Source organism: Roseibium sp. RKSG952, from assembly GCF_009711355.1.
On record NZ_SMMF01000960.1, the window covers coordinates 12,798 to 66,839 of the forward strand.

The 54,042-nt window shown below is 56.2% G+C and carries 65 protein-coding genes, 2 tRNA genes and 1 riboswitch (1 of these 68 cut by a window edge); of the genes, 26 read left to right on the forward strand and 41 right to left on the reverse strand.

Features of this window, described 5'->3' with window-relative positions:
- Together E1297_RS49985 and E1297_RS41230 are read left to right on the forward strand one after the other, a co-directional pair.
- Window positions 1-289, forward strand: a 289-nt coding sequence (locus E1297_RS49985; protein ID WP_209016312.1) for a hypothetical protein, incomplete at its 5' end; no start/stop codon positions are given.
- Between the two features lie 92 nt (window positions 290-381).
- Window positions 382-1,002: a 2OG-Fe(II) oxygenase family protein gene (locus E1297_RS41230; protein ID WP_155148677.1), complete on the forward strand. Its 621-nt coding sequence runs from the start codon at window positions 382-384 to the stop codon at window positions 1,000-1,002.
- A 104-nt stretch (window positions 1,003-1,106) separates the two neighbouring features.
- Here the strand turns inward: E1297_RS41230 and E1297_RS41235 are convergent, their stop codons facing one another.
- Window positions 1,107-1,940 carry a LytTR family DNA-binding domain-containing protein gene (locus tag E1297_RS41235; protein WP_155148679.1) on the reverse strand — a complete coding sequence of 278 codons (834 nt, stop codon included), beginning with the start codon at window positions 1,938-1,940 and terminating at the stop codon, window positions 1,107-1,109.
- A 353-nt stretch (window positions 1,941-2,293) separates the two neighbouring features.
- Here E1297_RS41235 and rpmC point away from each other — a divergent pair, with 353 nt between their 5' ends.
- From rpmC to E1297_RS41300, 13 genes are all read left to right on the forward strand, one after another.
- Window positions 2,294-2,500: a 50S ribosomal protein L29 gene (gene rpmC, locus E1297_RS41240; protein WP_010437082.1), complete on the forward strand. Its 207-nt coding sequence runs from the start codon at window positions 2,294-2,296 to the stop codon at window positions 2,498-2,500.
- Between the two features lie 4 nt (window positions 2,501-2,504).
- Window positions 2,505-2,735: a 30S ribosomal protein S17 gene (gene rpsQ / locus E1297_RS41245; RefSeq protein ID WP_068340771.1), complete on the forward strand. Its 231-nt coding sequence runs from the start codon at window positions 2,505-2,507 to the stop codon at window positions 2,733-2,735.
- A 77-nt stretch (window positions 2,736-2,812) separates the two neighbouring features.
- Window positions 2,813-3,181 carry a 50S ribosomal protein L14 gene (rplN, locus tag E1297_RS41250; RefSeq protein WP_155148681.1) on the forward strand — a complete coding sequence of 123 codons (369 nt, stop codon included), beginning with the start codon at window positions 2,813-2,815 and terminating at the stop codon, window positions 3,179-3,181.
- A gap of 2 nt (window positions 3,182-3,183) precedes the next feature.
- Window positions 3,184-3,495 carry a 50S ribosomal protein L24 gene (rplX, locus tag E1297_RS41255; protein ID WP_155148683.1) on the forward strand — a complete coding sequence of 104 codons (312 nt, stop codon included), beginning with the start codon at window positions 3,184-3,186 and terminating at the stop codon, window positions 3,493-3,495.
- Window positions 3,488-4,048, forward strand: coding sequence for a 50S ribosomal protein L5 (gene rplE / locus E1297_RS41260; protein ID WP_155148685.1), 561 nt, complete (start codon window positions 3,488-3,490; stop codon window positions 4,046-4,048). Before rplX ends, rplE begins: the two co-directional genes overlap by 8 nt.
- A gap of 19 nt (window positions 4,049-4,067) precedes the next feature.
- Window positions 4,068-4,373, forward strand: coding sequence for a 30S ribosomal protein S14 (gene rpsN / locus E1297_RS41265; RefSeq protein WP_068340744.1), 306 nt, complete (start codon window positions 4,068-4,070; stop codon window positions 4,371-4,373).
- A gap of 7 nt (window positions 4,374-4,380) precedes the next feature.
- On the forward strand, window positions 4,381-4,779 hold the full coding sequence (rpsH, locus tag E1297_RS41270; RefSeq protein ID WP_368669840.1) for a 30S ribosomal protein S8: 399 nt from the start codon (window positions 4,381-4,383) through the stop codon (window positions 4,777-4,779).
- 11 nt (window positions 4,780-4,790) lie between these two features.
- Window positions 4,791-5,324: a 50S ribosomal protein L6 gene (gene rplF / locus E1297_RS41275; protein WP_155148689.1), complete on the forward strand. Its 534-nt coding sequence runs from the start codon at window positions 4,791-4,793 to the stop codon at window positions 5,322-5,324.
- A gap of 11 nt (window positions 5,325-5,335) precedes the next feature.
- Window positions 5,336-5,695 carry a 50S ribosomal protein L18 gene (rplR, locus tag E1297_RS41280; protein ID WP_010437103.1) on the forward strand — a complete coding sequence of 120 codons (360 nt, stop codon included), beginning with the start codon at window positions 5,336-5,338 and terminating at the stop codon, window positions 5,693-5,695.
- 116 nt (window positions 5,696-5,811) lie between these two features.
- Window positions 5,812-6,381, forward strand: a complete 570-nt coding sequence (gene rpsE, locus E1297_RS41285) for a 30S ribosomal protein S5 (RefSeq protein WP_155148691.1) — start codon at window positions 5,812-5,814, stop codon at window positions 6,379-6,381.
- Window positions 6,382-6,393: 12 nt separating this feature from the next.
- Window positions 6,394-6,582 (forward strand): 50S ribosomal protein L30, encoded by a 189-nt coding sequence (gene rpmD, locus E1297_RS41290; protein WP_008757946.1) that lies wholly within the window; start codon window positions 6,394-6,396, stop codon window positions 6,580-6,582.
- A gap of 325 nt (window positions 6,583-6,907) precedes the next feature.
- Window positions 6,908-7,396, forward strand: a complete 489-nt coding sequence (locus E1297_RS41295; protein WP_170334366.1) for an HPP family protein — start codon at window positions 6,908-6,910, stop codon at window positions 7,394-7,396.
- A gap of 24 nt (window positions 7,397-7,420) precedes the next feature.
- On the forward strand, window positions 7,421-8,785 hold the full coding sequence (locus E1297_RS41300; RefSeq protein WP_155148694.1) for a sodium:proton antiporter: 1,365 nt from the start codon (window positions 7,421-7,423) through the stop codon (window positions 8,783-8,785).
- A 174-nt stretch (window positions 8,786-8,959) separates the two neighbouring features.
- Here the strand turns inward: E1297_RS41300 and E1297_RS41305 are convergent, their stop codons facing one another.
- The 4 genes from E1297_RS41305 to E1297_RS41320 all read right to left on the reverse strand — a co-directional run bounded on the left by E1297_RS41305 (window position 8,960) and on the right by E1297_RS41320 (window position 12,809).
- Entirely contained in the window at window positions 8,960-9,652 is a 693-nt protein-coding gene (locus tag E1297_RS41305) for an ATP-binding cassette domain-containing protein (RefSeq protein WP_155148696.1), read from the reverse strand.
- Window positions 9,639-11,186, reverse strand: a complete 1,548-nt coding sequence (locus E1297_RS41310) for a thiamine/thiamine pyrophosphate ABC transporter permease ThiP (RefSeq protein ID WP_155148697.1) — start codon at window positions 11,184-11,186, stop codon at window positions 9,639-9,641. Before E1297_RS41310 ends, E1297_RS41305 begins: the two co-directional genes overlap by 14 nt.
- On the reverse strand, window positions 11,162-12,142 hold the full coding sequence (thiB, locus tag E1297_RS41315; protein WP_155148699.1) for a thiamine ABC transporter substrate binding subunit: 981 nt from the start codon (window positions 12,140-12,142) through the stop codon (window positions 11,162-11,164). The genes E1297_RS41310 and thiB overlap by 25 nt, the downstream gene beginning before the upstream one ends.
- Window positions 12,143-12,174: 32 nt before the next feature.
- Window positions 12,175-12,281, reverse strand: a riboswitch (TPP riboswitch).
- Between the two features lie 150 nt (window positions 12,282-12,431).
- Complete coding sequence (locus E1297_RS41320; RefSeq protein ID WP_155148701.1) at window positions 12,432-12,809, reverse strand: VOC family protein; 378 nt, start codon at window positions 12,807-12,809, stop codon at window positions 12,432-12,434.
- A 138-nt stretch (window positions 12,810-12,947) separates the two neighbouring features.
- Here E1297_RS41320 and E1297_RS41325 point away from each other — a divergent pair, with 138 nt between their 5' ends.
- On the forward strand, window positions 12,948-13,415 hold the full coding sequence (locus tag E1297_RS41325) for a helix-turn-helix domain-containing protein (RefSeq protein WP_209016313.1): 468 nt from the start codon (window positions 12,948-12,950) through the stop codon (window positions 13,413-13,415).
- Here E1297_RS41325 and E1297_RS41330 read toward each other — a convergent pair.
- The 16 genes from E1297_RS41330 to E1297_RS41405 all read right to left on the reverse strand — a co-directional run bounded on the left by E1297_RS41330 (window position 13,410) and on the right by E1297_RS41405 (window position 24,578).
- Complete coding sequence (locus E1297_RS41330; RefSeq protein WP_155148705.1) at window positions 13,410-14,066, reverse strand: glutathione S-transferase; 657 nt, start codon at window positions 14,064-14,066, stop codon at window positions 13,410-13,412. The genes E1297_RS41325 and E1297_RS41330 overlap by 6 nt on opposite strands.
- Window positions 14,067-14,144: 78 nt before the next feature.
- On the reverse strand, window positions 14,145-14,609 hold the full coding sequence (gene queF / locus E1297_RS41335; RefSeq protein ID WP_155148707.1) for a preQ(1) synthase: 465 nt from the start codon (window positions 14,607-14,609) through the stop codon (window positions 14,145-14,147).
- Between the two features lie 15 nt (window positions 14,610-14,624).
- Entirely contained in the window at window positions 14,625-15,326 is a 702-nt protein-coding gene (gene queE, locus E1297_RS41340; RefSeq protein ID WP_155148709.1) for a 7-carboxy-7-deazaguanine synthase QueE, read from the reverse strand.
- On the reverse strand, window positions 15,323-15,676 hold the full coding sequence (gene queD, locus E1297_RS41345) for a 6-carboxytetrahydropterin synthase QueD (RefSeq protein ID WP_155148711.1): 354 nt from the start codon (window positions 15,674-15,676) through the stop codon (window positions 15,323-15,325). The genes queE and queD overlap by 4 nt, the downstream gene beginning before the upstream one ends.
- Window positions 15,676-16,374, reverse strand: a complete 699-nt coding sequence (gene queC, locus E1297_RS41350; RefSeq protein WP_155148713.1) for a 7-cyano-7-deazaguanine synthase QueC — start codon at window positions 16,372-16,374, stop codon at window positions 15,676-15,678. Before queC ends, queD begins: the two co-directional genes overlap by 1 nt.
- A gap of 202 nt (window positions 16,375-16,576) precedes the next feature.
- Window positions 16,577-17,359 carry a heme ABC transporter ATP-binding protein gene (locus E1297_RS41355; RefSeq protein ID WP_155148715.1) on the reverse strand — a complete coding sequence of 261 codons (783 nt, stop codon included), beginning with the start codon at window positions 17,357-17,359 and terminating at the stop codon, window positions 16,577-16,579.
- 2 nt (window positions 17,360-17,361) lie between these two features.
- Window positions 17,362-18,438, reverse strand: a complete 1,077-nt coding sequence (locus E1297_RS41360; protein ID WP_155148717.1) for an iron ABC transporter permease — start codon at window positions 18,436-18,438, stop codon at window positions 17,362-17,364.
- Window positions 18,435-19,313, reverse strand: coding sequence for a hemin ABC transporter substrate-binding protein (locus E1297_RS41365; protein ID WP_155148719.1), 879 nt, complete (start codon window positions 19,311-19,313; stop codon window positions 18,435-18,437). Before E1297_RS41365 ends, E1297_RS41360 begins: the two co-directional genes overlap by 4 nt.
- Entirely contained in the window at window positions 19,310-20,368 is a 1,059-nt protein-coding gene (locus E1297_RS41370) for a hemin-degrading factor (protein WP_155148721.1), read from the reverse strand. Before E1297_RS41370 ends, E1297_RS41365 begins: the two co-directional genes overlap by 4 nt.
- Window positions 20,369-20,587: 219 nt before the next feature.
- Window positions 20,588-20,902 (reverse strand): DUF202 domain-containing protein, encoded by a 315-nt coding sequence (locus E1297_RS41375; RefSeq protein WP_155148724.1) that lies wholly within the window; start codon window positions 20,900-20,902, stop codon window positions 20,588-20,590.
- 63 nt (window positions 20,903-20,965) lie between these two features.
- The gene (locus E1297_RS41380) at window positions 20,966-21,484 is read right to left on the reverse strand and encodes a GNAT family N-acetyltransferase (RefSeq protein ID WP_155148726.1); all 519 of its coding nucleotides are present in this window, start codon (window positions 21,482-21,484) and stop codon (window positions 20,966-20,968) included.
- Entirely contained in the window at window positions 21,481-22,035 is a 555-nt protein-coding gene (locus E1297_RS41385; protein ID WP_155148728.1) for a helix-turn-helix transcriptional regulator, read from the reverse strand. Before E1297_RS41385 ends, E1297_RS41380 begins: the two co-directional genes overlap by 4 nt.
- Before the next feature lie 118 nt (window positions 22,036-22,153).
- The gene (locus E1297_RS41390; protein WP_155148730.1) at window positions 22,154-23,170 is read right to left on the reverse strand and encodes a Fe(3+) ABC transporter substrate-binding protein; all 1,017 of its coding nucleotides are present in this window, start codon (window positions 23,168-23,170) and stop codon (window positions 22,154-22,156) included.
- Between the two features lie 165 nt (window positions 23,171-23,335).
- Window positions 23,336-24,037, reverse strand: a complete 702-nt coding sequence (locus E1297_RS41395) for a hypothetical protein (protein WP_155148731.1) — start codon at window positions 24,035-24,037, stop codon at window positions 23,336-23,338.
- A gap of 249 nt (window positions 24,038-24,286) precedes the next feature.
- The gene (ykgO, locus tag E1297_RS41400) at window positions 24,287-24,412 is read right to left on the reverse strand and encodes a type B 50S ribosomal protein L36 (RefSeq protein ID WP_005648635.1); all 126 of its coding nucleotides are present in this window, start codon (window positions 24,410-24,412) and stop codon (window positions 24,287-24,289) included.
- Between the two features lie 91 nt (window positions 24,413-24,503).
- A tRNA-Val gene (locus tag E1297_RS41405) sits at window positions 24,504-24,578 on the reverse strand.
- Window positions 24,579-24,726: 148 nt separating this feature from the next.
- Between E1297_RS41405 and E1297_RS41410 the strand changes: the two genes are divergently transcribed.
- Window positions 24,727-25,587, forward strand: a complete 861-nt coding sequence (locus E1297_RS41410) for an N-formylglutamate amidohydrolase (protein ID WP_155148732.1) — start codon at window positions 24,727-24,729, stop codon at window positions 25,585-25,587.
- Window positions 25,588-25,591: 4 nt separating this feature from the next.
- Here the strand turns inward: E1297_RS41410 and E1297_RS41415 are convergent, their stop codons facing one another.
- Window positions 25,592-26,845, reverse strand: a complete 1,254-nt coding sequence (locus tag E1297_RS41415) for a DNA polymerase IV (protein WP_155148733.1) — start codon at window positions 26,843-26,845, stop codon at window positions 25,592-25,594.
- 372 nt (window positions 26,846-27,217) lie between these two features.
- On the reverse strand, window positions 27,218-27,922 hold the full coding sequence (gene pyrF / locus E1297_RS41420; protein WP_155148734.1) for an orotidine-5'-phosphate decarboxylase: 705 nt from the start codon (window positions 27,920-27,922) through the stop codon (window positions 27,218-27,220).
- A gap of 140 nt (window positions 27,923-28,062) precedes the next feature.
- On the opposite strand from pyrF, the gene E1297_RS41425 reads away from it, so the two are divergent.
- From E1297_RS41425 to E1297_RS41440, 4 genes are all read left to right on the forward strand, one after another.
- Entirely contained in the window at window positions 28,063-28,389 is a 327-nt protein-coding gene (locus E1297_RS41425; protein WP_155148735.1) for a hypothetical protein, read from the forward strand.
- Window positions 28,390-28,517: 128 nt separating this feature from the next.
- Window positions 28,518-31,136, forward strand: coding sequence for an ATP-dependent chaperone ClpB (gene clpB / locus E1297_RS41430; protein WP_155148736.1), 2,619 nt, complete (start codon window positions 28,518-28,520; stop codon window positions 31,134-31,136).
- Window positions 31,137-31,430: 294 nt separating this feature from the next.
- The gene (locus tag E1297_RS41435) at window positions 31,431-32,831 is read left to right on the forward strand and encodes a DUF4856 domain-containing protein (RefSeq protein ID WP_155148737.1); all 1,401 of its coding nucleotides are present in this window, start codon (window positions 31,431-31,433) and stop codon (window positions 32,829-32,831) included.
- A gap of 149 nt (window positions 32,832-32,980) precedes the next feature.
- On the forward strand, window positions 32,981-33,940 hold the full coding sequence (locus E1297_RS41440; protein ID WP_244328081.1) for a sterol desaturase family protein: 960 nt from the start codon (window positions 32,981-32,983) through the stop codon (window positions 33,938-33,940).
- A 122-nt stretch (window positions 33,941-34,062) separates the two neighbouring features.
- On the opposite strand, the gene E1297_RS41445 is transcribed toward E1297_RS41440, so the two are convergent.
- The 8 genes from E1297_RS41445 to E1297_RS41480 form a co-directional block, all read right to left on the reverse strand.
- A tRNA-Met gene (locus E1297_RS41445) sits at window positions 34,063-34,139 on the reverse strand.
- Window positions 34,140-34,226: 87 nt separating this feature from the next.
- Complete coding sequence (locus E1297_RS41450; protein ID WP_155148739.1) at window positions 34,227-35,198, reverse strand: alpha/beta fold hydrolase; 972 nt, start codon at window positions 35,196-35,198, stop codon at window positions 34,227-34,229.
- Between the two features lies 1 nt (window position 35,199).
- Window positions 35,200-36,672 carry an NAD(P)/FAD-dependent oxidoreductase gene (locus E1297_RS41455; protein WP_155148740.1) on the reverse strand — a complete coding sequence of 491 codons (1,473 nt, stop codon included), beginning with the start codon at window positions 36,670-36,672 and terminating at the stop codon, window positions 35,200-35,202.
- Window positions 36,673-36,758: 86 nt separating this feature from the next.
- Window positions 36,759-37,562, reverse strand: a complete 804-nt coding sequence (locus E1297_RS41460) for a PaaX family transcriptional regulator C-terminal domain-containing protein (RefSeq protein ID WP_155148742.1) — start codon at window positions 37,560-37,562, stop codon at window positions 36,759-36,761.
- A gap of 66 nt (window positions 37,563-37,628) precedes the next feature.
- Window positions 37,629-39,659, reverse strand: a complete 2,031-nt coding sequence (gene paaZ, locus E1297_RS41465; RefSeq protein ID WP_155148744.1) for a phenylacetic acid degradation bifunctional protein PaaZ — start codon at window positions 39,657-39,659, stop codon at window positions 37,629-37,631.
- Between the two features lie 87 nt (window positions 39,660-39,746).
- The gene (locus E1297_RS41470) at window positions 39,747-41,099 is read right to left on the reverse strand and encodes a TRAP transporter large permease (protein ID WP_155148746.1); all 1,353 of its coding nucleotides are present in this window, start codon (window positions 41,097-41,099) and stop codon (window positions 39,747-39,749) included.
- A complete protein-coding gene (locus E1297_RS41475; RefSeq protein WP_155148748.1) occupies window positions 41,096-41,602 on the reverse strand; it encodes a TRAP transporter small permease in 507 nt (168 codons plus the stop codon). Before E1297_RS41475 ends, E1297_RS41470 begins: the two co-directional genes overlap by 4 nt.
- 61 nt (window positions 41,603-41,663) lie before the next feature.
- Window positions 41,664-42,683: a TRAP transporter substrate-binding protein gene (locus tag E1297_RS41480; RefSeq protein ID WP_155148750.1), complete on the reverse strand. Its 1,020-nt coding sequence runs from the start codon at window positions 42,681-42,683 to the stop codon at window positions 41,664-41,666.
- A 167-nt stretch (window positions 42,684-42,850) separates the two neighbouring features.
- On the opposite strand from E1297_RS41480, the gene paaG reads away from it, so the two are divergent.
- The 5 genes from paaG (at window position 42,851) to E1297_RS41505 (ending at window position 46,290) form a co-directional block, all read left to right on the forward strand.
- Window positions 42,851-43,636, forward strand: a complete 786-nt coding sequence (paaG, locus tag E1297_RS41485) for a 2-(1,2-epoxy-1,2-dihydrophenyl)acetyl-CoA isomerase PaaG (protein ID WP_155148752.1) — start codon at window positions 42,851-42,853, stop codon at window positions 43,634-43,636.
- 1 nt (window position 43,637) lies between these two features.
- Window positions 43,638-44,066, forward strand: a complete 429-nt coding sequence (gene paaI, locus E1297_RS41490; RefSeq protein WP_155148754.1) for a hydroxyphenylacetyl-CoA thioesterase PaaI — start codon at window positions 43,638-43,640, stop codon at window positions 44,064-44,066.
- A 15-nt stretch (window positions 44,067-44,081) separates the two neighbouring features.
- Complete coding sequence (gene paaK, locus E1297_RS41495; protein WP_155148764.1) at window positions 44,082-45,392, forward strand: phenylacetate--CoA ligase PaaK; 1,311 nt, start codon at window positions 44,082-44,084, stop codon at window positions 45,390-45,392.
- A gap of 3 nt (window positions 45,393-45,395) precedes the next feature.
- A complete protein-coding gene (locus tag E1297_RS41500) occupies window positions 45,396-45,992 on the forward strand; it encodes a TetR/AcrR family transcriptional regulator (protein WP_155148766.1) in 597 nt (198 codons plus the stop codon).
- Window positions 45,993-46,074: 82 nt separating this feature from the next.
- Complete coding sequence (locus E1297_RS41505; protein WP_155148768.1) at window positions 46,075-46,290, forward strand: hypothetical protein; 216 nt, start codon at window positions 46,075-46,077, stop codon at window positions 46,288-46,290.
- Between the two features lie 4 nt (window positions 46,291-46,294).
- Here the strand turns inward: E1297_RS41505 and E1297_RS41510 are convergent, their stop codons facing one another.
- The 10 genes from E1297_RS41510 to E1297_RS41555 all read right to left on the reverse strand — a co-directional run.
- A complete protein-coding gene (locus E1297_RS41510) occupies window positions 46,295-47,053 on the reverse strand; it encodes a Phenylacetic acid catabolic protein (RefSeq protein ID WP_155148770.1) in 759 nt (252 codons plus the stop codon).
- Between the two features lie 13 nt (window positions 47,054-47,066).
- On the reverse strand, window positions 47,067-48,140 hold the full coding sequence (locus E1297_RS41515; protein ID WP_155148772.1) for a 2Fe-2S iron-sulfur cluster-binding protein: 1,074 nt from the start codon (window positions 48,138-48,140) through the stop codon (window positions 47,067-47,069).
- A gap of 10 nt (window positions 48,141-48,150) precedes the next feature.
- A complete protein-coding gene (paaD, locus tag E1297_RS41520) occupies window positions 48,151-48,618 on the reverse strand; it encodes a 1,2-phenylacetyl-CoA epoxidase subunit PaaD (RefSeq protein WP_209016314.1) in 468 nt (155 codons plus the stop codon).
- On the reverse strand, window positions 48,619-49,380 hold the full coding sequence (gene paaC / locus E1297_RS41525; protein WP_155148774.1) for a 1,2-phenylacetyl-CoA epoxidase subunit PaaC: 762 nt from the start codon (window positions 49,378-49,380) through the stop codon (window positions 48,619-48,621). It lies immediately after the preceding gene.
- A complete protein-coding gene (gene paaB, locus E1297_RS41530) occupies window positions 49,380-49,664 on the reverse strand; it encodes a 1,2-phenylacetyl-CoA epoxidase subunit PaaB (RefSeq protein WP_155148782.1) in 285 nt (94 codons plus the stop codon). Before paaB ends, paaC begins: the two co-directional genes overlap by 1 nt.
- A 24-nt stretch (window positions 49,665-49,688) precedes the next feature.
- Window positions 49,689-50,681 carry a 1,2-phenylacetyl-CoA epoxidase subunit PaaA gene (gene paaA, locus E1297_RS41535; protein WP_155148785.1) on the reverse strand — a complete coding sequence of 331 codons (993 nt, stop codon included), beginning with the start codon at window positions 50,679-50,681 and terminating at the stop codon, window positions 49,689-49,691.
- Window positions 50,682-50,696: 15 nt separating this feature from the next.
- The gene (pcaF, locus tag E1297_RS41540) at window positions 50,697-51,899 is read right to left on the reverse strand and encodes a 3-oxoadipyl-CoA thiolase (protein WP_155148786.1); all 1,203 of its coding nucleotides are present in this window, start codon (window positions 51,897-51,899) and stop codon (window positions 50,697-50,699) included.
- Window positions 51,900-52,090: 191 nt separating this feature from the next.
- Entirely contained in the window at window positions 52,091-52,483 is a 393-nt protein-coding gene (locus tag E1297_RS41545; protein WP_155148788.1) for a carboxymuconolactone decarboxylase family protein, read from the reverse strand.
- Window positions 52,476-53,705: a Coenzyme F420 hydrogenase/dehydrogenase, beta subunit C-terminal domain gene (locus E1297_RS41550; RefSeq protein ID WP_155148790.1), complete on the reverse strand. Its 1,230-nt coding sequence runs from the start codon at window positions 53,703-53,705 to the stop codon at window positions 52,476-52,478. The genes E1297_RS41545 and E1297_RS41550 overlap by 8 nt, the downstream gene beginning before the upstream one ends.
- A protein-coding gene (locus tag E1297_RS41555; protein WP_155148792.1) for a sulfotransferase family protein crosses the window boundary here: on the reverse strand, window positions 53,705-54,042 show its final stretch. It continues 403 nt past the right edge of the window; only the last 338 of its 741 coding nucleotides appear in the window; the start codon falls outside the window, past its right edge; it ends in the stop codon at window positions 53,705-53,707. Before E1297_RS41555 ends, E1297_RS41550 begins: the two co-directional genes overlap by 1 nt.

The following is a 54,042-nucleotide window of genomic DNA, read 5'->3' on the forward strand; positions in this document are numbered from 1 at the left end:
GCCATTAGCTGCAATCGGCTTGAGTTACTTTGTTCGAAGCAAGGTTTTGAAACTATTTTTGCGTTATGGCGGTCTCTATTTTGGAATAGCGTTGAATTTGCATTTTCTTTTTGAAGCTGACTGCGCGACCGACAAGCTTTTGTACCATCGTTGCAGTACTATTCCGCAGACCATTGCTGAGATTTTTAGCTTTATGAACGTCCTTAACATGGTGGTTTATGTCTTCTGGGTGCCGCCCATCCTTGTGCTGCTCCTCCTGTGGGAGTTGAAGGTCCGAATGTTCAAGTGACTGAATGATGGTGGCAATGATGTTTTGCGACCAAAGAAGCGACGGGAATTTGTCTCTCGTAGTCAGAGGTCGATTTGGATAAGAACGCACCCATGCCACAGATTGAATCACTCTTCGTCACCCGTCTTTATCGCGCAGCCCTCTCTGAGTTCGATCCCAAGATCGACTCCGAAGAACTGGAAAGCTCATGCCTTGTCATCGCCGAAGATGATGAGGCCGGGCAGGAATGGTGTGAAGAGAACGGCTATCCCGGCTATACAAGCTACGCCTCACTGACCGATCTGCCCTGGCGGTTTCCAATCTTCGCCGATCTGGTCTCGGCGCTGGATCAGCATGTCGCGGCCTTTGCCAAAGATCTGGAGTTCGATCTGGGTGAGGGCGAGTTGAAGCTCGAGGATCTGTGGATCAACATTCTGCCCGAGGGCGGAATGCATTCCAGCCATCTACACCCGCACAGCGTGATTTCGGGGACGACCTATGTTGCAATGCCCGAAGGTGCTAGTGCACTGAAGCTGGAAGATCCACGCTCGGGACGCATGATGGCCGCACCGACGCGCCTCAAGGATGGGCGGCGAGATCTCCAACCGTTCATCTATATGAAGCCCAGGGTTGGCGATGTGCTGCTTTGGGAAAGCTGGCTTCGCCATGAAGTGCCTATGAACATAGCGGAAGAGGAGCGGATAAGTGTGAGTTTCAACTATCGTTGGGACTAAGCAGTTTGCAGCCGCCAAAAGCAGGCGGCCGCCTTGTTCGCGTTGACTGACGGTCCGGGTCAGTTTCAGTGATAAACTAGGCTCCGAACTTTTGGCAGAAAGCCCTAATGCGCCTTTCCCGCTGAACGGAACCATTCCCGCACCGCAGGCAAGCGGCCTCGTGAGACCGGAATGTCGTCGCCGGATCGTGTTTTAACGACGTTTCCACGAAGTTCCTCCGCTTCTTGGGTGGAAACCCAGAACGAGCGGTGTGTTTGTACGCCGTGGCTTTCGTTGACCTGCATGACGAAGTCCTTCATGCGGGCGCGGTATTGTGATGTCTTCCCGTTCGTTCTGACGATAAGATAGTGCTCGGCGCTCTGCACAGTCAGTATACTGTCCAGCGGCAATGAACGGCCGTTGAGAATGACAAACTCCGGCTCACCCTCCGGCACGGTTTCCGCCAAGTCTTCGTCGTTGCGCTGTAGTGGAAGTAGCCAGAGCAGTCCCACCGTTTCTATTATGTGCCCGATCAACAGGTTGCGCAGATAGTCTGTCCAGACAAGTGGTTCACCTCGCTTTGGTACGAGGTCCCCAAAAACCAATGGGAAACACGTTGCGAAAACGGACAGACCAACAATAAGGGGGCCGGTTGCAACAATAAGCGGTAGTGGTATCTGCAGAGTTCGCCGCCACAGTCTGTTCACAGCTGAGGCCCAATGCGGAATGATAATCAGATAGAGCAATACGGAGACGCCCCAGTAGAACAGCCGTGACGAGTATTCCGGAAGGGACGGAAACAGCGTCGGATTCGCAAGGGCGATAATGATTAGGCTAACAACAAGAAAAGCTTTAACTCTACTGCCCCGAACAAGGTCACGTAATTCACGTTGCGTGAAACGCACCACCTGTCCGTTCGTTAACAATATCTGATATTCACGACTATCGGCTTCTTGCATGGGTCACTACGCGGTACTGATTTAATTGTTATTGAGTTCCCTACTGATGCAAGTTGGCAATTTCGACCATAGCTAATGCGAAGGGGGGGTGCGGGAACGGACTCGCAGATAGTGACAAGTGAACTGAACCAAAACCCTCCGTCGAATTGCCGACGGGGGGAATTTTTCGCCAAGATTGGCAAAGATGAAAATCTAAGAACTTTCCCTTGCCACCCACCCTCTAAACCCTTATACGGCGGCATCCTGCGTTCCCCCGGCTGAGTCGGGGGATTCGTATGTCTATCATTCATCCACCAGGTCAAAGGTGACCCGTGTACGGGGCCTTCTGGTGTTTTGAGCAAAGGAAAAAGGCGATGAACGCCCAAGAACTGCGTGACAAGACCCCGGACCAGCTCCGCGAGGAACTGGCCAACCTGAAGAAAGAAAGCTTTAACCTGCGCTTTCAACAGGCAACCGGTCAGCTGGAAAACACAGCCGGCATTAAAGCGGCCCGCCGCAATGCTGCCCGTGTCAAAACCATTCTGAACGAAAAGGCCGCTGCTGCGGCATCCGAGGAGTAATCAGATGCCCAAGCGTATCCTGCAAGGCACCGTGACCAGCGACGCCAACGAACAGACCGTAACCGTATCCGTCGAGCGCCGCTTTACGCATCCGGTTCTGAAGAAAACCATCCGTAAGTCCAAAAAGTACCGGGCTCACGATGAAAAGAACGCCTTCAAGGTCGGTGACACCGTACGCATCATCGAATGCGCGCCGAAATCGAAGACGAAACGTTGGGAAGTTCTGGAAGCGTAAGCCTCCGGGATTTTTCCCATTTGTCGAAACCCTGGGGGATCTAACGAGACCAGCCCCCACAGGTCGGGAGAAACCACATGATCCAGATGCAGACCAATCTGGATGTCGCTGACAACTCCGGCGCACGCCGAGTTCAGTGCATCAAGGTCCTGGGTGGTTCCAAGCGTAAATACGCCTCCGTTGGCGACATCATTGTCGTCTCGGTGAAGGAAGCCATCCCGCGCGGCCGCGTGAAGAAAGGTGACGTCCGCAAGGCCGTCGTCGTACGCACCGCCAAAGAAGTCCGCCGCGCGGACGGTACCGCGATCCGCTTTGATCGTAACGCCGCCGTCATCCTGAACAACAACAACGAGCCGGTAGGTACCCGTATCTTTGGCCCGGTTGTTCGCGAACTGCGCAGCAAGAACTTCATGAAAATCATCTCGCTTGCTCCGGAGGTGCTGTAATCATGGCTGCTAAACTCCGCAAAGGCGACAAGGTCGTCGTGCTGGCCGGTAAGGACAAGGGCAAAGAGGGAACTATCTCCTCGGTTGACCCGAAAGCCGGTAAAGCTGTTGTAGACGGCATCAACATCGCCATCCGCCACACCCGCCAGACCCAGAACTCGCAAGGTGGTCGCCTGCCTCAGGCAAACCCGATCGAGCTGTCGAACCTGGCTCTGCTGGACAAGAACGGCAAAGCAACCCGCGTTGGCTTCCGCATGGAAGGTGACAAGAAGGTCCGCTTCGCCAAGACCACGGGAGACGTGATCGATGCTTGATTCCGCAAACTACACCCCGCGTCTGAAGGCTCAGTACGTTGAAACCATCCGTGCCGCTCTGAAAGAAGAGTTCGGCTACAAGAACGACATGCAGCTGCCCAAGCTGGAAAAAATCGTTCTGAACATCGGTTGTGGTGCTGAGGCCGTCAAAGACTCGAAGAAAGCGAAAGCTGCTGTCGAGGATCTGACTGCGATTGCTGGTCAAAAGGCAGTTTCAACCAAGGCGAAGAAGTCGATCGCGGGTTTCCGCGTCCGTGAAGACATGCCGCTGGGTGCGAAAGTAACCCTGCGCGGTGACCGGATGTACGAATTCCTGGATCGTCTGATCACCATCGCGATGCCGCGTATTCGTGACTTCCGCGGTGTGAAGCCTTCTTTTGATGGTCGTGGCAACTTTGCCATGGGCATGAAAGAGCACATCGTGTTCCCGGAAATCGACTTCGACAAGGTCGACGAGGTCTGGGGTCTGGATATCGTAATCACCACCACAGCGAAAACCGACGCTGAAGGTAAGGCACTGTTGAAAGCGTTCAACATGCCCTTCAACGCCTAAGCGCCGGGAGGATTGAGACATGGCTAAAAAAGCAATGATCGAACGCGAGAAGAAGCGCGAACGCCTGGTGGCCAAATATGCCGCAAAGCGTGCCGAGCTGAAAGAAATCGCGAATGACGAGAGCCGCCCGATGGAAGAGCGCTTCAAAGCGCGTCTGAAACTGGCGAAACTGCCGCGCAACAGCTCGGCTACCCGTCTGCACAACCGTTGTCAGCTGACCGGTCGTCCCCACGCTTACTACCGTAAGCTGAAGGTCAGCCGTATCGCGCTGCGCGAGCTGGGTTCTGCTGGTCAGATCCCCGGCATGGTGAAATCGAGCTGGTAAGGGAGACATAGATATGAATGATCCTATCGGCGATATGCTCACCCGTATCCGCAACGCGCAAATGCGCGGCAAGTCCACCGTTTCCACCCCGGCTTCCAAGCTGCGCGGTTGGGTTCTGGACGTGCTGGCGGACGAAGGTTACATCCGTGGCTACGAAAACACGACCGGTGAAAACGGTCATCCGGCCATCGAAATCAGCCTGAAGTACTACGAAGGCACCCCTGTTATTCGCGAACTGAAGCGGGTCTCGAAGCCCGGTCGTCGCGTATACATGGGCGTCAATGACATCCCGCAGGTCCGTCAGGGTCTGGGTGTGTCGATTGTCAGCACTCCGAAAGGTGTGATGTCGGACGCAAACGCTCGCTCCAACAATGTTGGCGGCGAAGTGCTCTGCACCGTCTTCTAAGGAGGTCTGCAATGTCTCGTATTGGTAAAAAACCGGTCGAGCTGCCCAGCGGCGTTACCGCCTCTGTGTCTGGCCAGACCATCGAAGTCAAAGGTCCGAAAGGCACCCGCAGCTTCACCGCCACCGACGACGTGACGCTGTCGGTTGAAGACAATGTGGTCAAGATCGACCCCCGTGGCATGTCCAAGCGTGCCCGCCAGCAGTGGGGCATGAGCCGCACCATGGTTGCCAACCTGGTAACCGGTGTAACTCAGGGCTTCAAAAAGGAGCTGGAGATCCAGGGTGTTGGTTACCGAGCTCAGATGCAGGGCAACACCCTGAAGCTGAACCTGGGCTACAGCCACGATGTTGATTTCACTGCTCCGGAAGGTGTCACCATCACCGCACCGAAGCAGACCGAAATCGTTGTGGAAGGTATCGACCAGCAGCTGGTGGGCGAAACCGCGGCCAAAATCCGCGAGTGGCGCCGTCCCGAGCCTTACAAAGGCAAGGGCATCCGCTACAAGGGCGAGTTCATCTTCCGCAAGGAAGGCAAGAAGAAGTAAGGACGCAGACAATGGCAAACAGCAAAAGAACCCTGTTTCTGAAGCGCCGCCTGCGCGTTCGGAACAAACTTCGCAAGGTCAACGCGGGTCGTCCGCGTCTGTCCGTACACCGTTCGAACAAGAACATCTCTGTTCAGCTGATCGACGACGTACGTGGCGTGACCCTGGCATCTGCCTCGACCCTGGAAAAAGATCTGGGTGTTGTCGGCAAGAACAACGTCGAAGCGGCCACCAAAGTGGGCGCGGCCATCGCCGAGCGTGCCAAGAAGGCAGGCGTCGAAGAGGCCTATTTCGATCGTGGTGGCTTCCTGTTCCACGGCAAGGTGAAGGCAGTTGCCGACGCCGCACGTGAAGGTGGTCTGAAGATCTAAGACCTGCGGGCAGCTTTGCGGCTGCCCCGATGATCCGGGGGCCTCGGCAACAGTCGGGGCTCACTTGGATTGAAGAAAACGGCGCCGTAAGCGCCACATGAGAAAAGGGATGCCAAATGGCAGAACGTGAAAACCGTCGGGGCCGTGGCCGCGACCGTGAAGAAGCACCGGAATTTGCAGATCGCCTGGTCGCAATCAACCGCGTGTCGAAAACCGTAAAAGGTGGTAAGCGCTTTGGCTTCGCCGCTCTGGTGGTTGTCGGCGATCAGAAAGGCCGCGTGGGCTTTGGCAAAGGTAAAGCGAAAGAAGTACCTGAAGCCATCCGCAAGGCGACTGAGCAAGCCAAGCGTCAGATGATCCGCGTGCAACTGCGCGAAGGTCGTACTCTGCACCACGACATCGAGGGCCGTCACGGCGCTGGTAAAGTGGTTATGCGCACCGCACCTGAAGGTACTGGTATCATCGCCGGTGGTCCGATGCGTGCTGTGTTCGAAATGCTGGGCGTCAAGGACGTTGTGTCCAAGTCGCTGGGCTCGCAGAACCCGTACAACATGATCCGCGCCACCATCAACGGCCTGCAGAAAGAGCAGAGCCCGCGTTCGGTTGCCGCACGTCGTGGCAAAAAGGTTGCCGACATCCTGCCCAAGCGGGACGAAGCACCGGCTGCTGCTGAAGCAGAAGCGTAAGGAGAGCGAACCATGGCAAAAACCATCGTCGTCAAGCAGATCGGTTCTCCGATCCGTCGCCCCGCTGAACAGCGCGCAACCCTGATCGGTCTGGGCCTGAACAAGATGCACAAAACCCGTGAGCTGGAAGATACCCCTTCGGTTCGCGGCATGGTCAACAAGATCCCGCATCTGGTTGAGATCATCGAAGAGCGCGGCTAAGCCCGACACCTTCGAGAAATTGGAAACGCCTCCGATCTGATCGGGGGCGTTTTTTTTTGTGTCAGCGGATCTTGGTTAGGCAGAGGCCGCAGGTTGGAGAGAAACCTGCTGAATGTGTTGTGAATGTCGACCAACGCAACAGAAAAACCGACACGCCGACAAACAATTTCGCAAAAAGGCTGGCCAATCCTGCGTGGCAGTGAAAAGACACCACCGTCAGAAAAAATTCGATTCGGCTTTTCTGGTTTGCCTCACAAACGCGAAGTCAGATGAGGCCACCCAATTGGCAGACCGCCGGGCAGCCATACGAAGACAGAGGATACCCATGGGCCTGACCTGCTATGACGTAATGGTGCCGACTGAAGTTCAGCGAACCATCCATCCGGATGAGAGCATTGCCACCGCCTTTAACATTATCAGGGACAGCCGTGCGCGGTTTTTGCCGGTGGTAGAAGATGACGGCACATATGTCGGTGTATTCACAGCACCGACACTTCTAAAGCTGATCCTGCCCAAAGCGGCAACAATTGGCCTGAACGATGATGCGTCGCGGGTGCCAATCGAGTCTCTCAGCTTCATGAACCTCACACGGGATGACTTCGATCAGCAGCTGGAGCGGTTGAAGACAGAAAAGGTGCGCGACAACATGTCGAGACCAACCAACATCCCAGTGGCCGCACCGGACACGCCGGTGATGGAAGGCATTTTTCTGATCTACAAATTCAAGCGGCACGTGATCCTTGTCGAGCCTGAAACAAAGCGTTTTGTGGGCACGGTGAGTGCAAACTCACTTCTGGATCGCGCACTAAGCTAACCACCAAAGAACCGGACAAAAATCTTGGCTGAGCATTCTACGTCACACGGAGAGGCTGCGTTCTCCGTTCCACAACTATTGGGCATTGATCCCCTTTGGGTCGCGACCGGTATCCTGATCCTGGTCTACGCCGTTCTGATAACCGAAAAAGTGAACCGAGCCATTCTGGCAATGCTGGGCGCATCGCTGATGGTACTGTTCGGGATCATCAATCAGGAACAGGCGGTGGCCGGGGTCGACTCCAATACGCTGGCCCTTCTGATTGGCATGATGGTCATTGTGGGTATCACCAGCAAATGCGGACTGTTTCAGTTCGTGGCGATCAAGGCCGCAAAGTCGGTCAAGGCCAATCCTACCGGTATTCTGATCATGTTGACGCTGATCACGGCCGTGTTTTCAGCATTGCTGGATAACGTGACAACCGTCTTGCTTATTGCCCCGATTACCTTGCTGATCACCGAAGCTTTGGAAACGCGCGTCTTCCCGTTTTTTATTGCTGAAATTCTGGCTTCGAATGTCGGGGGCACAGCAACCCTGATCGGTGACCCGCCGAATATTATCATCGGCTCTGCCGCAGGCCTCAGCTTCAATGAGTTTGTTGTGAATCTGGCACCGATTTCGGCGATCTGTCTGGTGGTCCTTACGGGAATTATCTACCTGATGAACCGCAAGGAGCTTGCCAGCATTCCGAAATCTGCCAGCGAGCGGATTATGGGCTTCAATGAATCCGAAGCGATCACGGATGTAGGTCTGATGATCAAGTCGCTGTCTGTTCTGGCGCTGGTGTTGCTCGGTTTCACGTTGGGGCATGGGTATGGCATTCAACCTGGTACCTCCGCATTGGCCGGTGCGGGCTTGTTGATGCTACTGGCCTATGGTCACCAGCACGGCGAAGAGCAGTCGGAATCCGTGCACCATATCTTTGGCGAAGTCGAATGGGTCACGATCTTCTTCTTCGGTGGTCTCTTTGTCATCGTTGCCGGCGTTGAGCATGTAGGTCTGCTGGCGTTCTTCGGTGAGAAAGTGCTGGAGTTGACACAGGGCGATATGATGTGGACCGCGTTCTTCATCTTCTGGGCCTCAGGTATCCTGTCGGCGATCCTCGACAATATTCCTTTCGTGGCGACCATGATTCCGCTGATCGAGTCCACAGCCGACACGTTTGGTGGAGAAGACGCGATTGAACCGCTGTGGTGGTCATTGGCGCTTGGGGCTTGTCTGGGTGGCAACGGTACCTTGCTGGGCGCGAGTGCGAACCTCACGGTTGCAGCTTTTGCTGAGAAAGCAAAGCAGCCCATCGGCTTTATCGCGTTCGCCAAAATCGCTTTCCCGATCATGATCCTGACCCTGATGATCGCGAACGTATACATCTGGTTGCGCTACTTCTGACGCGTTGCGTTAGATGCGAAACGGCCTTCCATTGTCAGGGGCATGTGAACCTTTGGTTCATGCCCCTGACGGGCTTTATCTACCCCTAAGTACTCTGAGAGTGCATGATGCAGCACAGAAAGCTCTGACAATGTGCAGGCCTGACATCTGGCAAATCGCCTCGTGCCGAAGCGACTATCCCAGGTAGCTGCGCAAGCTGGGTGGTGGGTTGTCAAGCAACTCTGTCGTTTCAACCGGCGAATGGGCCTGACCTTCGGCAACGAGTATTGTCTGATCGGTAATGCGGCGCGCGTCCTGCGGATCGTGACTGATCATCAACAGAGTTGTGCCAGTCCCCTCAATCAAATCAGCAACTAAATCCAGCATTTCGGCTTTCAAAGCAGGACCAAGTGCAGCGAACGGCTCATCCAGCAAAAGCACCTGGCGCCTTTGAACAAGCACTCGAGCCAAAGCCACCCGACTTTGCTGCCCGCCAGATAGCTCTGCAGGTTTGCGAGTGCTCATTCCTGCCAGACTTACACGTTCCAGGGCTGTTTGGACCTCACCTTGTTCGTCAGGGCTCAGTCGTCCATTTGGGCGCACCCCCAAAGCGATATTCTGCTCAGCGGTCAAATGAGGGAACAGGTTGCCGTCCTGAAATAGCATTGCCAGCGGACGCTTGCCCGGTGGCAGATCTGTTATCTCGGTACCCTGCCAGAATATTTGACCCTGAGTTAGGGAACGAAAACCGGCAATGGTTTCCAGCAATGTCGATTTACCTGCACCTGATGGGCCAATGATTGCAACGCTCGCCCCGGGTTCGATGCAAAGATCGGCGTGCAGGGTGAAATTGCCATTTTCAATGACGCAATCACTAAGCTTCAGCATGCCAGCGTCCTCCGCGATCCAATATCCAGAACGCCGACATGGACAACAGCAGCAATAGCAGCGCCCCTCCGGCGGCGGCTTGCATTTGATAAGCTCCCATCAGGCGGTAAATCTGTAAAGGCAGCGTTGCTATCTGGGCGTCTGCGAACAGTGCGATCACACCGAGATCTCCCATCGAAAGGGCTGCGGCCAGCCCGGCTGCAAAACCGATCTGCGCGCGCATTCGAGGAAGCAGAATGCGGACAAAGAAGGTCATGTTGGTCATATCGAGGGAAAGCGCCAGTCGGCCGTGTCGCGACACCACATCGCGCGCGGCCGGGACAAGAATGCGCAATGCGAAGGGCAGAGCCATAACTGCGTTGACCAGTGCCGTCACCGGAAGCGCAAGCGCTGTCGGGTTGGCCACAGGCCTGACCAAAATGAATAATCCGGTACCGATCACCAGCGGTGATGCGGCCAGCCCGAGGATGCCACTGAGCTCAACAATTCCATATCGCCCTGTCGCGACAGCAGTGGCCATGGGCAGCGCCAGCAGCAGCAAGATTGCAGTACTCGCGGCCGCCACCATGACCGAGGTCAATGCGGCGCGGAACACCAAAGCTGGCGTTTCGAAGAGACCAGCAAAACCTGAAATCACAACAGATGCCAAAGGAAGCAGCAGGAACGCGGCCGCTGCGATGATCCATAAGGCATCGGCAATGGGCGCGCCGCCGTCCCACCGGCGGATGGGGCGATCCAGCCCGGTGCCGAAGCCGTCCCTGTGAGAAAACCTTAGGGCGGCCAAAGCTGCAGCGGCAGTCAGGGCCAGTTGTAGCGCCGACAACAGTGCAGCACGGCCGAGGTCAAAGTCATAGGTAAAGGCTTGATAGATCGCGAGTTCGATTGTGGTCGCACGGGGCCCGCCACCCAGAGTCAGCGCAACAGCAAAACTGGTTAGGCAAATGGCGAAGATTACCGCAAGCACGCCCGGTAAAATCCGTTTCAGCATCGGCAACTCGATCAACCGGAACATGGCCACTCCGTTGCAGCCTAACTGAGCAGCGAGGCGAAATCGCTCGGCCGGAATTTCTTGCCATCCCTGCAGGATGAGGCGCGTGGCAAGGGGCAAATTGAAGAATACATGGGCCAATACCACGCCATGCAGGCCGTAGATACGAATGGGTGCGAAGCCAAAATAACCCAATATATCAGAGATCCAGCCGGCCCGACCAAAGACCTGCAGCAATCCGATTATCGCAACAATAACGGGAAGAATGAACGGCGCGCCAAGCAGCGCAATCAGCGCGCGACGCCCGGGAAACCGTCGCCGGGCGAGTGCTCGTGCAACCGGAACCGCCAATCCAATACTGAACAGCGCGGAAAGTATCGCTTGAGTAAGTGTAAAACGCAGGGCAGCCCAGTCGGCCGGACCAAATCCACCGCCTGCTTCGGCACGCAGGGTGACTGCGGCCAGTGTGCCCAGTATCAGCGCGGCGACCAGGGCAGCCGCGCCGATACCCGGCAATGGGCTTACTGGCTGAGCGCGCTCAACCATTCTGCAAGTGCCTGATCCCGCACGTCGGCGGCTTCATCGGGTGAAAAGAGCAGAGCCTTTTCCGGAATGGTCAGGGTTTCAAACCCTTCGGGCAACCCAGCTGCCGGGGTCACTGCCGGGTACATCCAGTTGGTTGTAGGAATGATCTGCTGGAACGCATCCGAAACCATGAATTCCAGGAATTGATCCGCCAGTTCCGGCTGATCAGTCCCGGCGAGTTTCCCTGCCACTTCAACCTGCATGTAATTGCCTTCGTCAAAGACAGCTGCCGATTTCGAAGCGTCTTCTTCAGCGATCAGGTGATAGGCCGGAGAGGTGGTATAGCTGAGGACCATATCCGATTCACCTTCGAGGAACAGGCCATAGGCCTCGGACCACCCTTTGGTGACTGTTACGATATTGTCTGCAAGACCAGCCCAGATTTCGGGTGCCTCGTCGCCATAGGCCGCCTTCACCCACAACAACAGACCAAGGCCGGGTGTGGAAGAACGTGGATCCTGAATGATGATCTTTGTCTCGCTGTTCGCCAATTCACGGAAATTCGCTGGGGCCGAGTAATCGGCGTTGTGAACAAATGCGAAATAGCCCCAGTCGTAGGGCGCAAAAACGTCGTCGGTCCATTCAATCGGCAGCGCGTAGTCAGCTGTAACGGAACTGGGTGCAAACAGACCGGTTTCCTTGGCTGCATTGATCAGACTGGTATCCAGTCCCAGCACCACGTCAGCTTCCGAGTTTTCGCCCTCAAGCCGGATACGTGACAGCAGGGCGGCGCCATCTTCAACGCCAACAAGATTCAGATCGCAATTGCAGACCGCTTCAAAAGCTTCTTCGACCTGCGGACCCGGACCCCAGTCCGAGACAAAGCTGTCATAGGTGTATACGGTCAGCTGAGGTTTGTCGGCGGCAATAGCCGAAGTTGCACTCAGTAATCCCGCAGCAATCAGCAGATGTTTCATATCATCCTCCATTGCGGCGAGAGGGTAAGGATGGATGAAACCGTCACCTTTCCCTCCGCCGGTTCTAGCCGGTTCAGGTTCAACGGGTTCGCCTGATAGGCATCTCAGCGCGGCAGGCCACGCACCCCGAGGTGAAGCTGTGATTAGGAGGATGGAGACCCGATTACAACTATAATCGCGTCACCCAGGGTGCACGAACCGAAAGGTAGCGCTCACAAATTGCTCATATCTGACATTAATTGCAGACCGTTGCCGCAACTTCGGCAACGATCCTTGGGTCTACAATTCCTCAGGACCCGCCCGTCAAATCTTGGGCAAGCATGAAGGCGTTGCCGTCGGGGTCATAGAATGTCGCCGTCTTGACCATGCCTTCGACTACATCTGTTGGGCCGTCAAACTGAACATCAGCCTGTTCTAGCTTTTGCCTTGCGCTGTCTAGGTCGGCGATGCCGAATACAGGGACGCAGTTTCCGGGCGCGGGTTTGGTGTGCTCACCAAGCCCAAGGGTTACGCCCTTGGTCAGGGTTTCTAGCTCTGACCAACCTGCCTCATCTGCATGATAAAGCGTTTTGAAGCCAAGCATGCTCTCGTACCAATCGGCGCTGGCGTGACGATCCTTAACCGACAGCGCAATTGTTATGGTTTCTTCCAGGGAAATGAGCGGCATCATCTTTCCTTTTAAGGTAAAATATAGTAACTATACTTTATGTACATTGATGCACTTGTCAACATCACTTCGCGGGCGTGGGCCCTGCCCATTCTTTCCAATCTTCACGAAGGTGTCCCTGGGCGGCAGGCGCCATTGTTGGCTGCAACCGGCGCGGGCCGTACGTCATTCTCTCAGAGTGTAGATCATCTCATCCAAATTGGATTGCTTGAGCGAAACCCGGGCTACGGCCATCCGTTGCGACCGGAATTTCGACTGACACAGCGTGGTGCAGTGGCAGCCCGGTTCGCCAATCAGATCCTGTCTGCGACCAGCGAAGATAATCAGGATCTGCTTCGGCGCTCATGGACGTTGCCCGTTCTGGCGACCCTTCATGAACTGAGCCACTTTAACGAGATCAGGCGAAACCTGCTGACGATCACTGATCGCGCCCTCTCACAGTCCTTGCGAATGATGGAGGAGCGGGATTGGGTGCAACGCGACATCGATGATGGCGCACGACCACCCCGCGCGACTTACCATCCGATAAATACCGGTGAAACAATCACAGCAATCACAGGTCCGGTGATTGTGTTCAAAACCGGTTCGCAGTTGCGGCAGTTATAGGTCGGAGACAGCGTCTGAGGTTCCGAACCAAATCGGCACATCATCTTCTGACCAAGGGGCGTATTTGTGCATGATTTGCCCGAAAGTGTCGCTAGTCAGAAATTGGTCCAGCCATCTGATAAGGTTGGGCCAAGGCTGAGCGTCAAACCACACACGGTCAATATTTGCAAACTGGCGCACGAATGGCAGCATTGCCAGATCTGCAATCGTTGGTCGATCTCCGAACAGCCACGCCTGCCCATCCAGTTTTTGGTCAAGGACGGTCAGATAGGTGGCCGCCTTTTGCCGCTCAACCTCTTCGTCCAGATCGGGATATCGCGTGGCGTATTTGGTGTGATCCAGTGCATTCTTGAACGGGCCGTCATTGGTTGAGATCAGCTCCCAACCTTCCTTCGGCATATCGAGCAACTGTTGGGGGTCGCTCTGTTCCAAAGCCCAGATCATGATGTCCAGACTCTCATCCAGAACCTGGTCATTGGTTCGAAGAGCGGGCACTGTCCCAGACGCTGAAGTATCAAGAAAAGCCTGTGGTTTGTCCCGCAGCAGGATCTCACGCAGCTCGACCTTTACACCCGCGCTGACCAGCGCGAGGCGCGCCCTCATCGCATAAGGGCACCGACGAAACGTCCAGAAAACAGGGTGCTGAGCCATATCGCGATCTATCCGGCTTTCTGTGTCATAGTCAAATATGCGGGCGCAGCGCTCGATTGCCTCGCCCGCATCATCAGCTCAGCCGCGCCCGCGATACGGTGGCACTCCCTGATCGGGAATCCAGACGCCTTCGGGCATCGCACCGGTTTGCCAGAACACATCAATCGGAATGCCCCCGCGCGGATACCAGTATCCGCCAATACGCAGCCAGCGGGGTTCGAGGAACTCCGTCAAACGCCGTGCGATCGAGATTGTGCAATCCTCGTGAAATGCACCGTGGTTCCGGAATGAACCCAGGAACAGTTTCAGTGATTTGCTTTCAACCAGCCACTCACCCGGTACATAGTCGATCACCAGATGTGCAAAGTCGGGTTGTCCCGTCATCGGGCAGAGAGAGGTAAATTCGGGTGCCGTAAAGCGAACGTTGTAGTCCACGTCCGCCTGCGGGTTCTGGACACGCTCCAGCTCGGCCTCTTCGGGGCTGGCAGGCATTTGCGTTGCGCCGCCCAGCTGGGTGAGATTGCTGTAGATGCTGTCACTCATGTGTTTCTCCTTTGCTCAGACGCCGCGCTTATTGCCCCAGACAAGTACATGCAGCTGGGGAAGAATACGGGGTCTGAACCATCGTGCGTTCAGTGTTGTGTCGATTAGCCATTCCAATCGTCCTGTCGTTTCACCCAGGTCGATGGGTTCCGTTGGATCGCTGTTCGGATTTCCGGGCTGAAGATAGAGCGGCAGATCCGGATAACGATCTGCGACTTCGCGCGCCCAATCGAAATCAGCACTATCGAAGATCACAATCTTCAGGACGGTACGGGTTGGGCGCGCAGCCAAGCAGGCGTCAAACTGGCTCCAATCCATCATTTCTCCGCTGCTTGGCGGTTTGGGGCTCAGGATCAGCATGTCGAGATCTGAGAACCACGGCTTGGCGATCGAGCCCTGGGTTTCGCAGGCAAATCCGTAGCCATGTTCCTTGCCCAGTGCGATGAGCGGGGCGAAATCCTGAATGGCCGGATTGCCGCCTGACAGCGAAACGGTCAATGGTTGCCCGCCGGACAGGCGTTGGACTTCGGCCCAGACCGTCTCGGCCTTCATCGGGGTCCAGTCTTGACGATAGTCGCTGTCGACTGCATGGGGGCTGTCGCACCACGAACAACGAAAATCACATCCGCCGGACCTGACAAAGACTGTCGGTTCGCCGATCAGTGCGCCTTCGCCCTGTACAGTGGGGCCGAAGATCTCGGATATCCTCAAGCTCATGGTCGATACTCCGCCCAGGTCTTAGGGGTCTCAGACACCTTGACGGCCGCCGTTTCTGGCCAGCGGGCTGAACACCATTCATAGAAGTGACGCGCCAGGTTCTCAGCGGTTGAGATTTCGTTCATCACATCGTTCAGGTGCCGGTGGTCAAAGCTGTCGTCGATATAGGTTTTGAGTGGCTTCAGTTCCTGATAGTCCCGAACAAAACCGTCCCGATTCAATTCGGCTGCGGCCAGTTCGACCACCACGATATAGTTATGCCCATGCAGCCGCGCGCATTGATGCGTTTCGGGCAGGTGGCCCAGCTGATGTGAGGCAGAGAAGTGAAACTCTTTGGTGATCCGGAACATCAGTCTTGCTTTCCTTCAATCGCCGCGCGCCAGAAATCGGGGTCTTCATAAAGGGTCGGGTCAGCTACACCGGCAAGATCGAATGCTTCGCGCCGCTCCACACAGGTGCCGCAACGACCACAGTGGCTTTCTCCGCCTTTGTAGCAGGACCACGTCTGATCAAATGGTGTGTTAACCCGTGCACCTTCGGCAACGATGTCAGCCTTGGAACGATGCACGAAGGGGACGTACAACGAGACATCTGCGTAGCCATCAAGAGCCGCGCGTTGCATCGCATCGAACGCATCCGTGAATGCAGGACGGCAATCGGGATAGATGAAGTGATCCCCGCCATGCACCGCAGCTGCAACGGCGTCGTCACCCGCAGCAGCGGCGACACCATATGCGATGGTCAGCATGATCGCATTGCGGTTCGGCACCACTGTGACTTTCATCGTGTCTTCGGCGTAATGGCCGTCTGGTACATCCAGGTCATCCGTCAGCGCAGAACCAGTCAGCGATGCCCCGACGGATCGCAGATCAATCACGTGATGGGGTACGTTCAGACGCTCGGAACAGGCGGCGGCAAAGGCCAGTTCTTTGTTGTGCCGCTGGCCATAGTCAAATGACACAAGACGCGACAATTGTCCGTCATTCGCCAGAACGTGAGCAAGCGAAACGGAATCGAGCCCGCCGGAGCAGACCAATGTAGTCTTCATGATTTTCAGTCCTTGTTTTGATACCCGGGTAGGCTGCGACCGGTGGCCGGGACGCATAGGAGCAAACCGCGCAGAATGCAATGCACTTTGCGTTGAGCCTTGGGGGCAGTTTTGGCTGCTATCCGCGATAAACCGGGTTTGGATACCAGGACGTGTAGGGTCGCGGTCCCGAATGCAGGTGATCGCGATCAAACTAGGTCTGTCAGGTGTTCTGGTACATGGCCTGTGGCAGTACGAAGGGCACCTGAGTCGGGGGTGTTTTATTCATCTGCAAATTGATGCCGTAGACATCCCGCATCATGTCGTCGTTCAATACCTCCGACGGTGCACCCGATCCCCAAACGCGGCCTTGCGAAAGCACGTAGATTGTATCCGCAAACAAAGCTGTCAGATTGAGGTCATGCATCACCACCACCACACCGCCGCCTCGCGATGCAAAATCTCGGGCGATATCGAGGACCGTGAACTGATGGGCGATGTCCAGACTGGCGACGGGTTCGTCCAGCAGAAGCCACTTGGTCTCGGAACTGTCCGGAGTTTCCCAAACCTGCGTGAGAACACGGGCCAGTTGCACACGCTGCTGCTCGCCCCCCGACAACTCCTGATAGGACCGGTTTTCAAACCCGGCTAGATCAACATGCTTCAGCGCTTGAATCGGCAAGTGTTCATCTGCACCGGCCAACCCGCGCGCAAGCCCAAGCCGAACGATCTCGAGCACGGTGAAGGGAAAGGCAACCGATGAGGCTTGTGGAAGGACACCCCGCATCGGGGATAGTTCCCATGGCTGCAGGGATGAGATGTCAGATCCGTTGAGCGTTATGGTTCCCGCACCCGTAATTTCGCCTGACAGCGTCTTTAGCAAGGTGGACTTACCTGATCCGTTGGGACCAATAATCGCCGTAACCTTTCCCGGTTCTGCCTTGAAGTCGATACCATGCAGAATTTCCTTTCTGCCCAGTGTCACGCGGATGTTTGTCGCTTCCATTTCTACATCCCCATCGTTCCGTGGCGCCGCAGCAGAATCCACAGGAACACAGGTGTTCCGAGTATTGCGGTGACGATACCAATAGGCAGTTCAGCCGGTGCAACGATGACGCGGCTGATCATGTCCGCGCAAAGCAGCAGGCTGGCGCCCAGCAGCGCTGAATTCATCAGCAATCTGTGGTGATCGGGACCTGTTCCCAGCCGCAGAAGGTGCGGTACGACGATCCCGATAAACCCGATGCCACCCGAAACTGCGACGGCGGCTCCGGTTGCAGCTGCCACAGCCAGGATCGCTAGATTCTTGCTACGTTGTACAGGTATTCCGATGTGATGCGCGACAGCTTCGCCCATCGCCATTCCGTTCAGAGCACGTGCAAGAAACTGGGTGCTGACCACCGCTATTAGAATGATTGGCGCCACGGTCACCACTTTGATCCATGTAGCACCGGCAAGTGAGCCCATGCCCCAAAAGGTCAGATCACGCAGTTGCTGATCATCGGCCATATAGACCAAAACACCCGACACCGCCCCCGACAAAGCTCCCAGGGCAATACCGGCCAGCAACATCGTCGCGACCGAAGTTTGCCCGCGCCGGGTCGAAACACGGTAGAGGATAAGAACCGATGCCCATCCACCAAGGAATGCGGCAACGGCCACAAGACCATTCCCAACCACGCTCAATAGGGCGGCGGGCAGATAGCTTCCCAGGATGATCGCTGAGATCGCGCCAAGACCAGCGCCGGCGCTCACACCAACAATTCCCGGGTCGGCCAGCGGGTTGCGGAACAGGCCTTGCATGACCACGCCTGACACCGCCAGGGCGGCTCCGACCAGCATGCCCATCGCCAATCTGGGCAGTCTGATATCCCACAAGACGATCCGGTTCAGGTCGGAAACTTCACGGCCTGAAATCAGGTCAGAGATGGTCGCGCGGAGCGAAGCTTCGGATGCTCCGATCGAAAGGCTGATGGCACTGACCAGACACAGCAGCAAAAACAACGCAAACGTTACGCGTCGTGCGGTTGCGCGACGGTCCTTTGGTGGTTTGATCAGTTCATCATGCTCAAGTGCAATGCTCATAGGCCCTGCTTGTTTTGAAGCGCTTTAGAAAGGTCGCTGATCGCGTTTGCCGTGCGTGGTCCGAACCCCAATAGGTAAAGACCCTGCATCCGTATCAGCCTCTTGTTCTGAGCAGCTGGTGTCAGCGCAATTGATGGTATCTGAAAAAGCTCTTCGTCCGGTGTCGCGTGACCGCCTTGGCGATCCATCATCAGGATCACATCCGGAGCTGCGGTTGCCATCGCTTCGGGCGAAATGGGTTTGTATCCCGAAAAACTGGCGGCCGCATTTACGCCGCCGGCGAGTGAGATGATGCTGTCGGCCTGAGTGCCTGATCCGCCGACCATGATCCGGCCATCCTGAATGGACAAGATGAACAGGACCCGTGCCCGGTCAGAGCCTGTTGCTTCGATGGCGGCAGAGTGGGCCGCATCTATTTCGGCACCAACCTGTTCAGCTAGAGCGTTTGCCGCCTCTTCTTCGCCCAGCGCCGCACCGACTGCGCGAATCTTCTCGACGACACCGTCGCGGCTGAATTCATGCGGCACTTCGACGTATTCGACACCGGCCTCCCTGAGAACCGCAATTGCCTCGGGTGGTCCTGATCCTTCGACGGAGACGATCATGTCGGGCGCGACGGACAGAACACCTTCGGGTGTCAGTGCGCGCATGTAGCCGACATCGGGCAACTCCGACGCTTCCTGCGGATAACTAGAGGTCCGGTCCCTTCCGACCAGCCTGTCTTGTTGGCCCAGTGCATAGATGATTTCGGTGACCGAGCCGCCAATCGAAACGATCTTGTTGGCTTCTGTTCCCTCGGCCATTGCCTGATGTGCGCCAAAGGTGAGACTGATAAAAAGCGCCGTACGGTTCAGGAATCTGCTGGTCATACTCATTGCGCGGGCTCCGCTACTGCCAGTGATTGCAATCCGGCGACAAGTTCGTCCCAGGCGGGGCGATGGTCGTTTTCCCCAGAACGGCGGCCGAATACCTGCAGGATCAGACCGCCATCGGAATCGAATGCTTCGACAGATACGGCAGGGCCGCGTTGGGTGGGCTTGGTAACAGCCCAGACCTCTGCGATGCGATCAGATCTCAGATGGAGGTTGAACCGTGGATCGAGCACGTTGAACCATGGCCCCATCTGTTTAAGGGTATGTATTGGCCCGCCATGAATTTCGATGCACCCGCGATTGCCAACGAAGACCATGACTTCCAGGGCCTGATCCCGGACCTGCTCAAACATGGTCGTGACGCTGCCTGGCTCCAGAGCGCGGGCCAAAGGCTTCCCGGCGATGCGGTAAGCGCCCAGCCTGTTCATCTTCAGTTTTGAGGTCAGCCGCAGAAACTGATGGGTGTCGGTCATCTTTGCCCATTCGGTTCGCAGCGCATCAACCTTATCCGGATTGGTCTTGGGTGCCTCGGTCGGCTGGCGTTGCGCCACCTCCAGCACCTGCGACTGGTCTTCGGATTTCAGTTCTGAAACCAGGGTATGCCAATGATCCAGGTTCGAGCCGTCGCGCAGATAGATTTTGTGCACCGCGTCACCAGCAGCATCAAAGATCTGAAGCGATTTTTGTGTCGCCTTGTCGGTCGCGCGCTCAACCGCGAAGGCGTGAACCCAATGGCTGGGGAACATGCGCAGATCGATATCTGCGGTCAGCACCATCGAAGCATGGGCGCCGGAGTGATAGTTGTCGTACTGGCCCACCTTCTCAATCACGCAATGCGGATTTCGGGTCAAAGCCATCACCTCACCCAGCCCGTTCAGGCGCGAAAAGATATCATCAAGGCTGGCCGAAATCCTCGTGACGTTCTGCCCAACGAAGGCGGCGACCAGCTGCGCTTCGGCGATTCCAAGAGACTCGGCAAGATCGCGGTCACGTCGACCTGGGTTATCTGCATGCGCAGCACGAATTTGTTCGGGTGCCATAAGCGCCTGTTCCGTCATGGGCTTTCCCATCTCTGAGTGGTTTTCTGGAGGCGCTGGCTTGGCGACTGGGAGATCAGTGGCCCGCTGGCAAGGGTCGCATGCACGACCAAAATTATGTTGACTGTTTTAGTAAGTTTAACTTGTGGGTACAAGTCGTCATTCCACGTAAGTGGTCATCATCAAATCTGAACGTTCAAACAGGATAATTTGCGAGCAGCGCAGACTAGTGCAGCCCTCTTATTCAACGCCGGAATCGCGCTTTTCGGCCTCTATGAGGCGCTTGGTGCGCAAATAGTCCAAACCTCCGATGATCAGGATCAGGCCTGAGATTGGTATGGCAATCAGTCCAAGGTTTCCCTGCATCGATTGCGCGTCAAAAAAATGCATCAGGCCAAAACCCGCGATCGCAAGACCCAGCGCAGTTTTTATATAGGCCAGAAAGGTGCGTCTGTTGGCCAGCTCGGTGCGCACCACGGCCAGAACCATACTGTCCGCTTCACGCCTTTGTTTGACCTCTGCTGCAGTATCGGGTTGGGATCCGGAATTACTCATATGGAAGATTTGAGTGAAAATCTCTGACGGAGGCAAGTGTTTTTGAGCACACCCCTGACCGAGCTAGTTCAGATCTTTGTACATGTAAGTTGTTGGCTCTAGCCTGTCTTCAAATGGGTTGCGGCAGTAGTTCGGAATCTCACCTGCGATCTGAAAGCCAAGGCTCTGATACAAGATGCGCGATGGATCGGAGCTGCGCGTATCCAGTACAAGCATAGACCGCCCAAGCTCTTTTGCGCGTTCTTCAAGTACATTCATCAGTGCCCGGCCGTAGCCTCGACGGCGCGCCTCAGGGTGGACAAGCAACTTTGCCACGTCTGCACGATGTGGCTGGTTCGGCATGCTAGCCGGGATGAGTTGCACAGTGCCCATGACGCGCCCCTCATCATAGATTGCAAACAGATCAAGCGTGCCAGATGTTAGATCGGGGCGAACCCGCTCTTGCCAATACCTGCCGGCGTCCTCCTTCGAGAAAGGCAGAATAAAACCGATACTTGCCCCGGTCTGAACACAGGCATGCAAAATATCGCTCAGATCATTCAGAGCCGTGTCAAAGTAGTCAGTATTCAGGCGTGTAATCATATCAGCACCAGGATGTACCGTGCGCCACGTCCAGCGTTGGTTTCGAACCGGGTAGGGCCTGACAGATGATAGCGCAGGCAGTCGCCACCGCTCAGCATGTGTGACGTGCCATCGACTGTCAGTGTAAGCACTCCGTCCAGTACGATAAGGTGGTGTTCCTGCCCGGGTTTGGGGGGCGCATCATATGAGATGGTTGTTTCGGGGGGCAGGTGACACTCCAACACTTCGCCGCTTAGCCCCGCTGCGGGTGGAGAAACTGATCGACGCGTGAAGCCGGTTTCAGGATCCCGCCATTCGATCTGCCGTTCAAACGGAACTTTGGGATCAAAGCTGTCTTCGACCATCATGAGCAATCGGGACATCGGCAGGCCGTAGGCTGCACATAAACGGCCAAGGCTTTCGGCGGTGGGGCTGACGTCACCCTTCTCCATGCGGGACAGTGTGGCGCGGCTGATACCGCTGTGTTCGGTCAGTTGGTCCAGAGACCAGCCACGGCTCTGACGCAGTTCGCTCAGACGGTTGGCGAGGCGATTTGAAAGGTCATCAAGCATCGTTCATTTTAGAGAATCATTTCCAGATATGAAAATAGTATCTGAAAAACATGGTGTGGCAATAGAAAAAGGGTGCAGGAGAACCTGCACCCTTCCACTGCTCGGGTTTGTGTCTGGATTACTTCCAGCCTACCTCGTTAAAGATCTTCTGCGCTTCGGGAAGGTTCGTGGCAACCTCTGATAGGTTCACCTCATCCGCTTTGAAGTCGCCCAGCGTCTTTACTGTTTCCGCCAGTTCTACACCTTCGACCGCCGGAAACTCGTCATTGCCTGCCGAGAAATACTGTTGCGCCTGATCACTGGCCAGATACTCAAGGAACAGGATCGCGTTTTCCTTATTCGGCGCGTTGGTTGCAACACCAGCACCTGATAGGTTCATATGTGCGCCATAGCTGTCCTGGTTGGGGAAAACCCAGCCGATCTTCTCACGCTCCGAAGACAGACCTTTGACATCTTTGCGGATCGAGCGGACAAAATAATAGGTGTTCGATACCGCGATATCGCACTCACCCGATACTAGGCCGCGCAGCTGGTCGGTGTCGCCGCCCTGCGGCTCGCGCGCCATGTTGTCGACGATGGCTTCGGCCCATGTTTTAGCCGCGTCAGCACCCTCGTGGGTAATGATCGAGGCCAGCAGAGTCTGGTTGTAAACGTTGGCAGAGGACCGGATGCAGATCTTGCCCTTGTATTCAGGCTTAGCCAGATCAGCATAGGTCGCGGGCGGGTTGGTCACGTTGTCTTTGTTATAAAAGATGATCCGGCCACGCTGTGAAAAGCCGAACCATTCGTTGTCGGCATCCTGCAGGTTGGCGGGAATACGTTCTTCCAGAACCTCACTGTCGATCGCCTGCAGCAGGCCGGCATTTTTAGCCCGTGCCAGGCGCGAAGTGTCTACGGTCAGCATCACGTCCGCTGGAGAGTTCGCGCCCTCGGCTTCCATCCGCGCGATCAACTCGTCGGCTTTGCCTTCGATACGGTTGATCTGGATGCCTGTGGCTTCTTCAAAATCGGAATACAGACGTTCGTCCGTGTCGTAGTGGCGCGACGAATACAGGTTCAACTCGCCATCGGCGATGGCCGATGTGGCGATCAGTGTCGTCAGAGCGGCAGCAATACAGGTAGTGGATTTCAGCATGGTATATCCCAACATTGTAACTCGTGACGGGGTCTATCCCGAGTAATTTGCTCAATTATACAAGTCTGCCAAAAAAGCAAGAAAGACCAGTCAGAATGGATGGCCAAATCGTCGCGACCTGACGAAAGGTGCTACCGTTCAGATCCCGACAGGAGCTCTTTAGGGCTAGTGAGTGCAGTCCTCCAACCCATCAAGATTTCTTTTAATGGGTTGAGTCGGTCCAAAGAACTGTTCAAGAAAGGCCAGTCGATTTGGCGCCAGTGTCTCCAAATCGCTGCGCAACTGGTCGGGCAGGCGATCTGGATGCTGGAAATACGCGAAAGCAAAAAGCGCGGTTTCTGCCAAATCCTCGCGTTCTGGAAACGAAGCGCCATAAGTCGTCACGAAACCCTTGTCCGCTGCCTGCGCCTTTCGCCACTCTGCGCTGTGTGCGATAGGGACATCCATGGTTGCGTGCACGGACTCATGAAAGACCGTCTCTTCCAGATCATGGGTTGAAATACGCTTATCCATATTCCCATCGTAAACTACGAAAAAGCGCCCGCGATCTTCAGCAAATGCGGTTTCGTCGCCTTTGTGAACAACCACATGGTCAAGCCTTTCGCGCATGAACCATGGTAGATGGCCAAGCGGCCCGGTTAGTTTCTGGGCAGCAAGAGTTGCCGCGAAAGTGTTGAGAAAGTCCGGATGGACCCACAGCTGGATTGCGGTCCCATCCAGAAACCAGGCTTCGAAAATATGGACATCGTCAACGAGTAACCTGTCCTTGCGTTTGTCCGGCATCTCTCTGGTGTCTGCGCCAAAGTATTGAAGGCAATAGAATGCACTTTCATCCTCGGATGAGATGAACTCGATATCATTGGACACGACTGAGTTGGGAAAAAGCGGATCAGTTGCTCCGGCACTGGGGAGTAATAAACAAAGCGAAAAAGTAAGGTGTTTCAAGCAGAGGTTTCCTCAATGCGGATCGGTTTAAAAAAGGCTTTTGGCGACTTTGTGCGGTCTGACATCGGTTACAAGCGAATGCTTGTGTAGCCAGGGCGGAGTTGTCATGTCAGCGCGCATAAAAAAACCGCGCTCGAAGGCGCGGTTCTTTTAAATCGATATGTGCAGTTCTTAGCCCTGGCGAGCTTTGAACTTGCGCTGCGTCTTGTTGATAACGTAGACGCGGCCTTTGCGACGCACAACGCGGCAATCACGGTGCCGGTTCTTGAGCGAGCGGAGCGAGTTCTTGACCTTCATGGGTCTGTCTCCATTTTGCGGCGCCTTCATCAAAAGACGTGGCCAGCGCCTAGGTTAGCGGGTGCCCCGGAAATCCGGAACAGTGAAACGATGGTGGGCGGTACAAGGATCGAACTTGTGACCCCTTCGATGTCAACGAAGTGCTCTACCGCTGAGCTAACCGCCCACGAAACCTTTGCGTGACCTGCCCCATAACGAAATGGGGCGCGGAACCCCGCGCCGGTAGCGGGGTCTATAAAAGGAGTCGTTGGGGGGATCAAGGGGTTTGGAAGAACTATTTTCCGGTCTATGTTCGGAAGGAACAAGGAGAACCCATGAAGAACTCAGCCTACGGATTGGAAATGCCCGCCAAGCGCACCTCATGCGTGGTGTTTTCCTCACCTCATAGTGGCCGGGACTACCCCTCAGCGCTGATGAAGCGAACGGTTTTGAACCGAAACGTGATTCGGTCCTCTGAGGATGCATTCGTTGATCAACTGTTCGATGCGGCGGCCGAGTTTGGCGCCCCATTCCTGAAAGCAGCGATGCCACGTGCATATCTCGATCTGAACCGCAGTGCGGAAGAGTTGGATCCAGCACTGATTCAAGGGGCCCGCCGTCAGGGGCATAATCCCCGTGTCGCCTCGGGACTTGGTGTGATTCCCCGCGTTGTCGCAAATGGTCGCGCGATTTATCGCGGTAAGCTGACCATGGACGAGGCGCGGTTGCGGATCGACAATTACTGGCGCCCCTATCATGCGAGACTGAAGTCATTGCTGGCCGAATCGCACGAAGAATTCGGGCAAGCCATCCTGGTTGACTGTCATTCCATGCCGCATGAAGCGGTCGCGATCTCGGGCAATGCGCGCGGCAATAAGCCGGACATTGTGTTGGGGGATCGGTTCGGGGCTTCGGCATCAGGTGTTATTGTCGATCAGATTGAAGCGGCTTTTGCCTCGGCAGGGCTCAATGTGGCGCGGAATGCGCCCTTTGCCGGGGCCTATGTCACTCAGACATACGGCCGGCCGGGACGCCAACAGCATGCCATCCAGATCGAGATTGATCGGTCGTTGTATATGGATGAGGAAACGATTGAGCCGAATGCGAACTTTGAAGAGTTCAGAGAGATTCTGCGCGATGTCGTCGCCGAAATCGCTTGTATCGGCGCTCAACCGGTTCGGCTTGCGGCAGAATAGCGGGTTAACGCAGCGAACGTCCTTTTACGATTGCTTCGGTTCCGAACCTTTGCCGAATCTCATCTGTTGCGCGTTCCGCCTTTGATCTCTGCACAGCACCCGGATCCAGCAGGTCGCCGGATATGTCTGCCTGATCAGCAGGGCAAAGATCGGAGATACCACATCCCAGCAGCCGATAGGGCCCCTGATCTCCAACCTGATCAAATAAGCCCCGCGCCGTGCGATAAATCCTATCCGCGATCTGTGTAGGATCGCGTAGTGAAACCCTTCGTGTCAGGATCTTGTGATTGGCCTTTTTAAGTTTGAGTGTCACGACGCGACCGGCCAAGCCTTTTGCTTTAGCCCGATCTGCCACTTTTTCGGACATGCGCCACAGGTGCCCGTCCAGAATATCGAGACTGGCGGTGTCTTCGAAAAAAGTGGTCTCATTGCTGATGGATTTCATAGGTTCATGGGCTGACACCCGGCGTTTGTCCTGTCCGCGCGCCAGATGCCAAAGCCGATAACCCATCGATCCTAAGCGTGCGGTCAGAGCCTCCTGATCCCATCGAAGCAGATCTGAAAATGTTCGAATTCCCGACCGGTCCAGCGATTCCTGCGCCGCTGGCCCGATCCCCCAGATCAGCCTTACGGGTTTGTCGTTCAGAAACGATGCAGTCTCGGCCTTGCCGATCACTGAAAAACCGCGCGGCTTATCGAGATCAGAGGCAACCTTGGCCAGAAACTTGTTGTGGCTCAGCCCGATCGAACCGGTCAGCCCCAGTTCATCCTTCATTCGTTTGACCAGCCGGGCCAGCATCACTGCAGGTGGCGCGCCATGCAGGCGCTCGGTTCCGGACAGGTCCATGAAAGCCTCATCAAGCGACAAGGGCTCTACGTCCGGTGTCAGTTCATCCATCATCGCGCGGATCTGGCGCGAGACACCCACATAGATCGACATCCGAGGTTTGATGACGACGGCATCTGGACACAGCTGCAACGCCTTGAACATCGGCATTGCCGATCTCACCCCACGAATACGGGCAACATAGCAGGCGGTTGAAACCACGCCGCGCTTGCCGCCTCCTATGATCACCGGTTTATCCGCCAGTTCGGGATTGTCGCGCTTTTCAACCGAGGCATAGAAAGCATCGCAATCCATATGTGCGATGGTCAGGTCAAAGAGTTCTGGATGTGTTTTGACACGCGGGCTGCCGCAGGACGTACAACGACGTTCTTCAGCCAGTAGGGTCAAACAATCTCGGCAAAGACCGGGCATCCTATTCCTTCTGCGCAATGTGGGCGTGGTGGGGAAGCAAGATATCCGAGGGTATATCACCAACACCGGCAGATCAAAGATTCGCCGTGTACTTTGCCGATGATCGATGCCTTAACAAGAAGACCCCCCGCGTTTGCGGGGGGAGGTAACGGACCTCAGGAAGATACGGTCCGTTGGGGAGTGTTCCGAGTACAGAATCGCTCAAATTCGCCAATTTCGATAGCTCGAAGCCGACCTTGCTAAAACTCGCCTTTTTCATGTGTGTTTTCGGGCACAGAGACGATTTGGCGCGGTGCGCCTAAAAACTGACGTAAGGTCAACTGGTTGAGGGCGCTTTTACAGCCAGATTTGAGGCTAAGTCTGCGAACTCAATTAGTGATGTGTCAGTGAATTTAACTCGTTCAGAACCGCTTCTGCCGCCGCTTTTGGGTCCTCTGCCTGATAAATTGGACGGCCGACAACGATATGATCGGCCCCGTCGCCAATCGCGCTTGCGGGGGTAGCAACGCGTTTCTGATCTCCCAAAGCCGCTCCGGCGGGGCGTACGCCGGGTGTCACAATCAGGCGGCCTTCCGATTGGGGCAGGGCGCGGATCAGGGCTGCTTCCTGCGGACTTGCAATGACGCCGTCCGCTCCGGCTTCGAAGGCCTTGGCAGCACGCTCAACAACAAGTTCCTGCACGTCGCCCGCTTTCAACAGGCTGGAATCCAGGTCATCCCGGTTCAGCGAAGTCAGGATCGTCACGGCCAGAATCTTGAGGTCTTTGCCCGAAGCGCCTTCTTTCGCGGCGCGTACAACATGCGGGTCGCCATGGACTGTCAGAAAATCCAAGTCGAACTGGGCCAGACCCCGTACCGCGTTTTCTACAGTGTTGCCGATGTCGAACAGCTTCATGTCCAGAAAGATGCGTTTTCCGTGGTCCTGCTTCAGTTCGTTGGCCAGCGCCAACCCACCGCCGGTCAACATGCCTAGTCCGATCTTGTAGAAAGAGACGCTGTCGCCCAGCCGCTCGGCCATGGCCAGCCCCTGCAGGGCGTTCGGAACATCGAGGGCAACGATAAGACGGTCATCGGACATGGGGCAGGCTCCTTTTTGACAAACGTCTGCGTCCTAGCGGGTTCCGGCCGTTCTGTCCATGCATCCGTGATCTATGTCACGTCGTGGATGGCGACATGTGCTATGGTCCCCGCAAAATGAATTGGATGGAGGGACAGAAGTTGAAGAAGTTGGCTCTACTTGGAATTGCCATTGCCCTGGCAGCTTGTGAAGAGAACACGGCATACCCGGTGCCGGGTGTGATCGTAGATCCAGCACCGCCACCAACCAATGACAATCTGTATCTGGTTCGTGGTTACAGATCAGCGGATGATTGGTGTCAGGTGACAGGTGAAACAGCCTTTACCGTCAATTTCCTGGATCATACGGCAGACCTGGTTTCCTGTCCGACGGGCAGCAATGCGGCTCAGTCATTGGTGGATATGTTTGATGCTCGGCAAGTGGCAGAAACCGGAGGCTATACCGTCTACACAATACCTCGCGAGTAATCCCGGTTTCTGTGGCCTAGCCTCTTGAAGCAGCAAAGATATTTCCCAAATTGAATGCGAGGCCCAGACCGAAGCGTGCCGCCAAGCGGGCGCAGCGAAATTAGGGCGCTTAGAAAAAGGAGAATGCTATGGACTTGAACAAGTTCACCGAGCGGGCACGGGGTTTCGTGCAGGCGGCGCAGACCATTGCGCTGCGCGAGGGGCACCAGAGGCTGGAGCCCACACATATATTGAAAGCATTGATGGATGACGATCAGGGGCTGGCCAGCAACCTGATCACCCGCGCGGGCGGTGCGCCGATCCGCGTGGTCGAGGCGTTGGACGCCGCAATGGCCAAGATTCCCAAGGTCAGTGGCGATGCAAGCCAGATCTACATGGACGGACAGACGGCCAAGGTTCTGGACGAAGCCGAAAAGATCGCCACCAAAGCTGGCGATAGCTTTGTGCCCGTCGAGCGGGTGCTGATGGCGCTGTGTATGGTGAAATCCAAGGCCAAAGAGGCATTGGAAGCCGGTGCCGTATCCGCACAGAAACTGAACGAAGCGATCAATGACATCCGTAAGGGCCGCACCGCTGACACCGCATCGGCGGAAGAGGGTTATGACGCGCTCAAGAAATACGCGCGTGACCTGACTGAGGCTGCGGCTGAGGGCAAGATCGACCCGATCATCGGGCGCGATGAAGAAATCCGACGCTCGATGCAGGTTCTGTCGCGCCGCACCAAGAACAACCCGGTTCTGATTGGTGAGCCGGGCGTCGGTAAAACCGCGATTGCCGAGGGCATGGCCCTGCGCATCGTTAACGGTGACGTGCCAGAATCGCTGAAGGACAAGAAACTGCTCGCACTCGACATGGGCGCGCTGATCGCTGGTGCGAAGTACCGCGGTGAATTTGAAGAACGCCTCAAGGCCGTTCTGACCGAGGTCACTGAGGCCGCCGGTGAGATCATCCTGTTCATCGACGAGATGCACACGCTGGTTGGTGCCGGTAAATCCGACGGCGCAATGGATGCGGCGAACCTGATCAAGCCTGCGCTTGCCCGGGGTGAGTTGCATTGTATCGGTGCGACCACATTGGATGAGTACCGCAAATACGTCGAAAAAGACGCGGCCCTTGCGCGCCGGTTCCAGCCTGTGATGGTCACCGAGCCGACGGTCGAGGACACGATCAGCATCCTGCGCGGCATCAAGGAAAAATACGAGTTGCACCACGGCGTGCGCATCTCGGACTCGGCGTTGGTCTCGGCGGCGACACTGTCGCATCGCTATATCACCGACCGCTTCCTGCCCGACAAAGCCATCGATTTGGTCGATGAGGCGGCGTCGCGGTTGCGGATGGAAGTGGATTCCAAGCCCGAGGAACTCGATCAGCTGGATCGCCAGATCCTGCAGATGCAAATCGAGGAAGAGGCGCTGAAGCTTGAGGACGACGCGGCCTCGAAGGATCGTCTGGAAACCTTGCAAAGGGATCTGGCTGATCTGCAGGAGAAATCCGCCGAGATGACTGCCCAGTGGCAGGCCGAACGCGACAAGCTGGCTGGTGCGCGTGATCTGAAAGAACAGCTCGACAAGGCGCGGGCTGATCTGGAGATCGCCAAGCGCGAAGGTAACCTCGCCAAAGCGGGTGAGCTGTCCTATGGCGTCATCCCCGAGCTTGAGAAAAAGCTGACCGAGGCCGAGAACGCCGAAAGCAACGCCATGATGGCTGAGGAAACGGTGCGTCCGGAACAGATCGCCTCGGTGGTCGAACGCTGGACCGGTATCCCGACCTCGAAAATGCTGGAAGGTGAACGCGAGAAACTGCTGCGGATGGAAGACGATCTGCATTCCCGCGTGATTGGTCAGGACGCTGCGGTTACTGCCGTGGCCAACGCCGTGCGCCGTGCGCGTGCCGGGCTGAACGACGAAGGACGCCCGTTGGGTTCGTTCCTGTTCCTCGGCCCGACCGGCGTGGGTAAGACCGAGCTGACCAAGGCTGTGGCGAACTTCCTGTTCGACGATGACAACGCGATGGTGCGCATCGACATGTCCGAGTTCATGGAGAAACACGCGGTTGCCCGTCTGATCGGTGCCCCTCCGGGCTATGTTGGTTACGACGAAGGCGGTGTGCTGACCGAAGCCGTGCGGCGCCGGCCCTATCAGGTCGTGCTGTTCGATGAGGTCGAAAAGGCGCACCCGGATGTGTTCAACGTGCTCCTGCAGGTTCTGGACGACGGCGTTCTGACCGATGGTCAGGGCCGCACGGTGGACTTCAAGCAGACGCTGATCATCCTGACGTCGAACCTTGGGTCTCAGGCGCTTAGTCAGTTGCCAGAAGGCGCGGATAGTGCACAGGCGAAACGCGACGTGATGGATGCGGTCCGGGCGCATTTCCGGCCGGAATTCCTGAACCGTCTGGACGAGACCATTATCTTTGATCGTCTCAAGCGGGCCGATATGGATGGCATTGTCGATATCCAGATGGCGCGTCTGCAGAAACGTTTGGCCGCCCGCAAGATCGAGCTGGTTCTGGACGATGGTGCCAAGGAGTGGCTGGCGAACGAAGGTTATGATCCGGTCTTTGGTGCGCGTCCGCTCAAGCGCGTGATCCAGCGCGCCTTGCAGAACCCGCTGGCCGAAGCGTTGCTGGCTGGTGAGATTAAAGACGGCGAGACCGTTCCGGTAACCGCAGGTACAGACGGCCTGATCATCGGCGACCGTTTGGGTACATCCGAACGTCCACGGCCTGATGATGCTGTGGTGCACTGATTTGTATTGCTAAATCGGGAAGGCCCGCCATTTGGCGGGCCTTTTTATTTGCTCCGTGATTTCCCTGAAAGTTCATGGAGCGCCTCCCGGGAGCTGAGATTACGAGGTGGGAGACTTGCTCAGCGATACCTCTCATTAGGGGGAAGCTGTTAATGCACAAGCTTTGAGGTTCATTGGCGCTAACATGATGGTGTTTGCGCTCAATAGGGCTTGACATCTCGGGCTTTAAGCTGACTAAAAAGATCAGATTAAATTTTCCGACTCCTTTTGTCGGACAATAACCGAGGGACCCCTATGCTCAAATCAAAACTCAAACTCACTTCTGCGATCATCGCAGCTACGCTCGTCGGTGGCGCGGCGCTGGCTCAGGAATCATACGGTCCCTTCCCGGTCACCGTGAAAGGCTATGAAGGCGACAAGACTGACTCGGTATCCTACTCCGGCCAGATCGCGCGCCACGTGCTGCATGACAGCCTGAAAAAAGCAGCCAGCAAAGGCGATGGCGGCAATAACGCGGCCGAAGTCGAAGCACTGATGCTGTCTTACTTCAACGGTTCTGAAGAAGATCTGGTCATCATCGCGCCTGCCTCCAAAGACGGTTTCCCGGTCAAGCAATCGACTGTGAATGAAATTTCCAAAGGCAAGAACATCTCGGGCAAGTTCTACAAAGGCGCTATGACGGCATGGCCCGGCAACCAGACTGGTGTCGACGTTGCACTGCAGATGATCAAGATGGCAGCAGCCTCTAACCAGGGTTACGATCCGGTGAACGGCATGGACTGGGGTCAGCTGATCTCGAAGTTCACTTTGGGCGCAATGGCTTACAACCAGGCCGTCGACAACTACCTCGACGAGAAACTGGAAGCCGATAACAAGCCGAATGACAAGCCTTACAAAGAAGGCGCACACTACACCGGTAAAGAGCATTCGTGGGACGAAGCGTTCGGTTACTTTGGTGCCGCAGCCCACTCGGCAAGCCTGTCACCTGAGCAGAACTATGGCGTGTCCAAGCAAAAAGACATGGCTGCCGCTGACGCAAACGGTGACGGTGTCATCGATCTGAAGACTGAGATGGTCTTTGGCCCGGCATACTACGCCGCAGGCGCGGACAAGGGTGGCACCAAGTCGACCCAATACATGAACACCATCTTCAACGCCTTCCGTGATGGCCGTGCGCTGATCGCGTCTGCCAATGGCGAAGCTCTGACCGATGAGCAGCGTGCTGAGCTGAAAAACTACGCCGACATCATCGAGACGAACTGGGAAAAGACGCTGGCAGAAGCCACCTTCAAGTACGCTGGTTCTGTCTACAAAGACATCGACAAGATCAAGTCGGGTGAAGACACCGACAAGGCGCTGCGCAACTATGCCAAGCACTGGGGCGAGCTCAAAGGCTTCTCGATGGCTCTGCAGTCGGGCAAAAACAACCTGGGTGCCACTGCTATCGATCTGAACTGGCTGATCGGTTTCGGTCCGGCGATGCCTGACGGCAAGATGGTGTCCGACATCGATGCCGATGGCAACTTTGTCCGCGGCCGCGAAATGACGCTGGATGATTATCAGGTCAACATGCTGAAAGTTCAGAAACTGCTGATCGACACGTTCGGCATCGAATCGCGTGCGAATGACGCGACTGCGGATCTGGCAGCACTGGCTGAAAAGCTGGGCGAGAACGCCTCGGCAGAAAACGACTAAGGGTCTTTTGACCCTGATCCGGCAGCGCAGTAAATGGTGCTGCCGGATTTTTGGCCGAAAGGCATCCCTTGGATTTACTCGAGCAAATAAGCTCTGTCCTTGCAGATTTTTCCAATCCCAAGAAACGTGTTTTTTTGGGGTATTTGATTTTGACCGTTCTGATTGCTCTGGTCTGGCTGGTTGCCGTACGCAGGTCCTCTTTCAAGCTGGCACTGCATCAGATATTCGATCGCAAAATCCTTTTTTCACCATCAGCAAAGGCTGACTACAAGATTTTCGTGATCAATCGGGTGTTCACGATGTTCATTTCGCCGCTGCTGGTATCGCAGTTGGCGATTGCGACCGCCCTATACTATGCGCTGCATGATATTGCATTCCTGCAAAGGGGCGTGTTCTCGGATGTTCCAACAGGCCTGATCGTCGCGTTGTTCACGGCGACTATTTTTATCGTCGATGACTTCACCAAATATCTGGTTCATCGCTGGATGCATCATTGGCCGCTGTTGTGGGCCATCCACAAAACCCATCACTCGGCTGAGACGATGACGCCGATCACGGTGTATCGAACGCACCCGTTGGAGGGAATTCTCTATAGTCTCCGTGGTGCCGTTGCGCAGGGGACGACAATGGCGGTTTTCCTGTTCCTGTTTGGTAGCGCGGTAGATCTTTATACGGTGCTTGGCGTGAACGTCATGTCCTTTGTCTTCCACATGACCGGTTCGAACCTGCGGCATTCTCATATCTCGATCCGCTACTGGCCCTGGCTGGAGCACATCCTAATCTCGCCGGCTCAGCATCAGGTGCATCACTCGATCGCGCGCGAGCATCATGACAAGAACTTTGGCGTGGCCTTTGCGATCTGGGATTGGCTGTTCGGATCTCTACATTTGTCCGAGCAGGACAGCCGCCTCAAGTTCGGTCTGCAACCTTCCGAGGCTCATGCGTCGCGCATTTCGGATATCTATTTCCGCCCCTTCGTGGACATGGCACAGGTAGTGCGCCGCAGAGTTAGCAAGCTTCGAAACAGGATCGAAGGCCGATTTTCTTCGCGAACGCCGAAAGCTGCAGAAACGACTGGTGTCAGAGATAGATCGGTCGAGAATATTTGAGAGCTGGCAGGTCAGCAGAAACAGGCAGAAATCCCTGTGCAACGAATACAGTCAGTCTGTTGATCGGCACTTCACATAGCGGCGGTTCATGCTATGCGGCGTCGCTATATTTTAGAGAAATTTGGTAGCGGAGGAGGGACTTGAACCCCCGACACGCGGATTATGATTCCGCTGCTCTAACCAACTGAGCTACTCCGCCACGGTGAGAGGCGATTTAAGGGAGAGGCTTGGGGGGGTCAAGAGGGAAACACCAAGTTTGTTCCGGATTCTTTCAAGTTTTAAATCATCACCGATTTTCCGCCCTGGGTTTCTCAGTCTGCGCGGCATCCAGAACGTTTCGAATGAAAGTCGCGCATTCGTCCGGCGCGGTAATCAGGATCATGTGACCCCGATTTTCCAGCTGTTCGTAAGAAAGTCCGAATTGTTGCATCGGTACGCCATGTTGGGCGGGTGACAGGATTGGATCGTCGGAACCGTAAAGGATACCGCCCGGTACCTGCAGATCTTTGTAGCCTTGATTTACTCCGTCGATACTGGCCTCGATGCCGATTACATCCTGCGATCCGGTGATGAATGCAGACGGACGCAACCCCAGTGCGCCACCTGCCCGATCCAGAAAATCCGGTGGGGCGGCTTCAGGCGCAAAAGCCTCGTGGATGACATGGGGTGCCGTCTTTTTTGCCAATGGCACCGCAATGGTGTTGCCGATCAGATTGCGCAGCCATTCGGTGCGGATCTCAAGCGGCTTGAAAATCGCCGGAGGTCCAGGCATCCGATGCGTCAGCGGAGCCAGCAATGCCAGCGCCTTGATGTCGTCGGGGTAGGCCTGCGCCATCGCCAGCGATACGGCACCACCAAGCGAATGACCTACGAGAACCACATCGCTGATGTCTTTTTTCTGCATGAACTCGTGTATCATGCGCGCCTGTTCGGTCAGGGTGCCAAGGCTTGCATCGTCGCGGGTCGAATAACCGCAGCCAGGTCGATCGACCGCTATGACATGATAGTCCTGCGCGAGCTGGTCCATCAGGGCATAAGTGAAATGCTGCAACTGCCCCGTCAGCCCGTGAATCATCAGGATTGTCTGTTTTCCGGGTTCACCCTTTTCGACATAATGAATGCTACCGCCATTGACGGGTACGATTTGCCCGATCTGCGGCACGGTTGCGATGCCTTGCCGGGTCAATCTGCGGGTCCACAGGTTTGCTCCGATCAGGAACACTCCGATAAGCAGGGCGATTGTCAGCAATACTGTCATCTCATCTATCTCCGGACTGTGGGTTCACCGCATGATATTGCTCAAGACCAGAGCGCGCCATGCGTTTTTGAAACTCAGCAACGGTGCCTGGCCACAGTGTTGTGTTGCGCCCGTTGGCATCCTGATACCATGAGGTGCAACCGCCCGCCTGCCAGACACTGTCGGTATGTCGGTCCTGCATCTCTTTTGTAAACTCAGCCTGTTTATGCCCATCGGGCACGATAGTGCGGATGCCGTTCTTTTGCATCTCGTCCAGAACCCGACCGATATGGCTCACCTGCGCTTCGATCATCAGAACGACGGAATTGTGCCCCAATCCGGTATGCGGGCCGAGCAGAATGAAGAAATTGGGAAAACCCGCGATGGCGGTGCCCAGATTGGCCTGCATGCCATCTGCCCATGCATCGCGAAGGGTCAACTCGTCCTCACCCGTGATGTTCAGCCTCTGAACTGCATCTGTCACGTGAAAGCCTGTGCCCCAGATCAGAACATCCGCGTGAAACTGGCTGCCATCCGTTGCAGTGATCTGATTTCCTTCGACTGAGGCAACCCCGTGTGGGATCACTTCGACATTGTCGCGCGCCAGGGCAGGATACCAGTCATTCGAACTGAGGATACGTTTGCAGCCGATCCGGTAATCCGGGGTGAGCATCTTTTGTTTCGACGCATCAGGAATGGCGTTTTCCAGCGCGTGTCGCCACATCTTCATGGCAAAATCAACCGCTCCTTTTTCACCCCGGAACACGCGATGCCTGAATTCGAACAGCGTGTAGATCAGCTTGCGACGAATACGCGGCAGCGGGGGGAGACGTCTGTAAAGGCGTCGAACCCAGGGCGCGATCGGGCCATCAGGTCGGGGCAGGACATAAGGGGCGGTGCGCTGAAAGATGGTGACCTGCTTGGCAACCTTTGCGATTTCCGGAACGAATTGAACCGCCGAGGCGCCCGTGCCGACGACTGCGGCACGCTTGCCATCCAGCGCAACGGCGTGATCCCATTCGGCGGAATGGAAGCACGGTCCGGGAAAGCTGTCCGCGCCGGGAATGTTCGGAATGCTGGGTATATGTAGGGCGCCGATGGCCGAGACCAGAAAACGGGCTTTCCATCGATGTCCGTCACATGTCTCTACCTGCCATGCACTACCATCCCATCTGGCAGATTTCAGTTCGGTGTGAAAGCGGCACAGGTCATACAACCCTTCTTCCTTGGCTACACGCTGCAGATAGGACTGGATCTCGGCACCACCGGCATAGGCACGGCTCCAATCCGGATTGAGATGCGTCGCCATGGAGTAGAGATGTGAAGGCACATCGCAGGCTACCCCGGGATAGGTGTTCTCACGCCACGTTCCGCCAATATCACCGGCCTTTTCCAGGATGGTGATGTCGGTGAGTCCGCGTTTGCGGGCTTCGATTGCCATGATGAGCCCAGAAAATCCGGCGCCGACGATCAGCATATCGGTTTCATGTTGCATACAAGGACGCCCCTCCCAAGACGTTCAGCCCGGATACAGAGAAAGGATAGGAGCATAGATCGGCATGTGAATAGTCTGCCGCGACGTCACCCGGATTGGTTGAGTTCGTCCAGATCGGGCCGGGGGAGAGTGTCGAGCAGGCGGAACACCTCGGCTCGGCAGGCGGGGCCGCGCCAGTCTGCGGGGTAAAAGGTCTGGGGTAAATCGGGCTGCCGCAACACAACGCGCCGCCAACGGTGAACGATCAGGGTACGCAGAGTCGCAATTTCAGATGGCGAAGGCTTCCAGCCAGCTGGACGGCTTTGTGACACGCGTCGCAGGGCATCATGAAGGGTGCGGCAGGCTTCGCGCATCTCGGGCGTACACAGCCGGTCCTGCACCCATTTGGGTGTATCCTGCGCTGAAACCTCCAAAGCCAGCAGATCGTCATGATCATCGGGTGGTGTGCCCGCGCCCAAGGCCACATTCCGGCCAATCGGGGTATAGTCGCGGCTGAGCATCACGTCTTCCAATGCCCGCGTTCCTGTCCCTTCTTCGGCGATCAGCAAATGCCAGCGCTCAGCCGGGATGGGATCGCGTGCATAAATGCGTGGTGTCACCACCGCAGACTGTGAACGCCCGTATTCTGTAAGGTAGTGCCGCGATACGCGGCCAATGCGATCACTTTCAATCCAGCCATCTTTGCGCAACCTGTGCACAGCCACGCGGATTGCTTCGGGCTTGATCCCCATCGGCTCGATTATTCGGGTCAGTGCCCCGCCTGATATCTGTGCTGCAGGTTTCTGAGCCAGATCGCCGAACAACGATACGATGATGGACCAAACCCGCTGGTTCTGCGGGTCCGCCAATTCAGATACTGCGGTATCGAACCACCTTTGTTCACTGGTCATGCAACCAGTTTAAAGCGTTCGGGCGAATAAGAAAAACACATTCGCCCGCGCTGAGTTTTGAATGGCTCAATAGGCATTCATGGTCAGCAATTCATACTCTGCCACCATCTCATCATCCTGATTGGTCAGGGTCACGTGCCAGCGAACTTCGCCATACTCGTCCGTACGCTGGGTCTTTTGTTTGACCGTCAGCCGCACCTTGATGCTATCTCCGGCGACAACCGGCTTCATAAAGCGCAGGCCGTCAAGGCCGGTATTCGCAAGAACCGGACCTTCGTTCGGCTCAACAAACAATCCCGCTGCAAAGCTCAGCAGCAGATAGCCATGCGCAACCCGACCGGGAAAGAACGGGTTTCGTGCGGCGGCGTCGTCATTCATGTGGGCATAGAACGTATCGCCGGTGAAATGAGCAAAATGCTCGATGTCATCCAGTGTGATCGTACGCGAGGCTGTGTTCAGCGTTTCCCCAATGCTCAATTCGCCGAATTTGCGGGTGAACGGGTGTGCCGGGCCTTGGATCTCGGGCGCACCGGGAACCCACTTTTTGCCAAGCGATGACAGCATCCGTGGCGAACCCTGAATGGCCGTGCGCTGCATATAGTGTTGAACACCGCGCACACCGCCCATTTCTTCGCCACCGCCCGCGCGGCCGGGGCCACCATGCACCATATGTGGCAGGGGGGAACCATGGCCGGTCGATTCCTTCATCGAGTCTCGGTCGTTGATATAGATGCGCCCGTTGTACGCCGCTGTTCCAATGACAACGTTTTGTGCCACTTCGGTGTCATGTGTGATCAATGAGGTCACCAGCGATCCTTGCCCACGATTGGCGATCGCAATGGCATGATCCAGATCCCGATATCCCATGATTGTCGAAACGGGCCCGAAGGCCTCGGTGTCATGGACGCGCTGGGCGTTGTCAGGGTCGGCACAGTGGAACAGCATTGGCGGGACAAAGGCACCGTTCTTGGTATCCGTTCCTTCGACGTCAAAAGCAGTGGGGTCACCAAAAACACGCTCGGCCTCCTGACCGATGATATCGGCTTTGGCCAGCACATCCGCCTTTTGTCCGCTCGAGACCAGCGCGCCCATGCGTGTTGTCTCCAATCGGGGGTCGCCAATGGTAGTTTTGGCAAGTCGCGCCGACAAAGCTTCGATCACCGGCCCCACCTGCGTATCCGGAGTGATTATGCGGCGGATGGCTGTACATTTCTGCCCGGCCTTGGTGGTCATCTCACGAGAGACTTCTTTGACGAACAGATCGAATTCGGGTGTACCCGGCACAGCATCTGGCCCAAGAATCGAAGCGTTCAGACTGTCCTGTTCGGCCACAAAGCGAACCGAGTTGTTCAGGATCACCGGGTTCTGACGCAGCTTTAAGGCTGTGTCTGCCGAACCGGTAAAGCTGACCACATCCTGACAGGTCAGATGATCCAGCATGTCACCTATCCCGCCTGACACCAATTGCAGCGCGCCTGCAGGCAGTATGCCGCTGTCCAGCATGATCCGAACGGCCAGTTCGGTTACATAGCAGCTGTTGGTGGCTGGTTTCACGATGGCAGGGACACCCGCCAGCAGGGTTGGGGCAAGCTTTTCCAGCATACCCCAAACCGGAAAGTTGAATGCGTTGATATGGATCGCGACGCCGTGCAGCGGTGTGCAGATATGTTGCCCAAGAAACGTTCCGTTTCGCGACAGTTGCTCGAGATCGCCATCCAGATAGACATGACTATCCGGCATCTCGCGTCGTCCCTTTGAGGCGAAGACAAACATTGTGCCGATGCCACCATCAATATCGATTAGATGATCGTTTTGCGTCGCGCCCGTGTTAAAGCTGAGATCGTAAAGCGCCTGTTTATGACCTGACAGAGTTTGCGCCAGGGCCTTGAGCATCTTGGCGCGCTGGTGAAACGTCATTTGGCGCAGTGCAGGGCCGCCGGTATTGCGTGCGAAATCCAGCATTGCCTGCACATCGAGTGCTGAATTGCCAGCGGTTGCAAAGGGTTCGCCGGTGATGGCCGAAGCGATCGTACGTGCGCCGTTTCCGGGCGCGACCCACTGACCGGCGGCAAAACTGGAAATCTGTTGCAGAGACATTGGATGCTCCTGTTCCTTTCATGCCACCAAAGGCGGCATGTCTCATGAATTAGGATTTGTGGGACGGTCGCCGGGACCGCCCCGGTCTTAGTGACCCAGCGCACCCATCTGTTGGGGCAAGTACAGTACCACAATCGGGACCAGTACGATCAACGCCAGGCGAAAGATATCGGCTACCCAGAACGGGGTGACACCCCGAAAAATCGTGCCGGTGGATACATCTCCGACCACGCCTTTCAGAATGAACACGTTCAGGCCAACCGGTGGTGTGATCAGCGAGATTTCGGTAACGACGACGACGACGATGCCGAACCAGATCGGATCATAGCCCAGTGACGTAACCAGTGGGAAAAAGATCGGCACGGTCAGCAGAAGCATGGACAGCGATTCAAACACGCAGCCAAGAATGATGTAGATGCCAAGGATCATCAGGATCACGACGAAGGGCGAAACATCATAGGCCGTAACAAGTGCGATCAGCGCTTCGGGCAGTCCTGCGAGGTTGATGAAGTTCGAAAAGATCTGTGCGCCAATCAATACCGCAAACAGTGCCGCTGCAGTAAAGCAGGTTTCCTTGAGAACTTCGAATGTTGAACCCACGGTCAGGCCACCTCGGAACAGGGCGATCAGGAATGCACCTGCAGCGCCCATACCTGCAGCCTCAGTCGGTGAAAACGTCAGGTTCAGGGGCTCGAAATCAAACACGCCATACAGACCTCCGATCACCAGGAAGAACAGCAACAACACGGCCCAGACCGAACCCAGCGCGCGCAGGCGCTCAGCCCAGCTGGCACGTTCTCCTGCTGGACCTGCTTCGGGATTGCGCCAGACGGTCCAGCGCACGGCAAAGAGGTAAAACAGGATGCCCAGGATGCCCGGGATGATCCCGGCCATGAACAGTTTACCGATCGAGGTTTCGGTCAGCAGGCCATAGATCACCAGAATGACCGATGGCGGGATCAGAATGCCCAGCGTGCCACCGGCGGCGATGGATGCGGTCGACAGTTCATCCGTATAGCCATAGCGGCGCATTTCCGGCATGGCGACTTTGGACATTGTCGCCGCCGTTGCCAGAGAAGAGCCGCAGATGGCCGAGAATCCACCGCAGGCGGCAACTGTAGCCATGGCAATCCCGCCGCGCATATGACCTAGAAAGGCGTTCGATACTGCATAAAGCTCGCGGGCCATCCCACCTTTGTTTACGAACAGTCCCATCAGGATGAACAAGGGAACGACCGATAAGCCGTAATCCTGTGCGGTGTCAGTGATCTGGCGACCGACCATCGACATGGCAGCCTTGAGGCCACGTTCATCAAAGATCGAGCCTCCGCGCTCGTAAGCAAAGCCAAGTGTGCCAACCAGCCCCATAGCAAAGACGATGGGCAGGCGCAGCAGCACCAGAACCAGAACAAGTGTAAATCCTATAAGTGCTGCGGTCATTGAGTGGGTTCCGTCAAAGCTTTGGGGGCGAACAGGTGCAGAAGACCGGTGATGATCATGACGATGGCTGTAATGGCGACCGAAACGGTGATGAACCATCCGATCAGGTAGGTCGGGATCGACAGGTATTCGGTGACATCGCCGTAGTCGCGCGCGCGTTCCGCCAGAATCCAGACCCGCTGTACAGGCCAGAACAGCATTACTCCGCTTGCCAGATAGATGATGGCATCACGTATGCGGCTCAGGTGCAGGCGGTTGAAAATTCCATCAGTCAGATCGACTGCGATATGTCCGTTGTTGACCGAAATGATTGGCAAAACTGAAAAGACCAGAATGGCCATCAGGATGCGTGTCAGTTCTGTAGCGGCTTCAATCGGGTTATTGAAAACCGATCGGAAAATGACGTCGCAGAATGTCATTACCATCAGGATGAAAAGTGCAATGCTCGCTACGATGACCGGCAAAACACTGGCACGTCGCACAAGCTGGATGAGAGAGGTCATCTAGCAGCTCCGAAAGGGGAAGGTTTGGGGCGGCGGTGGTGCGCCGCCCCTGACTTGAAGATCAGTTGGAAGACATTTCCGACTTGATCATGTCATAGGCGGATTGTGCATCGACACCCGCCTCGTTGACCTCGGCGATAACCTTGGCGCGCACATCCTCGGCAATGGCCGAGAACTTCTCCAGGTCAGATTCGCTTGCTGCGTTGATTGAGTTGCCTTCGGTGCCCTCAGTGGCTTCGCGGCCGGTTGCGTCGATCTCATCCCAGATTTTGCCGATTTCGCGGCTCAGAGGCTCACCAAAGACGTTTTCGTCCAGCGCCTTCTGCAGATCTTCGGGCAGATCGGCGAATGTGTCTTCGTTCATGATGAAGGCGAACGAACCACGATACAGGCCACCCGGCATCTCATAAACGTTGGGGGCCACTTCGGTCAGCTTGAAGCCCTTGCGGGATTCGAAGGGCATCACGACGCCATCTGCCGCCTTGGACGCCAGTGTTTCATAGACTTTGGGGGCCGGAACCTGAATGCCGGTTGCTCCCAGTGCTGAACCAACATCGCCACCGACGCCACCCGGAATACGCACCTTCAGACCCGAGATTTCATCCAGATTGGTGACCTGGTTGCTGGAATGCAGCTGCGCAGGGCCATGGGTGTGCAGGGCAATAACCTTTACGCCGCGGTGTTCATCCGCCTGCTTCAGATACTCGTCATAGGCACGCCAATAGGCGACCGATGCATCTTCGGCAGAACCTTCATAGCCCGGCAGTTCGATCAGTTTCGTCGTGACGAAGCGGCCCGGCTGATAGCCGTGGAAAATGATCGAAGCGTCAGCGGCGCCATCCATGATCAGATCCATCTGCGCCGGAGGCGGTGCGATACCCAGCTTCAGCTCGGCAGTAACCTGACCGTCTGTGGCTTCTTCAACCATCTCGACGAATTTGGGCCACATCTTGGCATTGATCCCGTGGGTCGGTGGTGCCCAGCTGGAAATTGTCAGGGTGTAGTCTGCGGCAAACGCAACACTGCCTGTCACCGCGATAGCGGCTGAGGCCAAAAGCGATTTGATCCCGATAAACTTCATGACTGGTTCTCCTCCTCCAAAACATGAGTCTTAATTGCGGTAATGGTCCTTTTTGTAACCATCAACAGGCTGACGGCCCGGATTCGATGGTAAGTCCGAGAAATTTATTGACCAACCGTTCGGTTAATGCAAGAAGTTTATCGAAACAATTGCAAAGCGAGCGGGTCATGAGTGATACGATTCTTGCGCAAAACCACGGAAAATGGGTGGAAATAACGCTGAACCGGCCTGACCGGCTGAACAGTTTCACCGATGAAATGCACTATGCGTTGCGCGCAACCCTTGAGGATGCCCGTGATAACGGTGCCCGGGCGATCCTGCTGACAGGTGCAGGGCGCGGCTTCTGCGCGGGCCAGGATTTGGGGGACCGTGATCCTTCAAAAATGGATGGACCACCCGATCTCGGGTACACTGTGCGTACGTTTTATGCACCACTTGTGCGGCTTATCAGGTCGCTTGATCTTCCGGTCGTCTGCGCCGTGAACGGTGTCGCCGCAGGGGCAGGGGCAAATGTTGCGCTGGCATGTGACATCGTGTTGGCCGCCGAGTCGGCCAAGTTCATCCAATCCTTTTCCAAGGTCGGCTTGATTCCGGATACGGGTGGCAGCTGGCATCTGCCGCGCCTGTTGGGTGAGGCGCGTGCAAAGGGACTGGCCCTGACCGCTCAGCCCTTGCCGGCAAAACAAGCCGAAGAGTGGGGGCTGATCTGGAAAGCCATTCCGGATGACCAATTGATGGAAGAGGCGCGCGCGCTTACCGAACAGTTTGCCAACGGGCCGACACTGGGGTTGGGAATGACCAAACAGTCAATCCAGGCGGCGGCGGTCAACACACTAAGCGATCAGCTGGAAGTCGAAGCAGACGCGATGAAGACATGCGGCGAAAGCGCGGATTATGCCGAAGGCGTATCGGCGTTTCTGGAAAAGCGCGCACCTCAGTTTCAGGGTAAATAATATGACGCCAAAGCAACGCGCAGAGCAGGCCGCGGCCGCCATGTGGGATCAGGATAATGCCTCGAAATGGGCAGGGATGGATCTGATCGGTGTCGATGAGGGGGAAGCGATTCTTGCCCTCACGGTTCAACAACACCACTGCAACGGCCATGGCATATGTCATGGCGGCGTGACCTTCATGCTGGCAGACAGTGCATTTGCCTTTGCCTGCAACAGCCGAAATCAATCGAGCGTTGCCCAGCACAACATGATCAGTTTTATCGCACCCGGACAGCTGGGTGATCGCCTGACTGCCCGCGCCGCCGAGCAAAACCTCTCGGGGCGCAGCGGTATCTACGATGTCACAGTAACAAATCAGGATGGCCAGAAGATTGCGGAATTCCGGGGTTTCTCCCGCGCAATCAACGGCACCCTGTTCCAAGAGAATTGAGGCGAGGAGGACGCCATGAAGGACTTGACCCCGAACAAAGCGGACCTGGATCCAATCGAAATCGCCTCGATTGACGAAATCCGCAATCTGCAGCTGGATCGCCTGAAGTGGTCGCTGCGCCACGCCTATGACAATGTGCCAATGTACCGGCAGCGCTTTGATGAGGCGGGTGTGCACCCGGACGATCTGCAGAGCCTGAGCGATTTGTCGAAGTTCCCGTTCACATACAAGAACGATCTGCGCGACAACTATCCCTTTGGCCTGTTCGCTGTCCCGCGTGAGCAGATTACCCGTCTGCACGCCTCATCCGGAACAACCGGAAAACCCACAGTAGTGGGATACACCAAGACAGATATCGACAACTGGGCTGATCTGGTTGCCCGTTCTCTGCGTGCCAGCGGATTGCGCAAAGGGGATGTGGTCCATAACGCCTACGGCTACGGTCTGTTTACCGGCGGTCTGGGTGCGCATTATGGGATCGAACGTCTTGGCGCTACGGTCGTTCCTATGAGTGGTGGTCAGACCGAAAAACAGGTCAACCTGATCACTGATTTCAAGCCAGACGGGATCATGGTGACACCGTCTTACATGCTCAACATCCTCGAGCAATATCACAAGGTCGGGATGGATCCGCGCGAAAGCTCTCTTGCCGTCGGCGTTTTTGGGGCCGAACCCTGGACCGACGCGATGCGCAAAGAGGTTGAACAGGCGTTTGATATGCATGCGGTCGATATCTATGGCTTGTCCGAGATCATGGGGCCTGGCGTCGCCAATGAATGCGTTGAGACCAAGGATGGACCGGTGATCTGGGAAGATCACTTCCTGCCGGAAATCATTGATCCGCAGACCGGTGAGGTTCTGCCTGATGGGGAAATGGGTGAACTGGTCTTTACTACGTTGACCAAAGAGGGTCTGCCGATGATCCGCTATCGCACCCGCGATCTGACGCGGTTGTTGCCCGGAACAGCACGATCAATGCGTCGGATGGAAAAGATCACGGGGCGTTCGGACGACATGATCATCCTGCGTGGCGTCAATGTTTTCCCCAGCCAGATCGAGGAACAGGTCATGGCGACAGGTGGCGTTGCCCCGCACTATCAGATCGAGCTGTTCAAATCAGGTCGCATGGACGCAATGCGCGTCTTTGTCGAGGCGTTGCCTGATGCAACTGACGAATTGAGCAAAACGGCGGCCGCACGCATGTTGACCAAGCGGATCAAGGACGTTGTTGGCGTTTCCACCGAGATTGTTGTAGGCGAGCCCGGTGATGTCGAGCGTAGTCAGGGCAAGGCCAAGCGCGTTGTCGATAACCGAGACAAGGAGTGAAGCTTGGCCCGTACGATAGCAAAAGATCATGAACAAAAGCGCACGCAGATTCTCAAGTCTGCGGCGCGTGTATTCGCGCGCGAAGGGTTTGACCGCGCATCCATGACGCAGCTTGCGCGCGAATGCGGTATCTCGAAGGCTAACATCTATCACTACTATGACAGCAAGGACGCGATCCTTTTCGATATTCTCGAAACGTACCTGCGCGAACTGAGGGATCTGATCTGCGGCCTGGAGGTCGACGGGTTGAGCGCTTCTGACAAGCTGCACAAGGTCGTTGCTGAAATTCTGCTGGCCTATCAGGGCGTGGATGATGAACACAGGGTTCAGACCAGCGGTATGTCGGCGCTGCCAGCCGAGCAACAGAACCTGCTGCGTGGCTATCAGCGAGACATGGTGAATTTCCTCAGCGGCATCATTGCCGATATAGCGCCTGAGGTTTTCCGTGATGACAGGGCCAAGTTGCGTTCAGCAACGATGTCAGTCTTTGGCATGCTGAACTGGTACTATATGTGGAACTCAGGTGCGGACGCTGAGGCGCGTCGGGATTATGCGGCACAGGTCAGCAATCTCACATTGACGGGCGTCAAAGGGCTTTAGTATCCAACTGCAGATCAGAGTTGGCATAGAATTGATTTGGCCTCTTAGCGATCGTCTGTTTCACTGACGTCGGAGGATCGCCATGCAAAAACCAGAGAGCTTCGAGAAATTCTATTTCGCCAAAGTGGGCATGGGCGAGGCCTGTGGCTGTGCCGAACGGATTATCGACGTCTATGAGTTCAACCGACAGGCGGGGGCCGCCAAGTCGTCCGGCTTTGCGCTTGGGAAACCAAAGCGCAGATCATGGAAATCGGTGGCCCGAAAATATGGCCTGATCGGTCGTCCTCGAAGGACCTGACAGCTCAGGGCGCACGCAGTCCCAGTTTTTCCAGCAGACCGGCTGCCTCGGCTTCCCAGCGGGTTTTCAGCTCTGCCCCGGTCGCGCGTCGCAACCCCATTTTGCGCAGATGTTCGTTTTTCTCAGCACTGCCTGACCCAAAGCTGGCGGCGACGCGAGGCCACCAGTAATTGACCGCCGCCTGCATCTGTTCGGTGTTGCCCTGTTCGGACAGCTTCTGTGCCCCTTCAAAAGCCAGCTCGCCGTGGTGAGCCTCAATTGGCGTAATGGCGCGAAAGGCTTCGGCCAGTGGCTGATATGAAATCATCGAAAACTCGGCCAGTTGAATTGCCACGGCCCGGCTCATCAGCAGATTCATCATGACTGCGTCGATCCAGCCTTCTATCGGGTAGTTGAAGACCGCAAGGCGCATGTCATGCTCGGATCGTGTCGCACCTATATCGGCCTCACGTTCCAGACGCTCAGTCCACGGATGGTGGTTCGCATAGCGTTTAGTGTCTGCGCCAAACTCACCCATGATATTCAGGACGCGATCAGCACTGTCGCTTTTTTCCAGAACGATCTTTGCCGCGGCAATACGTTCCTTGATGCCGGGTCCCTGATTTATGATGTCGGCAAACCCGGCGGCACCTGCAAGCTCGCTGTCGACAAAAGTTGCCATCAGTTTCATGAGTTCGGCCCGATAGCGCGGGGGAACATTGGTGGGGTTGGTCAGAACGCCGCCAGCTTCCAGATAGCTTTCGATCGTCATGTCTTCGGCCATCGCTCTTCTCCCTTTACTGATCGTAGTCGACAACAACGATGTCTGTCAGCGGATAGGCCTGGCAGCTCAGCACATAGCCCTTTTCAACTTCGTAATCTTCCAGCGCGTGGTTGGCGACCATTTCGACTTCACCCTCGATCACCCGGCAACGGCAGGTCGAGCATACGCCGGCCTTGCAGGCGTAAGGCGCATCCATCGCGTTTTCGAGCGCACCGTCTAGAATGGACTGATCCTTGGGCATGGTGATTGTTTGCGTCCCGCCGTCCAGCGTGATTGATGCCTTGGTCTGGTTCGCCTGCGAGGCAACATCTGCTGCATGTGCCTTGCGCTTCACCCGGCCCGGCTGGGCGCTGGCAAACAGTTCGAACTTGATCTGACTGTCATCAAGACCATGTTCCCGCAGCGCTGATGCAATGCCCAGCATCATTGGCTCAGGGCCGCAGATAAAGGCGGTGTCCGTGTTTTTGACATCGATCCAGTGCTTGAACAATTCCGCGCATTTCTCCTGCGTCACCAGACCTGTGAACAGGTCAATGTCCTGCGCGTCCGTTTCCAGAATGTGGATCACGTTCAGGCGGCCCATATAGAGGTTTTTAAGGTCCTCTAGCTCTTCCCGGAACATGATCGTATTCACGCCCTTGTTGGCATAGACCAGCGTAAAGCGAGAGTAGGGTTCGCGGGCTAAAGTGGTCTTCAGGATCGACAGCACCGGAGTGATGCCAGACCCGCCCGCAAAGCCCAGATATTGCTTTTCGGCATTCGCATCCAGCGCGGTAAAGAAACCGCCCATCGGGGGCATGGCCTGCAAAACATCACCAACCCTCAGGTCCGTGTTGGCCCAGGTCGAGAATGCTCCGCCATCTACGCGTTTGATCCCGACCTGCAGGGCCGCGTCATCCTTGCCTGCGCAGATCGAATAGGACCGGCGCAATTCTTCACCATCGAAATCGCGGCGAAAGGTCAGGTATTGGCCTTGCGTGAAATCGAACTCATCCACTGCACCGTTTGCGGGTTTCAGTGTCACCACCACCGCGTCACGGATGGTTTTATGGATATCGGTGACTTCCAGATCGTGAAAGCGCGCCATCAGGTCCTCCCTAGATGCACTTGAAATAGTCAAAGGGTTCCAGGCAATCGGTGCAGCGCCAATGCGCCTTGCACGGGGTCGAGCCGAATTGGCTGACCCTTTCGACGGCCTTGCTGCCGCAATTCGGGCAGCGCTCTGGTCCGCCCGCAGGTTGCGGAGGGGCGATCCCATACTCTTCGAGCTTTGTGCGGCCCTTGTCGCTCAACCAATCTGTGGTCCAGGCTGGAGAGATACTGGTTTCCACACGGATGTCGTCGATCCCGTGATCGCGCAGCGCCGTTTCGATATCCATACTGATAACCGAGGTTGCCGGACAGCCGGAATAGGTTGGCGTTACGGTCACTTTCAGCGTGTCCGCATCCCACTGAACGTCACGCACGATGCCCAGATCCACCACCGAGATTACAGGGATCTCGGGGTCGGGAACAGCATCCAGCCATCCCCATATCTGATCGGTCGTTGCGCGTGCCATCATCATTTACCAGCTGGCTCCGGGATAGGCGCGTTGCAGCCACTGCATCTGAGTCAGCAGGTGCCCCAAATGTTCAGTATGCATCCGCCCATCACGTCCGCCTTTGTGGGCAAAGCGGCTTTCGGGGATGATCAGGGTTGCCTCGGTCAGGATGCGGGATACAAGTTCGTCGTACTCGTCGCGCAGACCGGCCGGATCAGGTGAAATACCTGCAGCGACCATTTCGGCATCCACATCATCGCTGGCGAACATCTCGCCGACATAAGGCCACAGATAATCCAGTGCTTCCTGCATCCGGGCCTGGCTCTCTTCAGTGCCATCACCCAACCCGACGACCGTGTCGCCGGAACGCTCAAGATGATAAGTCACCTCTTTGCTGGCCTTGGCTGCTATCGCGGCAACCCGTTCATCCGAGGATGTCATCAACCGGCCCAGCATGATCGAATGCCACGCATCAAACAGGAATTGGCGCATCATTGTGCGGCCAAAATCTCCGTTAGGCACCTCGACCATCAGAACGTTGCGAAAGTCCCACGCGTCCCGCAGAAAAGCCAGATCATCGGCACTGCGGCCTTCGCCCTGAATTTCGGCAGCCAGACCAAGCCACATCTGAGTCTGTCCGATCAGATCCAGTGCGGTATTGGCCAATGCGATATCTTCTTCCAGAACCGGTGCCTGCCCACACCACTCGCTGACGCGGTGGCCAAGGATCAGTGTATTATCCCCCATCCGCAGCAGGAATTGCTGTAGTGCCTCGTCGCGAGTCATCACATGGCTCCCACTTCATCGGGGATGTCAAAGAAGGTTGGGTGCCGGTAAACCTTGCTTTCGCTCGGCTCATACAACGGGCCTTTGTCGCTGGGTGAGCTGGCCGTGATGTTGTTGGCTTCCACTACCCAGATCGAAACACCCTCGTTTCGACGGGTATAGACGTCACGAGCGTTCTTGATTGCCATTTCCGCGTCTGGTGCATGTAGTGAGCCGACATGGCGGTGGCTCATGCCGTGCTGACCGCGGATAAAGATTTCCCAAAGGGGCCATTCGTTTTTCATCAGGTGTCCTCCTTTTAAGTGGGGTTATTCGGCTGCCAGTTTGTTGGCACGTTTCTTGCGGGCATGGGCCAGCAAGCCATCGCGAACCCATTTGCCGTCGTCCCAGGCCTTGTTGCGGGCTGCCAGACGATCAACATTGCAGGGGCCATTGCCCTTGATTACGGCAAAGAACTCGGACCAATCAGGCTCGGAAAAGTCGTAATGTCCGCGTTCCTCGTTCCACTTCAGGTTCGGATCAGGGACGGTAAGGCCAAGATATTCAGCTTGTGGCACGGTCTGGTCGACGAATTTCTGGCGCAACTCGTCATTGGTATTGATCTTGATTTTCCAGGCCATCGACTGGGCAGAATGCACGGATTCCTTGTCGGATGGACCGAACATCATCAGTGACGGGTACCAGAAGCGGTTCAGCGCATCCTGCGCCATCTTGCGCTGCTCCGGCGTACCCTCGGCCATCTTGCGGATCGCGTCATAGCCCTGACGCTGATGGAAGCTTTCTTCCTTGCAGATCCGGATCATCGCGCGGGAGTATGGGCCATAAGACGTCCGTTGCAACGGCACCTGGTTCATGATCGCAGCACCATCAACCAGCCAGCCAACCGCGCCGATATCGGCCCAGTTCAGGGTCGGATAGTTGAAGATGGACGAATACTTCATGCGTCCGTCCAGCAGCATCTCGGTAATCTCATCGCGGCTGACGCCGAGAGTTTCCGCTGCGCAGTAAAGGTAAAGCCCATGACCGGCTTCGTCCTGTACCTTTGCCAGCAGGATCGCCTTGCGTTCCAGAGTTGGAGCGCGCGTGATCCAGTTACCTTCAGGCAATTGGCCCACAATTTCCGAGTGCGCGTGCTGGCCGATCTGGCGGATCAGCGTTGCGCGGTAGTCGTCGGGCATCCAGTCTTTGGGTTCGATCTTGATGTCAGCATCGATCTTTTCCTGAAAGGCGCGTTCCTGATCGGACATTTCGTCCTGAGATTTGACGCCTGTTCCTGCTGTTTTGACCATCTGAGCATACATGTGAGGTCTCCTCCCTTACACGCGTTCAAGAATAAGTGCGGCACCCTGGCCTACGCCCACGCACATGGTGCACAGCGCATAGCGACCACCGGTCCGTTGCAATTGATAGGCGGCTGTCATGACCAGCCGCGCGCCGGACATACCCAGAGGGTGGCCAATGGCGATGGCGCCGCCGTTAGGATTTACATGGGGTGCATCATCGGCAACGCCAAGTTCACGCAGGGTGGCCAGACCCTGAGATGCGAAGGCCTCGTTCAATTCTATCACATCCATCTGGTCGATGGTGAGTCCGGCGCGCGCCAGCACCTTGCGGCTGGCCGGAACCGGACCAATTCCCATAACGCGGGGCGCGACGCCCGCCACAGACATGCCTACCACACGGGCAATCGGGGTCAGGCCATTGTCCGCCGCCGCAGCCTCGTTCGCCAGCAGAATTGCGGCAGCCCCATCATTCACACCTGAGGCATTACCGGCAGTGACGGTCTTGTCGGGACCATTTACACCTTTGAGACCAGACAGTTTTTCAGCACTCGTTCCTGGGCGCGGATGTTCGTCCGTATCCACCACAATCGGGTCGCCCTTGCGTTGAGGAATGGTGACCGGAGTGATCTCTTCTTTGAAAACACCAGCTTCATGAGCTGCGGCCCACCGGGCCTGGCTGCGCGCTGCAAAGGAATCCTGATCGGCGCGGTTGATGCCATAGTCTTCAGCCACGTTGTCAGCTGTTTGCGGCATCGAATCCGTGCCGTACATCTCGTGCATCTTCTTGTTCACGAAACGCCAGCCGATGGTTGTGTCGTAGACCGCGTTAGCACGGGTGAACGCACTGGTTGCCTTGGGCATCACAAAGGGCGCGCGTGACATGCTTTCAACGCCGCCTGCAATGGCAAGATCATAGTCTCCTGCCTTGATAGCCCGGGCCGCCATGCCGACTGCATCCATACCTGATGCACAAAGACGGTTGATCGTAGTTCCGGGTACGTCCACCGGCAAACCAGCCAGAAGGGCAGCCATCCGCGCCACGTTCCGGTTGCTCTCACCCGCCTGGTTGGCATCGCCATAGATCACATCGTCGAGGCTGGCCCAGTCCACCTGCGGGTTACGCTCTTTCAATGCGGCAATTGGAATTGCAGCCAGATCATCCGTTCGTACCTGACTTAGCGCGCCGCCATATCGCCCAATAGGCGTACGTTGAGCATCGCAGATAAAAGCGTCCATTCGTCAGAACCTCCGGTCTTGCGTAGGGCGTCATTAAGTGACCGCTTGGTCGGGTATTACGTTAGCTTTCGATTCGCGGCAAGTAAAATGTAACACAATCGTCCAGCGATGATAAATTTAGTAACATATAATTGCCTGACAAAGAAAAAGCCCGCCATAGGACGGGCTTCAACAGGTTCAAAAGTCGTGTTTCAGAGTTGTCCGGCCTCTGTCAGAACCTTTCTAGCGGCCCGGAAGCACTCCAGCGCCTGAGGTACGCCGCAATAAATGCCGACAACGTGAATGATGGCTCTGATCTCTTCTTTTGAGACGCCGTTGTTGATCGCACCTCGGCAATGCAGTTCCCATTCGTGCATCTTCCCAAGCGCACCGATCATCGACAGGTTCATCATCGAACGGGTCTTGGCGTCGATCACGTCATCGCCCCAGCCAAAACCCCAGCACCAGGCTGTCATGGCTTCCTGAAAGGGGCGGGTAAACTCGTCAGCAGCAGCAAGATTATTCTCAACGTATTCGGCACCCAATGTTCCCTTACGTTGTTCAAGGCCCTTCAGAAAAAGGTCTTCATCAAAGATATCAGCCATGTTTGGTCTCCGTTGGGTCTGGCATGTTTTCTGCGAAACGTCCTGAACGAACGCGCTGTTCGGCGCCATCTTCTTCTCTCTCATCGGCGGCGTCCAGCACATCAATCCTGAGGCCTGCGTGATGGTAAACCGGGGCGCCGGCCTTGCTTAGTCCACGCAGGCGGGCGGCTATCGCATGTTTCTTGTTCACTTGATGAGGTTGAAAGTCGTCAAAATCACGCGGACCAAGTGCTTTGTCACTTGCCAATGCGCCGTCGGCAATCGCTGCGTCCATCAAGGCCTGACCTTTTGCGGTACGACAGATAACTCCGTTGAACCCCGCATCCTCGCCCGATGGTGCGCCACCCGGCCAGATATCTGCTGCGGCCAGATCGGATGCTTCTCCGATCGCGTCCGGGCAAAGTTTACATCGTGTCTGGATGCGCCAACCAGACTCATCGGCCCACATATCCAGATAGGTTTTTTCAAAAGCACGTCCGTCGCGAGTTTCGATCCGCGTTGGTCCGGGGTTGCCGAACCCGCGATACCGGAACAAAGTCACATCTTTTTCCTTGAGGTCGTACTCTTCCAGAACTGCGCGACTTTTGCCAAGGTCCGACGCTCCCCCGCACACCATGACAAGAACTGCGATCAGCAGATCATCTAGCCGCGGGTCGGTTTTGGCGCGCGCCCGAATTGCGTTGGCGTCGCAGGGCTTTGCAATGATGGCAAAGCGTTGTCCGCGGCTAAGGGCCTTTTCCAGCCCGGCCAGAGTATCGCTTGGTCCATATCGGGATCCGGCGCGCCTGTAGACTTGTTCCGCATGGTCGCTGATGACCCAGCGGCTGCGCATCGGGGCGTCCGGATCAGCGGCGCAATGCAGAATGAACGCAGCGCGACCGGAGTTCAGCAACCACATCCCTAGCGCAGTCAGCACGCCGCCAGTTGCAGCCCGAAACCGTGTGTCGGGGTCCTTGGCCCAAGCACGCGTCATAGAAGTGTAGCCACCCCAAACCTTATCCTGGAACGGCGCCGTCGAAGTGTCTGCTTCGACAGTAGCGCCCGGACATGCGGCAAGAATTTCTGCGTCGGCCATCGGGTCAGAGGCAATGGATGCAGGACGCAGCCGCCCTTCAGGTGTCATCCTCATGGTCCATCTGTCCGGTGCAATCGCCTCGCACAATCCGCAGCCGATGCAAAGGCCTGTTTCGACTACTTCGCCAATAGTTTCTGGTTGACGCATCACGCCGTCAATCGGTGTTTGTAGAGGTGGTCGTAATGTGGCTTCATCCGACGGTGGACCTGCTTTACCCGCTCCGGCGCTTCGTCGATCGAGATGTGTTTGCGTGGCTGGGGTGTCAGGCCTGTGGACTTAGCGAGATTGCCATGGAATGACCCGCCATCCCACCAGCTATGGGCTGACGGATCGCCTCCGGCCTCCCAGGTCAGGGCGTCTTCGATGAATGGAATGCCCGTGGATTCGCAGAATTTCTCTGTCATGCGATGCGGATCTTCCAACAGATCATCGCTGTCGATCACAGGGGGTGGCGCGCCGTTGAGGGCCGTCAAAAGATCGAATA

Excerpts from the sequence above, each read along its gene's own strand:
- E1297_RS41515 (WP_155148772.1), bottom strand. The coding sequence starts at position 48,140 with ATGGCGCGCTTTCACGATCTGGAAGTCACCGATATCCATAAAACCATC.
- rplF (WP_155148689.1), top strand. The coding sequence starts at position 4,791 with ATGTCTCGTATTGGTAAAAAACCGGTCGAGCTGCCCAGCGGCGTTACC.
- E1297_RS41330 (WP_155148705.1), bottom strand. The coding sequence starts at position 14,066 with ATGGCTCAGCACCCTGTTTTCTGGACGTTTCGTCGGTGCCCTTATGCG.
- E1297_RS41505 (WP_155148768.1), top strand. The coding sequence starts at position 46,075 with ATGCAAAAACCAGAGAGCTTCGAGAAATTCTATTTCGCCAAAGTGGGC.
- E1297_RS41235 (WP_155148679.1), bottom strand. The coding sequence starts at position 1,940 with ATGCAAGAAGCCGATAGTCGTGAATATCAGATATTGTTAACGAACGGA.
- paaK (WP_155148764.1), top strand. The coding sequence starts at position 44,082 with ATGAAGGACTTGACCCCGAACAAAGCGGACCTGGATCCAATCGAAATC.
- clpB (WP_155148736.1), top strand. The coding sequence starts at position 28,518 with ATGGACTTGAACAAGTTCACCGAGCGGGCACGGGGTTTCGTGCAGGCG.
- E1297_RS41435 (WP_155148737.1), top strand. The coding sequence starts at position 31,431 with ATGCTCAAATCAAAACTCAAACTCACTTCTGCGATCATCGCAGCTACG.
- paaG (WP_155148752.1), top strand. The coding sequence starts at position 42,851 with ATGAGTGATACGATTCTTGCGCAAAACCACGGAAAATGGGTGGAAATA.
- queD (WP_155148711.1), bottom strand. The coding sequence starts at position 15,676 with ATGTTCCGGATCACCAAAGAGTTTCACTTCTCTGCCTCACATCAGCTG.
- queF (WP_155148707.1), bottom strand. The coding sequence starts at position 14,609 with ATGAGTGACAGCATCTACAGCAATCTCACCCAGCTGGGCGGCGCAACG.
- pcaF (WP_155148786.1), bottom strand. The coding sequence starts at position 51,899 with ATGGACGCTTTTATCTGCGATGCTCAACGTACGCCTATTGGGCGATAT.
- rpsN (WP_068340744.1), top strand. The coding sequence starts at position 4,068 with ATGGCTAAAAAAGCAATGATCGAACGCGAGAAGAAGCGCGAACGCCTG.
- E1297_RS41390 (WP_155148730.1), bottom strand. The coding sequence starts at position 23,170 with ATGCTGAAATCCACTACCTGTATTGCTGCCGCTCTGACGACACTGATC.
- E1297_RS41295 (WP_170334366.1), top strand. The coding sequence starts at position 6,908 with ATGGGCCTGACCTGCTATGACGTAATGGTGCCGACTGAAGTTCAGCGA.
- E1297_RS41550 (WP_155148790.1), bottom strand. The coding sequence starts at position 53,705 with ATGCGTCAACCAGAAACTATTGGCGAAGTAGTCGAAACAGGCCTTTGC.
- E1297_RS41455 (WP_155148740.1), bottom strand. The coding sequence starts at position 36,672 with ATGCAACATGAAACCGATATGCTGATCGTCGGCGCCGGATTTTCTGGG.
- paaA (WP_155148785.1), bottom strand. The coding sequence starts at position 50,681 with ATGTATGCTCAGATGGTCAAAACAGCAGGAACAGGCGTCAAATCTCAG.
- E1297_RS41230 (WP_155148677.1), top strand. The coding sequence starts at position 382 with ATGCCACAGATTGAATCACTCTTCGTCACCCGTCTTTATCGCGCAGCC.
- E1297_RS41380 (WP_155148726.1), bottom strand. The coding sequence starts at position 21,484 with ATGATTACACGCCTGAATACTGACTACTTTGACACGGCTCTGAATGAT.
- rplX (WP_155148683.1), top strand. The coding sequence starts at position 3,184 with ATGGCTGCTAAACTCCGCAAAGGCGACAAGGTCGTCGTGCTGGCCGGT.
- paaI (WP_155148754.1), top strand. The coding sequence starts at position 43,638 with ATGACGCCAAAGCAACGCGCAGAGCAGGCCGCGGCCGCCATGTGGGAT.
- E1297_RS41355 (WP_155148715.1), bottom strand. The coding sequence starts at position 17,359 with ATGGAAGCGACAAACATCCGCGTGACACTGGGCAGAAAGGAAATTCTG.
- E1297_RS41460 (WP_155148742.1), bottom strand. The coding sequence starts at position 37,562 with ATGACCAGTGAACAAAGGTGGTTCGATACCGCAGTATCTGAATTGGCG.
- E1297_RS41510 (WP_155148770.1), bottom strand. The coding sequence starts at position 47,053 with ATGGCCGAAGACATGACGATCGAAAGCTATCTGGAAGCTGGCGGCGTT.
- queE (WP_155148709.1), bottom strand. The coding sequence starts at position 15,326 with ATGAGCTTGAGGATATCCGAGATCTTCGGCCCCACTGTACAGGGCGAA.
- E1297_RS41415 (WP_155148733.1), bottom strand. The coding sequence starts at position 26,845 with ATGCCCGGTCTTTGCCGAGATTGTTTGACCCTACTGGCTGAAGAACGT.
- E1297_RS41545 (WP_155148788.1), bottom strand. The coding sequence starts at position 52,483 with ATGGCTGATATCTTTGATGAAGACCTTTTTCTGAAGGGCCTTGAACAA.
- E1297_RS41450 (WP_155148739.1), bottom strand. The coding sequence starts at position 35,198 with ATGACAGTATTGCTGACAATCGCCCTGCTTATCGGAGTGTTCCTGATC.
- E1297_RS41320 (WP_155148701.1), bottom strand. The coding sequence starts at position 12,809 with ATGCCGCTCATTTCCCTGGAAGAAACCATAACAATTGCGCTGTCGGTT.
- rplN (WP_155148681.1), top strand. The coding sequence starts at position 2,813 with ATGATCCAGATGCAGACCAATCTGGATGTCGCTGACAACTCCGGCGCA.
- E1297_RS41360 (WP_155148717.1), bottom strand. The coding sequence starts at position 18,438 with ATGAGCATTGCACTTGAGCATGATGAACTGATCAAACCACCAAAGGAC.
- paaB (WP_155148782.1), bottom strand. The coding sequence starts at position 49,664 with ATGAAAAACGAATGGCCCCTTTGGGAAATCTTTATCCGCGGTCAGCAC.
- rplE (WP_155148685.1), top strand. The coding sequence starts at position 3,488 with ATGCTTGATTCCGCAAACTACACCCCGCGTCTGAAGGCTCAGTACGTT.
- rpmC (WP_010437082.1), top strand. The coding sequence starts at position 2,294 with ATGAACGCCCAAGAACTGCGTGACAAGACCCCGGACCAGCTCCGCGAG.
- E1297_RS41385 (WP_155148728.1), bottom strand. The coding sequence starts at position 22,035 with ATGCTTGATGACCTTTCAAATCGCCTCGCCAACCGTCTGAGCGAACTG.
- queC (WP_155148713.1), bottom strand. The coding sequence starts at position 16,374 with ATGAAGACTACATTGGTCTGCTCCGGCGGGCTCGATTCCGTTTCGCTT.
- rplR (WP_010437103.1), top strand. The coding sequence starts at position 5,336 with ATGGCAAACAGCAAAAGAACCCTGTTTCTGAAGCGCCGCCTGCGCGTT.
- E1297_RS41475 (WP_155148748.1), bottom strand. The coding sequence starts at position 41,602 with ATGACCTCTCTCATCCAGCTTGTGCGACGTGCCAGTGTTTTGCCGGTC.
- E1297_RS41305 (WP_155148696.1), bottom strand. The coding sequence starts at position 9,652 with ATGCTGAAGCTTAGTGATTGCGTCATTGAAAATGGCAATTTCACCCTG.
- E1297_RS41480 (WP_155148750.1), bottom strand. The coding sequence starts at position 42,683 with ATGAAGTTTATCGGGATCAAATCGCTTTTGGCCTCAGCCGCTATCGCG.
- E1297_RS41370 (WP_155148721.1), bottom strand. The coding sequence starts at position 20,368 with ATGACGGAACAGGCGCTTATGGCACCCGAACAAATTCGTGCTGCGCAT.
- paaD (WP_209016314.1), bottom strand. The coding sequence starts at position 48,618 with ATGATGATGGCACGCGCAACGACCGATCAGATATGGGGATGGCTGGAT.
- paaC (WP_155148774.1), bottom strand. The coding sequence starts at position 49,380 with ATGACTCGCGACGAGGCACTACAGCAATTCCTGCTGCGGATGGGGGAT.
- rpsE (WP_155148691.1), top strand. The coding sequence starts at position 5,812 with ATGGCAGAACGTGAAAACCGTCGGGGCCGTGGCCGCGACCGTGAAGAA.
- thiB (WP_155148699.1), bottom strand. The coding sequence starts at position 12,142 with ATGAAACATCTGCTGATTGCTGCGGGATTACTGAGTGCAACTTCGGCT.
- ykgO (WP_005648635.1), bottom strand. The coding sequence starts at position 24,412 with ATGAAGGTCAAGAACTCGCTCCGCTCGCTCAAGAACCGGCACCGTGAT.
- pyrF (WP_155148734.1), bottom strand. The coding sequence starts at position 27,922 with ATGTCCGATGACCGTCTTATCGTTGCCCTCGATGTTCCGAACGCCCTG.
- rpsQ (WP_068340771.1), top strand. The coding sequence starts at position 2,505 with ATGCCCAAGCGTATCCTGCAAGGCACCGTGACCAGCGACGCCAACGAA.
- E1297_RS41365 (WP_155148719.1), bottom strand. The coding sequence starts at position 19,313 with ATGAGTATGACCAGCAGATTCCTGAACCGTACGGCGCTTTTTATCAGT.
- rpmD (WP_008757946.1), top strand. The coding sequence starts at position 6,394 with ATGGCAAAAACCATCGTCGTCAAGCAGATCGGTTCTCCGATCCGTCGC.
- E1297_RS41470 (WP_155148746.1), bottom strand. The coding sequence starts at position 41,099 with ATGACCGCAGCACTTATAGGATTTACACTTGTTCTGGTTCTGGTGCTG.
- E1297_RS41410 (WP_155148732.1), top strand. The coding sequence starts at position 24,727 with ATGAAGAACTCAGCCTACGGATTGGAAATGCCCGCCAAGCGCACCTCA.
- E1297_RS41375 (WP_155148724.1), bottom strand. The coding sequence starts at position 20,902 with ATGAGTAATTCCGGATCCCAACCCGATACTGCAGCAGAGGTCAAACAA.
- paaZ (WP_155148744.1), bottom strand. The coding sequence starts at position 39,659 with ATGTCTCTGCAACAGATTTCCAGTTTTGCCGCCGGTCAGTGGGTCGCG.
- E1297_RS41310 (WP_155148697.1), bottom strand. The coding sequence starts at position 11,186 with ATGGTTGAGCGCGCTCAGCCAGTAAGCCCATTGCCGGGTATCGGCGCG.